Source organism: Cetobacterium sp. NK01 (genome assembly GCF_024506395.1).
Classification (GTDB): domain Bacteria; phylum Fusobacteriota; class Fusobacteriia; order Fusobacteriales; family Fusobacteriaceae; genus Cetobacterium_A; species Cetobacterium_A somerae_A.
In genome coordinates this window covers 633,927-691,597 of sequence record NZ_JANIBO010000001.1, presented here as the reverse complement: position 1 = coordinate 691,597, position 57,671 = coordinate 633,927, and the positions used below count along the sequence as shown (strand labels likewise).

47 protein-coding genes, 9 tRNA genes and 1 riboswitch (2 of these 57 cut by a window edge) are annotated in these 57,671 nt (G+C 29.1%); of the genes, 48 read left to right on the top strand and 8 right to left on the bottom strand.

The annotated features are described in order from the left end of the window. From uvrA to NON08_RS03310, 9 genes are all read left to right on the top strand, one after another. On the top strand, positions 1–1,483 hold the 3' portion of the coding sequence (gene uvrA / locus NON08_RS03350; protein ID WP_256690072.1) for an excinuclease ABC subunit UvrA. Its footprint begins 1,358 nt before the window's first position; 1,483 of the gene's 2,841 nt are visible here — the last part of the coding sequence; its start codon lies off the left edge, out of view; the stop codon is at positions 1,481–1,483. A gap of 4 nt (positions 1,484–1,487) precedes the next feature. Further along, the gene (gene ruvA / locus NON08_RS03345) at positions 1,488–2,087 is read left to right on the top strand and encodes a Holliday junction branch migration protein RuvA (protein ID WP_023051566.1); all 600 of its coding nucleotides are present in this window, start codon (positions 1,488–1,490) and stop codon (positions 2,085–2,087) included. A gap of 4 nt (positions 2,088–2,091) precedes the next feature. Then, positions 2,092–3,396, top strand: a complete 1,305-nt coding sequence (locus NON08_RS03340; protein ID WP_256690071.1) for a PhoH family protein — start codon at positions 2,092–2,094, stop codon at positions 3,394–3,396. Positions 3,397–3,473: 77 nt separating this feature from the next. After that, on the top strand, positions 3,474–3,698 hold the full coding sequence (secG, locus tag NON08_RS03335) for a preprotein translocase subunit SecG (RefSeq protein WP_023051568.1): 225 nt from the start codon (positions 3,474–3,476) through the stop codon (positions 3,696–3,698). A 69-nt stretch (positions 3,699–3,767) separates the two neighbouring features. Further along, entirely contained in the window at positions 3,768–4,997 is a 1,230-nt protein-coding gene (locus NON08_RS03330) for a replication-associated recombination protein A (RefSeq protein ID WP_023051569.1), read from the top strand. Positions 4,998–5,010: 13 nt separating this feature from the next. After that, a complete protein-coding gene (gene hisS, locus NON08_RS03325) occupies positions 5,011–6,252 on the top strand; it encodes a histidine--tRNA ligase (RefSeq protein WP_256690070.1) in 1,242 nt (413 codons plus the stop codon). A 16-nt stretch (positions 6,253–6,268) separates the two neighbouring features. Beyond that, entirely contained in the window at positions 6,269–8,053 is a 1,785-nt protein-coding gene (aspS, locus tag NON08_RS03320) for an aspartate--tRNA ligase (RefSeq protein ID WP_256690069.1), read from the top strand. A 324-nt stretch (positions 8,054–8,377) separates the two neighbouring features. Continuing rightward, a complete protein-coding gene (argS, locus tag NON08_RS03315; RefSeq protein WP_256690068.1) occupies positions 8,378–10,090 on the top strand; it encodes an arginine--tRNA ligase in 1,713 nt (570 codons plus the stop codon). 106 nt (positions 10,091–10,196) lie between these two features. Next, positions 10,197–11,366, top strand: a complete 1,170-nt coding sequence (locus NON08_RS03310; RefSeq protein ID WP_256690067.1) for a putative manganese transporter — start codon at positions 10,197–10,199, stop codon at positions 11,364–11,366. 35 nt (positions 11,367–11,401) lie between these two features. Here the strand turns inward: NON08_RS03310 and NON08_RS03305 are convergent, their stop codons facing one another. Beyond that, positions 11,402–11,725, bottom strand: coding sequence for a hypothetical protein (locus tag NON08_RS03305; RefSeq protein WP_040405967.1), 324 nt, complete (start codon positions 11,723–11,725; stop codon positions 11,402–11,404). Between the two features lie 20 nt (positions 11,726–11,745). Continuing rightward, the gene (locus NON08_RS03300) at positions 11,746–12,948 is read right to left on the bottom strand and encodes a class I SAM-dependent methyltransferase (RefSeq protein WP_256690066.1); all 1,203 of its coding nucleotides are present in this window, start codon (positions 12,946–12,948) and stop codon (positions 11,746–11,748) included. Positions 12,949–13,092: 144 nt separating this feature from the next. Here NON08_RS03300 and NON08_RS03295 point away from each other — a divergent pair, with 144 nt between their 5' ends. Further along, positions 13,093–15,225 (top strand): heavy metal translocating P-type ATPase, encoded by a 2,133-nt coding sequence (locus NON08_RS03295; RefSeq protein ID WP_256690065.1) that lies wholly within the window; start codon positions 13,093–13,095, stop codon positions 15,223–15,225. Positions 15,226–15,290: 65 nt separating this feature from the next. Further along, positions 15,291–16,280: a hypothetical protein gene (locus NON08_RS03290; protein ID WP_256690064.1), complete on the top strand. Its 990-nt coding sequence runs from the start codon at positions 15,291–15,293 to the stop codon at positions 16,278–16,280. Positions 16,281–16,291: 11 nt separating this feature from the next. Here NON08_RS03290 and NON08_RS03285 read toward each other — a convergent pair whose 3' ends face one another. Next, a complete protein-coding gene (locus tag NON08_RS03285) occupies positions 16,292–17,764 on the bottom strand; it encodes an ATP-dependent helicase (RefSeq protein WP_256690063.1) in 1,473 nt (490 codons plus the stop codon). 227 nt (positions 17,765–17,991) lie between these two features. Between NON08_RS03285 and adhE the strand changes: the two genes are divergently transcribed. Continuing rightward, a complete protein-coding gene (gene adhE, locus NON08_RS03280; RefSeq protein WP_256690062.1) occupies positions 17,992–20,616 on the top strand; it encodes a bifunctional acetaldehyde-CoA/alcohol dehydrogenase in 2,625 nt (874 codons plus the stop codon). Between the two features lie 72 nt (positions 20,617–20,688). Here the strand turns inward: adhE and NON08_RS03275 are convergent, their stop codons facing one another. Next, entirely contained in the window at positions 20,689–21,150 is a 462-nt protein-coding gene (locus tag NON08_RS03275; RefSeq protein ID WP_256690061.1) for a DUF2147 domain-containing protein, read from the bottom strand. A 233-nt stretch (positions 21,151–21,383) separates the two neighbouring features. Here NON08_RS03275 and NON08_RS03270 point away from each other — a divergent pair, with 233 nt between their 5' ends. The 6 genes from NON08_RS03270 to NON08_RS03245 all read left to right on the top strand — a co-directional run bounded on the left by NON08_RS03270 (position 21,384) and on the right by NON08_RS03245 (position 28,300). Further along, positions 21,384–22,886, top strand: coding sequence for a glutathione ABC transporter substrate-binding protein (locus tag NON08_RS03270; RefSeq protein WP_256690060.1), 1,503 nt, complete (start codon positions 21,384–21,386; stop codon positions 22,884–22,886). A gap of 68 nt (positions 22,887–22,954) precedes the next feature. Beyond that, entirely contained in the window at positions 22,955–23,881 is a 927-nt protein-coding gene (gene nikB, locus NON08_RS03265) for a nickel ABC transporter permease (RefSeq protein WP_256690059.1), read from the top strand. 13 nt (positions 23,882–23,894) lie between these two features. Beyond that, complete coding sequence (gene nikC, locus NON08_RS03260; protein WP_256690058.1) at positions 23,895–24,776, top strand: nickel transporter permease; 882 nt, start codon at positions 23,895–23,897, stop codon at positions 24,774–24,776. A 23-nt stretch (positions 24,777–24,799) separates the two neighbouring features. Continuing rightward, the gene (locus NON08_RS03255; RefSeq protein ID WP_256690057.1) at positions 24,800–25,801 is read left to right on the top strand and encodes an ABC transporter ATP-binding protein; all 1,002 of its coding nucleotides are present in this window, start codon (positions 24,800–24,802) and stop codon (positions 25,799–25,801) included. Beyond that, on the top strand, positions 25,791–26,765 hold the full coding sequence (locus NON08_RS03250; protein ID WP_256690056.1) for an ABC transporter ATP-binding protein: 975 nt from the start codon (positions 25,791–25,793) through the stop codon (positions 26,763–26,765). The genes NON08_RS03255 and NON08_RS03250 overlap by 11 nt, the downstream gene beginning before the upstream one ends. Positions 26,766–26,830: 65 nt before the next feature. Further along, positions 26,831–28,300: a nucleoside kinase gene (locus tag NON08_RS03245; RefSeq protein WP_256690055.1), complete on the top strand. Its 1,470-nt coding sequence runs from the start codon at positions 26,831–26,833 to the stop codon at positions 28,298–28,300. A gap of 40 nt (positions 28,301–28,340) precedes the next feature. Here NON08_RS03245 and folP read toward each other — a convergent pair whose 3' ends face one another. From folP to folE, 3 genes are read right to left on the bottom strand one after another with little or no spacing between them, the layout of a single operon-like run. Further along, entirely contained in the window at positions 28,341–29,171 is an 831-nt protein-coding gene (folP, locus tag NON08_RS03240) for a dihydropteroate synthase (protein WP_256690054.1), read from the bottom strand. A 9-nt stretch (positions 29,172–29,180) separates the two neighbouring features. After that, a complete protein-coding gene (folK, locus tag NON08_RS03235; protein WP_256690053.1) occupies positions 29,181–30,002 on the bottom strand; it encodes a 2-amino-4-hydroxy-6-hydroxymethyldihydropteridine diphosphokinase in 822 nt (273 codons plus the stop codon). A gap of 13 nt (positions 30,003–30,015) precedes the next feature. Beyond that, positions 30,016–30,552 (bottom strand): GTP cyclohydrolase I FolE, encoded by a 537-nt coding sequence (gene folE / locus NON08_RS03230; RefSeq protein ID WP_413774041.1) that lies wholly within the window; start codon positions 30,550–30,552, stop codon positions 30,016–30,018. 146 nt (positions 30,553–30,698) lie between these two features. On the opposite strand from folE, the gene ylxM reads away from it, so the two are divergent. The 13 genes from ylxM to NON08_RS03165 all read left to right on the top strand — a co-directional run bounded on the left by ylxM (position 30,699) and on the right by NON08_RS03165 (position 45,611). Beyond that, positions 30,699–31,010 (top strand): YlxM family DNA-binding protein, encoded by a 312-nt coding sequence (ylxM, locus tag NON08_RS03225; protein ID WP_256690051.1) that lies wholly within the window; start codon positions 30,699–30,701, stop codon positions 31,008–31,010. A 12-nt stretch (positions 31,011–31,022) separates the two neighbouring features. After that, on the top strand, positions 31,023–32,366 hold the full coding sequence (gene ffh, locus NON08_RS03220) for a signal recognition particle protein (protein WP_256690050.1): 1,344 nt from the start codon (positions 31,023–31,025) through the stop codon (positions 32,364–32,366). Between the two features lie 63 nt (positions 32,367–32,429). Then, positions 32,430–32,693 (top strand): 30S ribosomal protein S16, encoded by a 264-nt coding sequence (gene rpsP / locus NON08_RS03215; RefSeq protein ID WP_023051405.1) that lies wholly within the window; start codon positions 32,430–32,432, stop codon positions 32,691–32,693. 115 nt (positions 32,694–32,808) lie between these two features. After that, the gene (locus NON08_RS03210) at positions 32,809–34,974 is read left to right on the top strand and encodes a Tex family protein (RefSeq protein WP_256690049.1); all 2,166 of its coding nucleotides are present in this window, start codon (positions 32,809–32,811) and stop codon (positions 34,972–34,974) included. Positions 34,975–34,977: 3 nt separating this feature from the next. Then, the gene (locus NON08_RS03205; protein WP_256690048.1) at positions 34,978–37,317 is read left to right on the top strand and encodes a sensor histidine kinase; all 2,340 of its coding nucleotides are present in this window, start codon (positions 34,978–34,980) and stop codon (positions 37,315–37,317) included. After that, a complete protein-coding gene (gene ileS / locus NON08_RS03200) occupies positions 37,317–40,112 on the top strand; it encodes an isoleucine--tRNA ligase (RefSeq protein ID WP_256690047.1) in 2,796 nt (931 codons plus the stop codon). The genes NON08_RS03205 and ileS overlap by 1 nt, the downstream gene beginning before the upstream one ends. Before the next feature lie 19 nt (positions 40,113–40,131). Further along, positions 40,132–40,590, top strand: a complete 459-nt coding sequence (gene lspA / locus NON08_RS03195; protein ID WP_256690046.1) for a signal peptidase II — start codon at positions 40,132–40,134, stop codon at positions 40,588–40,590. Positions 40,591–40,601: 11 nt separating this feature from the next. Continuing rightward, positions 40,602–41,474, top strand: coding sequence for a glycine--tRNA ligase subunit alpha (gene glyQ, locus NON08_RS03190; RefSeq protein WP_256690045.1), 873 nt, complete (start codon positions 40,602–40,604; stop codon positions 41,472–41,474). A 25-nt stretch (positions 41,475–41,499) separates the two neighbouring features. Next, positions 41,500–43,575, top strand: a complete 2,076-nt coding sequence (glyS, locus tag NON08_RS03185; RefSeq protein WP_256690044.1) for a glycine--tRNA ligase subunit beta — start codon at positions 41,500–41,502, stop codon at positions 43,573–43,575. A gap of 54 nt (positions 43,576–43,629) precedes the next feature. Then, positions 43,630–43,717: riboswitch (SAM riboswitch) on the top strand. An 81-nt stretch (positions 43,718–43,798) separates the two neighbouring features. Next, positions 43,799–44,953, top strand: a complete 1,155-nt coding sequence (gene metK / locus NON08_RS03180) for a methionine adenosyltransferase (RefSeq protein ID WP_256690043.1) — start codon at positions 43,799–43,801, stop codon at positions 44,951–44,953. Positions 44,954–45,032: 79 nt separating this feature from the next. Continuing rightward, positions 45,033–45,389 (top strand): arsenate reductase family protein, encoded by a 357-nt coding sequence (locus NON08_RS03175; RefSeq protein ID WP_256690042.1) that lies wholly within the window; start codon positions 45,033–45,035, stop codon positions 45,387–45,389. Between the two features lie 68 nt (positions 45,390–45,457). Further along, a tRNA-Glu gene (locus NON08_RS03170) sits at positions 45,458–45,532 on the top strand. Positions 45,533–45,535: 3 nt separating this feature from the next. Next, a tRNA-Val gene (locus NON08_RS03165) sits at positions 45,536–45,611 on the top strand. 85 nt (positions 45,612–45,696) lie between these two features. On the opposite strand, the gene NON08_RS03160 is transcribed toward NON08_RS03165, so the two are convergent. Continuing rightward, positions 45,697–46,203, bottom strand: coding sequence for an OmpH family outer membrane protein (locus NON08_RS03160; protein ID WP_256690041.1), 507 nt, complete (start codon positions 46,201–46,203; stop codon positions 45,697–45,699). 247 nt (positions 46,204–46,450) lie between these two features. Between NON08_RS03160 and NON08_RS03155 the strand changes: the two genes are divergently transcribed. The 17 genes from NON08_RS03155 to NON08_RS03075 form a co-directional block, all read left to right on the top strand. Then, positions 46,451–48,409: a penicillin-binding protein gene (locus NON08_RS03155; protein ID WP_256690040.1), complete on the top strand. Its 1,959-nt coding sequence runs from the start codon at positions 46,451–46,453 to the stop codon at positions 48,407–48,409. A 9-nt stretch (positions 48,410–48,418) separates the two neighbouring features. Beyond that, positions 48,419–50,701, top strand: coding sequence for a primosomal protein N' (priA, locus tag NON08_RS03150; protein ID WP_256690039.1), 2,283 nt, complete (start codon positions 48,419–48,421; stop codon positions 50,699–50,701). Between the two features lie 41 nt (positions 50,702–50,742). After that, complete coding sequence (gene def, locus NON08_RS03145) at positions 50,743–51,246, top strand: peptide deformylase (protein WP_040407719.1); 504 nt, start codon at positions 50,743–50,745, stop codon at positions 51,244–51,246. Beyond that, on the top strand, positions 51,246–51,515 hold the full coding sequence (locus NON08_RS03140) for a septum formation initiator family protein (protein WP_023051418.1): 270 nt from the start codon (positions 51,246–51,248) through the stop codon (positions 51,513–51,515). The genes def and NON08_RS03140 overlap by 1 nt, the downstream gene beginning before the upstream one ends. Positions 51,516–51,523: 8 nt before the next feature. Beyond that, on the top strand, positions 51,524–52,549 hold the full coding sequence (gene glpX / locus NON08_RS03135; RefSeq protein WP_023051419.1) for a class II fructose-bisphosphatase: 1,026 nt from the start codon (positions 51,524–51,526) through the stop codon (positions 52,547–52,549). Positions 52,550–52,619: 70 nt separating this feature from the next. After that, positions 52,620–53,114 (top strand): hypothetical protein, encoded by a 495-nt coding sequence (locus NON08_RS03130; RefSeq protein ID WP_256690038.1) that lies wholly within the window; start codon positions 52,620–52,622, stop codon positions 53,112–53,114. Positions 53,115–53,124: 10 nt separating this feature from the next. After that, a complete protein-coding gene (locus NON08_RS03125) occupies positions 53,125–54,636 on the top strand; it encodes a glycoside hydrolase family 10 protein (protein WP_256690037.1) in 1,512 nt (503 codons plus the stop codon). 54 nt (positions 54,637–54,690) lie between these two features. Then, positions 54,691–54,766, top strand: a tRNA-Gly gene (locus NON08_RS03120). Positions 54,767–54,775: 9 nt separating this feature from the next. Beyond that, positions 54,776–54,851, top strand: a tRNA-Lys gene (locus tag NON08_RS03115). Positions 54,852–54,860: 9 nt separating this feature from the next. Further along, a tRNA-Glu gene (locus NON08_RS03110) sits at positions 54,861–54,935 on the top strand. 3 nt (positions 54,936–54,938) lie between these two features. After that, positions 54,939–55,014: transfer RNA gene (locus NON08_RS03105), tRNA-Val, on the top strand. A 5-nt stretch (positions 55,015–55,019) separates the two neighbouring features. Continuing rightward, positions 55,020–55,096, top strand: a tRNA-Asp gene (locus NON08_RS03100). Positions 55,097–55,121: 25 nt separating this feature from the next. Further along, a tRNA-Thr gene (locus tag NON08_RS03095) sits at positions 55,122–55,197 on the top strand. 2 nt (positions 55,198–55,199) lie between these two features. Further along, positions 55,200–55,282, top strand: a tRNA-Leu gene (locus tag NON08_RS03090). Positions 55,283–55,409: 127 nt separating this feature from the next. Then, positions 55,410–56,330, top strand: a complete 921-nt coding sequence (locus NON08_RS03085) for a hypothetical protein (RefSeq protein ID WP_256690036.1) — start codon at positions 55,410–55,412, stop codon at positions 56,328–56,330. Then, entirely contained in the window at positions 56,260–56,838 is a 579-nt protein-coding gene (locus NON08_RS03080; protein WP_256690035.1) for a Maf family protein, read from the top strand. Before NON08_RS03085 ends, NON08_RS03080 begins: the two co-directional genes overlap by 71 nt. 21 nt (positions 56,839–56,859) lie before the next feature. Beyond that, positions 56,860–57,671 carry the 5' portion of a rod shape-determining protein gene (locus NON08_RS03075; protein WP_256690034.1) on the top strand. It continues 235 nt past the right edge of the window, so 812 of the gene's 1,047 nt are visible here — the first part of the coding sequence; it begins with the start codon at positions 56,860–56,862; the stop codon falls past the right edge of the window.

Below are 57,671 nucleotides of genomic sequence, written 5' to 3'. Positions count from 1 at the left end.
AACAGAAAAAGAGAAACAAATAGCAGCAGAGATTTTAAAAGAGATAAAAGAAAGAATATCGTTTATGATAAATGTGGGATTAGATTATTTGAGTTTAGCTAGAGAGACAAAAACATTATCTGGAGGAGAGTCTCAAAGGATTAGATTGGCAACTCAAATTGGGTCAGGGCTAACAGGTGTATTGTATGTTTTAGATGAACCAAGTATTGGATTACATCAAAGAGATAATGATAAACTTTTAGCCACTTTAAATAGATTGAAAGAGTTAGGAAATACACTTATTGTTGTTGAACATGATGAAGATACAATGCATCAAGCTGATTATATTTTAGATATGGGACCGGGAGCAGGAGTGTTTGGTGGTGAAATTGTAGCTGCAGGAACACCACAAGAAGTTATGGATAATGAGACTTCAATGACAGGGAGATACTTAAAAGGTGAAATAGGTATAACTGTACCAGAAAAGAGAAGAGAGCCCAAAGGGTATATAACTTTAAAAGGAGCAAAGGGGAATAATTTAAAGAATGTAGATGTAGATATACCTTTAGGTGTTTTAACTGTTGTAACAGGAGTAAGTGGAAGTGGAAAATCAACACTAATAAATCAAACTCTTTATCCAATTTTATTTAATAAATTAAATAAGGGTAAGCTTTATCCATTAGAATATTCTTCTATTGAAGGATTAGAGAATTTAGATAAAGTTATAGATATAGATCAAAGTCCTATTGGAAGAACTCCAAGATCAAATCCAGCTACATATACAAAAGTATTTGATGATATTAGAGATATTTTCTCTCAAACAAAAGATGCAAAAGCTAAGGGATACTCAAAAGGTCGTTTTTCTTTTAATGTAAAAGGCGGACGATGTGAAGCATGTCAGGGTGCTGGAATAATCAAAATAGAAATGAATTTTTTACCTGATGTTTATGTTGAATGTGAGGTATGTAGAGGAAAAAGATATAATAGGGAAACATTGGAAGTTTACTACAAAGGAAAAAATATTTCAGATGTATTGGACATGAGTGTGGGAGAAGCATATGATTTCTTCAAAACAATACCAACACTAGAAAGAAAACTAAAGGTATTAGTGGATGTAGGTTTAGATTATATAAAATTAGGCCAACCTGCTACAACACTATCTGGAGGGGAAGCTCAAAGAATAAAATTAGCAAGTGAATTATCTAAAATATCAAAAGGAAAAACTGTATATATTTTAGATGAGCCAACAACAGGATTACATTTTGAAGATATAAGAAAACTTTTAGAAGTAATTAATAGATTAGTGGAAAAAGGAAATACAGTTATAATTATAGAGCATAATTTAGATGTAATAAAAAATGCTGATTATATAATCGATATAGGACCTGAAGGTGGAGATGGTGGAGGAAAAGTTATTTTAACAGGAACTCCAGAAAAAATAGCTTCTTCTAAAAAAGGTTATACAAGTAAATACTTAAAAAAAGCATTAAAAGGAGAGAGATAAAATAATGTTTGAATATTTAAATGGAGTAATAAAAATAAAAAAACCAGAATATTTAGCAGTGGATGTAAATGGAGTAGGATATAGAGTTTACATAACTTTAAAAACTTATGATCAAGTACAGGTGGGAGAGAAAAAAGAGCTATATATATATAATGTAATAAAAGAAGATGCATTTAAACTAGTAGGATTTTTACAGGAGAGAGAAAGAGTTCTTTTTGAGATGTTAATAGGAATCAGTGGAATAGGATTATCACTGGCCCTTTCTATAATGTCAACATTTTCAATAGACAATATTAGAGAGATTGTTTTAACAGAAGATTTTAAGACGTTAAAAAGAGTTCCAAAATTAGGAGAAAAAAAATCAAAGCAAATAATTATAGATTTAAATAATAAGATTAAAACATTAAATTTAATGTCTATGGAAGATCCATCAGGAGATATGTTAAATAATGCGATTGAAGAAGAGTTATATATGGCATTAGATTCTTTAGGATACAGTAAAAAGGAAATAGATTCTATGATAAGTAAAGATGAGTTAAATAGTTATTCTACTTTAGAAGAGGCAATTAAGGGAGTTTTAAAAAAAATTCAATTAAGGGGATGATTTTATGAGAAAAATCTATGTTCTAGACACTAATGTTTTAATACATGATCATCGTAGTATTTATAGTTTTGAAGATAATGAAGTTGTTGTTCCTATATATGTAATAGAGGAGATAGATAATTTAAAGAGAAATAGTACGACAGCAATACAGGCTCGTTTAGCAGCTAGAGAGCTTGATACCATAAGGAAAAAAGGGTGTATTGCAAAAGGGGTAGAGCTAGAGAAAAAGATTTTTTTCAGAGTAGAGATAGAAAGTGATTTAAATTTATTACCACCGGTATTAAAAAAAGACTCAATGGATAATATGATAATTGCAACAACTCTCGGAATTAAAAATAAAAATCCAGATATGAAAGTAATTTTAATAACTAAAGATATAAATATGAGAATTAAGGCAGATTCTTTAGGATTAGAAGTTCAAGATTACGAAACAGATAGAACGGATTATACGACGTTGTATGATGGTTATGAAGAGATTGAAGTTTCAAGAGATATTTATAATAAATTTGATAAAGCTGGAAAAATAAATGTTTGGGAGTTAGGAAAAGAGTATCATTTTACAGAAAATATGTTTGTTAAATTTAAATGTGGAGAAGAAAAAACTTTTGGAAGATATATAGGTGGAAAAATTAGAAGAAATTTAGAAGGACAAATATCAGCTTGGGGTGCAAGGGCAAGAAACGATGAACAAGAATATGCAATGGAACTTTTAATGGATGAAAATATAAAAGTTGTAACATTAGTAGGAAGAGCTGGGACTGGAAAAACTTTATTGGCAATAGCAGCAGGATTAGAACAAGTTGTTGAAAGAGGTAAATATAAAAGATTACTTATAGCTCGTCCAATAATTCCAATGGGAAAAGATTTAGGATATCTGCCTGGAAGTGAAGAAGAGAAATTAAGACCATGGATGCAGCCCATATATGACAATATAGACTATTTAGCTGGGGAAAAAGGTGAAAAAACTGGAGAGAAAGTAATTTTAGGGCTTCAAACTATGGGACTTTTAAAAATAGAAGCTCTTACTTATATAAGAGGAAGAAGTATTCCTAACGGATATATAATAATAGATGAAGCACAAAACTTAACTCCTCTCGAAGTAAAAACCATAATAACAAGAGCAGGAGAAAATACAAAGATAGTGTTAACAGGAGATCCAGATCAAATAGATAGTCCATATTTAGATTCAGACACAAATGGGCTTACATATCTATCAGAAAAATTAAAAAATGAAAGTATAGTAGGACATGTTACTTTAAAAAAAGGTGAACGTTCAGCATTAGCTGAGTTAGCAGCAAAACTTCTATAATTTTTTCTTTTATTTTATCAATATATATATTATAATAATGTATAAGATAAAAGACGAAATTTGGGAGGAGTAAAGTTATGGAGACACTTTTAACATTGTTTTTATTTATTTTTGCTGTAGCTTTAATAATATTAGTTCTTGTTCAACCAGATAGAAGCCATGGTATGTCAGGTAGCATGGGAATGGGAGGTTCAAATACAGTATTTGGAGTTTCAAAAGATGGAGGACCACTAGCCAGAGCAACTGAAGTAGTAGCATTTTTATTCATACTTTCAGCACTTCTTCTGTATCTAGTAAAATAGTTAAAAGAGTTAAAGGCGTGTTGGGGTACACAATACGCTTTTTTATTTTAAAAAATAGGTTGTGATTAAATGCAAAGTATATTTGGTGGAAATTTTGAAGATGCAAAACCTCTATCTACTCGTTTAAGGCCTCAGAAGTTTGTAGATTTTAAAGGGCAAGAAAAACTTCTAGGAAAAAATGGTGTTCTTAGAAAAATAATAGAGGGTAAATCTTTATCTAATATGATTTTATATGGACCATCAGGCTCTGGAAAAAGTTCATTGGGTGAAATAATATCTAAAGAGTTAAACTATAATTTTGAGACTTTAAATGCAACAGTAGCAAGTTTAAATGATTTAAGAGAGATTGTAGAAAAAGCTAAAAGAAATTTAGAGTTATATGGGAAAAGAACAATTTTATTTTTAGATGAAATTCATAGATTTAATAAAACTCAACAAGATGCGTTATTGTCTTATACAGAGTCAGGAATATTAATTTTAGTTGGAGCTACTACTGAAAATCCTTATCATAGTCTAAACAATGCACTATTATCAAGGTGTTTAATCTTTGAATTTAAACCTTTAACAAGAGATAATATAAGAGAGATTTTAATAAAAGGTGAAAATTTATTAAATTTACAACTTCCCGAAGAGGTAAGAGATGTTATTTTAGATATTTCTCAAGGAGATAGTAGAGTAGCTTTAAATTACTTAGAATTATATAAAAATAGTTGTATGGGATACTCTAAAGAAGAGATAATAGATATTTTCAGAGAAAGAAAAGCCTCTTATCATAAGGAAGAGGATAAATATAATATAATTTCAGCTATGATAAAAAGTATAAGAGGAAGCGATCCAGACTCAGCAGTATATTGGTTAGCAAGGCTTCTTCATGGTGGAGAAGATCCACGATATATAGCAAGAAGAATATTTATCCATGCAAGTGAAGACATTGGCATGGCTAATCCAGAAGCTATGTTAATAGCAAATAGTGCTATGAATGCAAGTGAAAAAATAGGAATGCCAGAAATAAGGATAATTTTATCTCAGGCAGTTATTTATTTAGCAATATCAACAAAAAGCAATTCGAGCTATATGGCAATAGATAAAGCTTTAAAAGATATAGAGGATGGAGACTTAGAACCGGTTCCAATACATATAGGGACTGGAGCGGTAGGATATAAATATCCTCATAATTATGAAAATAATTTTGTGGAGCAAAAATATAGAGCAAATAGAAAAAAATACTATATTCCAGGAAATAACAGAAATGAAAAACTAATTGAAGAAAAATTAGATAAATTATGGAAATTAAAATAATTGAGGTGATAAAATGAAGCTAATTAAAGCGGTTAGAGGAACTAAAGATATATTTGGAGATGAAGGAATAAAGTATGACTACATAACAAGGACAGCTCAAGAGTTTTTTGGAAATTATGGGTACTCAATGATAAAAACTCCTATATTTGAAGAAACAGATCTTTTTAAAAGAGGAGTAGGAGAGGGAACAGATATCGTTGAAAAAGAGATGTATACTTTTCAAGATAGAGGAGAAAGAAGCATCACTTTAAGACCAGAAGGAACAGCAGCTGTTGTAAGATGCTATTTAGAAAATAAGATATACGCAAAAGAGGAAGTTTCAAGATATTTTTATGCAGGGTCTATGTTTAGATACGAAAGACCTCAAGCAGGAAGACAAAGAGAGTTCAATCAAATAGGTGTAGAAGTTTTAGGTGAAAGCTCACCGATTTTAGATGCAGAAGTAATTGCAATGGGGTATTCTTTTTTAAGTAAAATCGGAGTTACTGATTTAGAAGTAACTATAAATTCTGTGGGAGAAAAAGAAAGCAGACAAAGATATAGAGAAACTCTTTTAAACTTTTTAGAACCAATGAGAGAAGAGCTTTGTGATGATTGTAAAATGAGAATGGAGAAAAATCCACTTAGAGTTTTAGATTGTAAAGTAGATAAATGTAAAGAGTTAACAGCTGATGCACCAATTATAACAGACTCTTTATCAGTAGAGGAAAAAGCACACTATGAAACAGTGAAAAAATATTTAACATTATTTAATGTAAAGTATAAAGAGGATCCAAGACTAGTTAGAGGATTGGATTATTATTCAAGTACAGTTTATGAGATTGTGACAAATAAATTAGGATCACAAGGAACTGTTTTAGGTGGAGGAAGATATGATAATCTTCTAAAGCAACTTGGAGATAAAGAGATACCTGCATTTGGATTTGCAGCAGGAGTTGAAAGAATCATGATGCTTTTAGGTGAGGATTTCCCAAAAAGAGAGTTAGATGTATATATAGCTTGGTTGGGAGAAGCTACTATGGATTCTGCATTTAAGTTAGCTAATGATTTAAGACTTTTTGGAAAATCTGTTGTAATAGATTATGCTTCAAAAGGAATGAAAGCTCATATGAAAAAAGCTGATAAAGTTGGGGCGAAAAATGTTATTATAATAGGGGAGGATGAGATGAATAAAGGTGTTGTTATGCTAAAAGATTTCATCAATAGAACTCAAGAAGAAGTAAGTATAGAAAATATAAAAAACATATTAAAATAATAGAAGGAGAAAAGCGATGACGTATTATAGAACTCATAACTTAGGGGAATTAAGAGCTTCAAATATTGGTGAAACAGTTACTTTATCTGGATGGGTTGATACAAAAAGAGACTTAGGTGGATTAACATTTATCGATTTAAGAGATAGAGAAGGAAAAACACAAATAGTTTTCCACACAGATGTAGCAGAAGTTTCAGTTGTAGAAAGAGCACAAAAATTAAAAAATGAATCAGTTATAAAAGTTGTAGGAGTTGTAAAAGAAAGACAAAGCAAAAATGCTAATATTCCTACTGGTGATATTGAAGTATTTGTAACAGATTTAGAAGTTTTAAATAACTGTGATGTTTTACCATTCCAAATATCTGGAGATGAAAATTTAAGCGAAAATATAAGATTAAAATATAGATATTTAGATTTAAGAAGATCTCAAATGACTAGAAATCTAAAAATGAGACATAAAATGATTATGTCAATAAGAAACTATATGGATGAAAAAGGATTCCTAGATGTAGATACTCCAATTTTAACAAAGTCAACACCAGAGGGAGCAAGAGACTTCTTAGTTCCAAGTAGAATTAATCCAGGAGATTTCTATGCTTTACCACAATCACCTCAATTATTTAAGCAATTATTAATGATTTCAGGAGTAGAAAAATATTTCCAAATTGCTAAATGTTTTAGAGATGAAGATTTAAGAGCTGATAGACAACCTGAGTTTACTCAGTTAGATATCGAAATGTCTTTTATAGAGCAAAAAGATATTATGAATGAGATAGAGGGATTAGCTAAAAGAGTATTTAAAAATGTAACAGGAGAATCAGCTGATTATGAATTCCCAAGAATGCCTTATGCAGAAGCTATGGAAAGATTTGGTTCAGACAAACCTGATACAAGATTTGGTGTTGAATTAAAAGATTTAACAGATATAATGTCAACTTGTGGATTCAAAGGTTTTAAAAGTGCAGTGGAAGCTGGTGGAATCGTTAAAGCAGTTGTAGCTCCAGGAGTTGCAGAGCAATTCTCAAGAAAAATTTTAACTGAATATGAAGATTATGCAAAAACATATTTTGGCGCAAAAGGAATGGCTTGGATAAAGTTAACAGAAGAGGGAGTTAATTCCCCAATAGCTAAGTTCTTTACTGAAGAAGAGATGAATGCAATCATAGCTAGAACTGAAGCAAAAGTTGGAGATGTAATAATGATTGTAGCAGATAGAGCAAAAGTTGTGTATGGAGCTTTAGGTGCTGTAAGATTAAAGTTAGGAAAAGAATTAGGATTAATCAATAATGATGAATTTAAATTCTTATGGGTAGTAGATTTCCCTATGTTCGAATATGATGAAGAAGAACAAAGATATAAGGCTCAACATCACCCATTCACATCAATAAAAGCTGAAGATATGCAGTTATTCTTAGATGGAGAAATGGATGAAGTTAGAACCAACTCATATGACTTGGTATTAAATGGATCTGAAATTGGTGGAGGATCAATAAGAATATTTAATCCTGAAATTCAAAGTAAAGTATTTGAAAAGTTAGGTTTATCTAAAGAGGAAGCACAAGAGAAGTTTGGATTCTTTGTGGATGCATTTAAATATGGAGCACCACCACATGGAGGATTGGCTTTTGGTATTGATAGATGGTTAATGGTAATGTTAAAAGAGCAATCAATAAGAGATGTAATCCCATTCCCTAAAACAAATAAAGGTCAATGTTTAATGACAGAAGCACCAAGTAAAGTTGATGATAAGCAATTAGAAGAGCTTTATTTAGATTCAACATATAATTCAGAAATAGTTTAGTTATAAAAAATATACTATTCATAAGGATTTTTTAATTGAAAAAATAATATAGAAGTGATATAATTGTCTTAAGAATAAATATTTCTGGTCTACTCGCTATTATCTGGAGGTTTTGGGCCTAAGGTCGCTATTGGGATTGGCGCTGTTATTTATAGTTCAGAAAAGTCACGGAAACCCTTGTTTCACGGACCCTGTGTATAGATAATATCTGGTTACCACTTATAAGAAATGGCGACCAAAACCGTAAGGAAGGCGGTAGACTGGAGTTATTCTTTTTAGGACTTTCGAGTCCTTTTTTTTTATTTCACGATGAAAGGAGAATAAATGTTAACTATTGAAAAACAAATAGAAATAATTTTATTAGAAACAGTAAATAATCTTTATCCAGATAAAGATTTAAAACCAATAGAGATAACTGTAGCAACAAATGAAAAATTTGGAGATTTTCAATCAAATTTTGCTATGATGAATTCTAAAATAATTGGTGGTAATCCAAGAGCTATTGCCGAGAATGTTGTAAATAACATAGTTGAAAATAGTGTAATTGATAAAATAGAGATTGCAGGACCAGGATTTTTAAATATATTTTTAAAAGATTCATATTTAGGAGATTTAGTTAAAAAGATTTCAAAAGAAGATTATGAATTTAAAGGCCTTAATATAGAAGGAGATGTAATAATAGATTACTCTTCACCGAATATAGCAAAAAGAATGCATATTGGTCATTTAAGATCAACTATAATCGGAGATTCGATTAAAAGAATGTATAAGTATTTAGGTTATAATGTTGTGGCAGATAACCACATTGGAGATTGGGGAACTCAATTTGGAAAACTAATAATAGGATACAGAAACTGGCTTAATCAAGAGGCTTATAAAGAAAATGCTATTGAAGAATTAGAAAGAGTTTATGTTGAGTTTACAAGACAAAGTGAGGAAAATCCAGAACTTGAAGATCAAGCTAGAGAAGAGTTAAAAAAACTTCAAGATGGTGATAAGGAAAATTATAGATTATGGCAAGAATTTATAAAAGTTTCTCTAGATGAATATGCAAAGTTATATAATAGAATGGGAATAAACTTTGATACATATTATGGTGAATCTTTTTATCATGATTTAATGCCAGGAGTAGTTGAAGAGTTAGAAAATAAGAAAATAGCAGTTGAAGATCAAGGAGCAAAAGTTGTATTTTTCCCAGAGGAAGAGAAACTACATCCTTGTATTGTTCAAAAGAAAGATGGAGCATTTTTATATGCAACTTCAGATATAGCAACTGTTAAATTTAGATTAGCTAATTATAATGTAAATAAATTAATATATGTAACAGATGAGAGACAGCAAGATCACTTTAGACAATTTTTTAGAATTACAGATATGTTAGGATGGAATGTTGAAAAGCAACATGTTTGGTTTGGAATAATGAGATTTGCTGATGGAGTGTTCTCTACTAGAAAAGGAAATGTAATTAGATTAGAGGAACTTTTAGATGAAGGTAAGAGAAGAGCTTATGAAATTGTAAATGAGAAAAATCCAGAATTATCAGAAGAGGAAAAAGATAATATAGCAGAAGTTGTAGGAACAGGAGCTATAAAGTATGCTGATTTATCACAAAATAGACAAACAGCAGTTATTTTTGAATGGGATAAAATTTTAAGCTTTGAAGGAAATACGGCTCCATATTTACAATACTCTTATGCAAGAATTAAATCTATATTAAGAAGAGCAAAAGAGCAGAATAAAGATGTTAAAGAGGATGTTACAATAAAGTTTGTAGATAAAACAGAAAGAACTTTAGCTCATCATTTAACACAATTCCCAGGAGTTATATTGAAAGCAGCTGATAGTTGTAGACCAAATTTAATAGCTGATTATTTATTTGAGTTATCAAAAAAATTCAATAGCTTCTACAATGCATGTCCAATATTAAATCAAGAAGATGAAACTTTATATTCAAGATTGTTATTAGCTGAAAGAACGGCAGCAGTATTGAAAGAGGGATTAAACCTTTTAGGAATAAACACATTAGAGAGAATGTAGAATTAAAACCAGTGTGAGAGCACTGGTTTTTTTTATAAAAAAGAATAAGAGAAAAAATAAGTATAACAAGATTAGATAATAAGAATTTGTAATACGAGGTGAAAGAATGGAGTGGATTTATCTTTTTTATAATGTTACTGTAGAAACTTTTTATAAAGTTGGTGTTTTTGTATCAATATCTTTATTATTAATTGGTTTAATAGATTACAAATTTAATGGAATAATAATAAAACTATTAGAAAAAGATAGGAAAAATCAAGTTTATTTTTCAGCGTTATTAGGGCTAGTTCCAGGTTGTGGAGGGGCAATAGTTGTAGTTCCAATGTATATTTTAGGAAAAGTAACTTTTGGAAGTTTAGTTGCAGCTTTTATAACAACAATGGGAGATGCTGCCTTTATTTTAATTGTGGGAGATATAACTGCATACTTTAAAGTATTAATAATAAGTGGGATAACTGGAGTAATTTGTGGTTTATTTATAGATTATTTTAAGATTGGTGAAAACATAGTTATAAATAAAAATAAGCAAATGGAAAAAGGGAAGGAATATGTAAATGAAGAAAGTGGACATAAACATCATAAACATATAGCGCATAAAAAAGGGGATATAGTTGATAAAATTTTACACAGAAGAACAGATATTAAATATGTATATTTAATAACTCATAATATATGGTATGAAGTTTTTTGGTTTTTGGTGATAATCTCTTTTCCTTTTGCTTTAGAACATTTATTGGATGCTCATATGAATGAAAGTCATTTTGTAATTGAATATATGAATATAAGTGGAAGTATAGGAACAGTTTTATGTATTTTATACACTTTATTAAGCAGAAAAGGAATACAAGGTAGTAACTTTGATAAAACTGAAAGTAAATTAGGATCGATAAAAGAAACTTTAATACACACAGCAGAAGAGGTTGCATTTTTAGTAAGTTGGGTTTTTGTGGCATTTTTAGGGTATGAGATATTATTGAGATATATAGGTGGAGTTGAAGGCTTAAAACTATTTTTAGAAAATAAGGGTTTTTTAGTAGTAATTGGGGCAGTCATTATTGGTTTAATACCAGGTTGTGGACCTCAAATATTATTAGCTGCTATCTATATATCAGGTGGAATTCCATTTTCAGCGTTGGTAGCTAATGCAATCTGTAATGATGGAGATGCATTATTTCCATTGTTAGCGTTAAGTAAAAAGTCAGCTTTACTAGTTACTTTATATAATGTAATTCCAGCTTTATTAATTGGAGGTTTTTTATATTTATTAGAAACTTAAAAAGCAGATGGTCTATGACCATCTGCTTTATTAGTTTAAATTTCATCTAAAAAATCTTCTAATGAAACTAAAGGTTCTAGAAGTTCTAAATAATTTTTATTTGTAGTAGTAGTTACTCGATTAATTTTTATAAGATCTTTATCTGCTAAGATAGAGGCGTTTTCATTTATTTCATTTAAAGAATAGTCTTGTAAAAGATTCTGTAAGTCAATTGTTGTTAAGATTTTTTTTTGTAGTTCTTTTGTGCTTCCATTAGCCATACATCCAAGAGTTATAATCTCTTTTTCTTCAAAGATATCTCCTTGAGAATGAAACTTTAGAAGTTCTCTAAAAATTTTGTCTTGCAGTAATTTGTTCATAAAAATCATCTCCTGATATATTATTTTTTAAAATAATTTTTAAGTAAACTATCTAAAAGCGGATTAACACCTAAAAATTGTAAGTATCTATCATATTCTTTTCTTTTTTCTTCTAGTTTCTCTTCTGAAGGAGAACCTAAAATAGCCTTGATTAGAATATTTTTAGGAGTATGTTCCATATCTATGAATTCCATAACTTTTGTATTATAACCACAAAGTTCTAAAGAAAGAGCTCTTAGTGCATCTGTAGCTAAAGAACTAAATCGTTCTTGTAAAATACCATGATTCCCAAAAGGCGATAGAACTCCTTTTAATTCTGTTGTTGGGGATTTATCTATTTTTTGATTTATTTCTGACTGACAGCAAGGTACAGCTAAAATAGCTTTAGCACCTAATTCTAATCCTTTAAGAATAGAGTAGTCAGTAGCATTATTACAAGCATGTAGTGAGAATATTAAGTCAACATCTTTAAAAATATCAAAATCTTTAATATCTCCTTTTAAGAACTGTAAATTATTAAAATTTAAATCTTTAGCAATGATATTACAATGGTTGATAACATCCTCTTTTAAATCTAAGCCGATAATATCAATATTTAAATTTTTAATATTTTTTAAATAATGATACAAAGCAAAAGTTAAGTATGATTTACCACATCCAAAATCAATTATTTTCATTGAATTACCAATAAGTTTTTTTTCTTGTAATTCTTTTAGTGTATCTTCAATAAATTCTAAATATCTATTTATTTGTCTAAATTTATTAAATTTTTCTTTACTAACTTTTCCAGCTTCAGACATAACTCCAAGTCTAATTAAAAATGGGATAGGTGTGTTATCTTGTAAAATATAATTTTTTTGTTTATTGTGTGAAAGTTCTAATGTTTTACTTTCAGTATTTTTTCTTTTTATAGAAAAACCTTTTTTATTTTGTAAAACTTGAATCTCTTGATTAGATGTAACTATTAAAATTTGTTTAAATGTATCAATAATTTCATCTAAAATGTTAAAGCTATCAGCTAAAGGTTCATTTTTATGAAAAGCCTTATTATTTACAAAACTTTCGAACTGTATAAAAAAATCTTCTTTTATTTGAACAGGTTTTAAATTTATTTTTTTATAAGAACTTTCTTTTGTAGGATTTGAAAAAATTCCTTTTATAAAATTATTATCATTAATACTATCTTTAAAAATATTTAAAATATCATTTTTTAGGTATTTCATATTAAACTCCTTATTTTCAATAATCTATATTATACTCTGTAAGAGAAAAATATTCAAAAAATTTTTGACAAAAATGGTAAATTATGGTATTTTAAGATTATAGATATAGGGGGTATAGGTATACCTCTTTGAGGAGATGAGAGTATGAAAAAAGAGTATGAAATTGTAAATCTACATTGTGGCGGATGTGCTTCAAAAATTCAATATGAATTAGATAGAGTGGAAAATTTAAAAGATGTTAATGTAGATTTTTATTCTAAAAAATTAAAGTTTACTTTAGAAAAAGATATAGAGGAAAAAGATCTTATTGAAAAGCTAAATAAAATTGCAGATAAAGTTGAACCAGGAACATATTTTAAAAAAGTTGATGATGATTCTACAGTTAGCAATCATTTAAATAAAAATGAAGATAATCATACTCATGGTGAAGAATTAATATCAAAAATTGATTTAATAATTTTAACAGTAGGAATAACACTTTTTGTAGTAGGATTAACATTGTCGAAAAGTTTACAAAAAGATATAATTTTAATTATAGCTTATGGTTTATCTGGTTATGATATTTTATTGAATGCTTTAAAAAATATAAAAAGAGGCAAATTTTTAGATGAAAACTTTTTAATGAGTATTGCTACAGTTGGAGCCTTAGGATTAGGAGATTTTGGAGAAGCTGCTGGAGTTATGATTTTTTATAAGATTGGAGAGTTTTTCCAAGATATGGCAGTAAATAATTCTAAAAAATCTATTGAAAAGCTAATGAGTATAAAGCCAGATTTTGCTAATTTAAAAAATAAAAATGGTTCTATAGAAATAGTAGATCCCTCTGAAGTAAATATAGGGGATATATTAGTTGTGAAACCTGGAGAAAGGGTTCCGTTAGATGGTGTAATAATTTCAGGTACAACAACACTAGATAAATCAGCATTAACAGGAGAATCGATTCCTATTATGGCTGAGATTGGAACTGAAATTTTAAGTGGATCTATAAATATAGATGGAACAATAGAATTTAAAGTTACTAAGATGTACTCTCAATCTACAGTTAATAGAATAATAGAAATGGTAGAAAGTGCGGGAAGTAAAAAAGCTCAAGCAGAAAAGTTTATAACAAAGTTTGCAAGATACTATACTCCAATAGTTGTTTTATTAGCTATTATTATAGGATTTGGAACACCGTTGTTATATGATGGAAATTTTAAATTATGGTTCAGTAGAGCTTTAATATTTTTGGTAATCTCTTGTCCTTGTGCTTTAGTTTTATCTGTACCATTAACATTCTTTAGTTCAATTGGTAAAGGATCTAAGGATGGTATATTGATAAAAGGTGGTAATTATTTAGAAAGATTAAAAAATATAGACACAGTAGTATTTGATAAAACAGGAACATTGACAAAAGGTAGTTTTAAAGTTACAAAGGTTGAGGTTATAAAAGGGACAGAAAATGAAGTTTTAGAGTATGCTAAAGCAGGAGAGTTTTATTCTAATCACCCAATAGGAAAGGCAATATTAAATTATGGTGATATAAAAGTTTTTGAATGGGATATTCAAGGACATAATGAAAAAGCAGGTTATGGTATAAATGCATTATATAATGGTAAAGAGATTTTAGTAGGGAGTAAAAAATTTTTAGAAGGTCATAAAATTGAGATTAATATATTAGAAGCTTTTGGAACGGTGGTTTATGTAGCAGTAGATTCTATACTTATAGGAAGAATTTTTGTGGAAGATGAAATAAAGGAAACGTCTAGAAAGACTGTTGATGAATTGAAGGGACAGGGAATTAATGTCTATATGTTAACAGGAGATAATAAAAAAACTGGAAAACATATAGGAGAAATATTGGGAATTGATGAGGATAAAATTTGTACTAATCTTCTCCCACAAGATAAAGTAAATAAATTAGAAGAAATAAAAAGTAGAAGTAAAAAAGGAACTATATTTGTAGGAGATGGAATAAACGATGCTCCAGTTCTGGCAATGGCTGATATAGGAATATCTATGGGAAAGATAGGGAGCGATATTGCAATAGAAAGTTCAGATATAGTATTAATGAATGATGATCCATATAAAATAATAGAAGCTTTAAATTTAGGTAAAAGAAATAACCAAGTGGTTTTAGAAAATGTTGGATTTGCTTTAGGTGTTAAGATTGTTGTTATGATATTAGGAGTTTTAGGAATTGCTAATCTATGGCTAGCTATTTTTGCAGATGTAGGTGTATCTGTATTAGCTGTTTTAAATGCTTCGAAAATTTTAACTAAAAAATCTATCAATTAAAAGAGAGCTATGCTCTCTTTTCTTTTTTATGTTATAATATTCTAAAAAAGAAGAGGGAGAAAGAGATGTTTTATTTTATTTATGGTGATATACCACTTCCATTGAAATATGAAGAATTATTAGAGAAAATAAAAAAGTCAAATCCTAATATTCCAACAAAAATTTATGATGCTTCTCAAGGAGAGGAAGAAAATTTTTTAGAGAGTATTTCAATAAATTCAATGTTTGCATCGAAAGAGTTGCTTGTTTTAAAAAGAGCTGAAAAATATAAAAAATTGGATCAATTATTAAAAATAATTGGGGATTATGATTTAGGAAAAAAAGAAATCATAATTACTTATGAAGAGGAATTAAATGATTTTGGCAAAGCATTTAATGAAGTTGGTAAAAAAGTTTTGACAAATGCAGAAAAATTAGGAAAAATTATTGTGGCAAGAAAATCTATGGAAAAAAAGGGTGTTCAATTTTTTATAGAGAAAGAATTAGAAGTATCTGAATATGAAGCGGAAAAATTAGCTGAGGTACTGGGAGATGATTTTTTTAAAGTAAAAAATGAAGTTGAAAAAATAAAGAATTTTCTTGGAGGAAAAAATTTCATATTAGAGCAAGTGTTACCAATTTTATCAATAAGCGATGAATACAATTTGAAAAAACTTGTTGAAGAATTTTTAAATTCTGATAATAAAGGTGTATTATTAGAATATTTAAAAAAAACTAAAGAATATATGCTATTTTTATATTTAGTTTCAGAAGAGTTAAATTTAATACTAAAACTAATAAGTCTAAAGAAAATAGGTGAACTAGGAGAAAATATGTCTTATAATGATTTTAAAGCAAATGTCTATGAAAAAATAAAGAGATATTTTAAAAATAACAGAGGATTTATAAGAGAATATCCTATTTTTTTAAAGTTAAAGTATGCTTCATTATTTAATGAATTATTTTTATTAGAAAAAATTGAAGACCTTTTAGAAGTTGAATTTTTAATAAAAAATGGTGGAATAGAAGAGAGTATTGGAATAGAAAAATTTATAATAGAATTTAAAAGAGGATAGTTCAAGATAGACTATCCTCTTTTAATATTAATAAAATTTGAAGAAATTGTTTCTATAAATGGAGAGGGTACATTAAAGAATCCAAAATCATTATAATAAGAAAGAGGATAGGATAAAAATATCTCTTTTTTAGCACGAGTTAAAGCTACATAGAAAAGTCTTTTTTCTTCTTCATAATTAAAGTTACCTATAGATGTTGGAATGATTCCATCAAGAAGAAGTGGAATGAAAACATAATCCCATTCAAGGCCTTTTGAGCTATGAATAGTTAAAAAACTTATTTTATCATTAGAATTAGATGAAAAATTTATATTTTTAAAAATATTTTCTAAAAAAGGATTTGGTGATATATAAAACTCTAAGTTTAAAGATTTGAAAAATTTAATAAAATCTTCCATATAAATATAATTTCTAAAAAGAATTCCAATTGTAATATTATTATCTTTTTTCAAAATATTTTTAATTTGATTGTAAATAAAATTAATTTCATCTAAGCTATTTTTAAAAATAGTTAAAGTAGGTTTTTTTAAGGATATATTTTCAGATATTAGTTTTTTATGGAAGCATTGCTTTAAATTTTTAGAAAATTCATTAGATAAAGTCACTATTTCATGTGTACTTCTATAATTTTTTTTTAAAGTTATAGTTTTAGCAGAAGAAAAATCATTGTAAAAATTTAATATATTATCTATTAAGGTTCCTTTAAAACTGTATATACTTTGATAATCATCACCAACAACCATTAAGTTTCCTGTTTTAGAAAGTAATTTTAAAATATCCACTTGAATTTTATCAGTATCTTGATATTCATCAACCATAATATATTGAAATGTTAAAGGCAATAAATCTAATTTTAATAAATTATAGAAATTAATAAGCAAATCGTCAAAAGTATAAAAATTTTCTATTTTTTTTAAATTATCTAAATCTTGAAAAAACATTTTAATAATTAATTGTTGTTTTTTTTCTAGTTTTTTAAATGTATAACTTTTAAAAAATATTTCTTTTGAAACAGAGAGAAAGTTTACTATAAAATCATGACAAAATAATTTTTTAATATCTTTATAGTAGATCGATTTTTTGCTTAAAGTAATAATTTCATCAATAGTTAATAGTTTAAAAAATTTATTTTGACTATATTTTTTTAAAAATTTATATGCTAAAGAATGAAAAGTTTCTATATGTATATTAGAGGTTGGTAAAAATGTTAAAATTCTATCATTAATTTCGATAATAGCTTTTCTAGTAAAAGTTAAAATTAGAATATTATTAGATGGAGTTTGCAATTCAAGCAATAGAAGAGCTCTATAAATTATAACTCTTGTTTTACCAGAACCAGCTCCTGCAAGAACTAAAAAATATCCATTTAAATTTATTACGGCCATTAATTGATCAAAATTCAAATTATTAATTAGAAATTTTTTGAAATCTTCCGATAAATTTAAATTTTTAAAAGATATGTTATCTAAATAGTTTTTTATCATAAAATTATCTCTCCTTCTCAATAAAATAAAGCTTAATAGACTATACCTCAATAATGGAAAAAAGTCTAATAAAGGTGATATAAATTTGAATAATGGGTCTAAAAGTTAAAAATGGTTAAAAAGTGATGGTTAAAAATTTTAAAAATAGGCGAAAAAAAACTTTTAAAAACACTAAAACACAAGTATACTAGCATTATAAAATAAAAATTCACATAGGAGTGATGTTTATGACATTAATAAATACAATAGAAAAAGTAAGATTAGCACAAAAAGAGTATTCAAAATTTACTCAAGAACAAGTGGATGAAATTTTTAGAGAAGCTTCATTAGCAGCTAATAATGCTAGAATAAAATTAGCTAAAATGGCAGTTGAAGAAACTGGAATGGGAATTGTTGAAGATAAAGTTATAAAAAATCACTTTGCTTCAGAATATATATATAATTCATACAAGGATACAAAAACTTGTGGGACTATAGAAGTTGACGCAGCTTATGGAGTTGAAAAAATAGCTGAACCAATTGGAGTTATTGCAGGTATTGTACCAACAACTAATCCAACATCAACAGCAATATTTAAAGCACTATTGGCTTTAAAAACAAGAAATGGAATTATATTTTCTCCACATCCAAGAGCAAAAAATGCAACAATTGAAGCAGCTAAAATAGTTTTAGAGGCAGCAGTAAAAGCAGGAGCTCCAAAAGATATAATAGGTTGGATTGCAGAACCATCAGTTCAAGCATCTAATGATCTAATGAAAATGGCAGATTTAATATTAGCAACTGGAGGACCAGGAATGGTTAAAGCTGCTTATTCATCTGGAACACCAGCAATTGGAGTTGGAGCAGGAAATACACCAGTAATAATAGATGAAACTGCACATATAAAAATGGCAGTAAACTCAATCTTATTATCAAAAACTTTTGATAATGGAGTTATATGTGCTTCTGAGCAAGCTGTAATAATTCCAACTTCAATTTATGATAAAGTAAAAGAAGAATTTTTAGCAAGAAATGCTTATATTTTAAAAGGTGAAGAAGTAGATAAAGTAAGAAAAACAATAGTTATAGATGGACATTTAAATGGAGATATCGTAGGACAATCAGCTTATAAAATAGCTCAGATGGCAGGAGTAAATGTTCCAGAAAATACAAAAGTTATTATAGGAGAAGTTGAATCAGTTGAGTTAGAAGAACCATTCTCACACGAAAAGTTATCACCAGTTTTAGCAATGTATAAAGCTAAAAACTTTGAGGATGCTTTAAAGAAAGCTGATAGATTAATAGAGCTTGGTGGAATGGGACATACATCAGTTTTATATGCAGATGAGTTAGTTGCAAAAGATAAAATTGATTTATTCGGAAAAACAATGAAAACTGGTAGAACTCTAATAAATATGCCAGCAGCTCAAGGAGCGATAGGAGATGTATTTAACTTCAAATTAGCACCATCGTTAACATTAGGATGTGGATCGTGGGGAGGAAACGCTGTTTCTGAAAATGTTGGAGTTAAACATTTAATAAACATAAAGACAGTTGCTAAAAGGAGAGAAAATATGCTATGGTTTAGAATTCCTGAAAGAGTATACTTCAAATTCGGATCTCTTCCAGTGGCTTTAGAAGAATTAAAAGGAAAGAAGAAAGCTGTTATAGTAACAGACCAACAATTAGCTTCTTTAGGATATACAGATCATATTACTACAGTTTTAGAAAGTATTGGAGTAGATTTTAGAGTGTTCTCAGATGTTCAAGCTGATCCAACTTTAAGTGTTGTTGAAAAGGGTGCAGAATTAATGAGAAGTTATAATCCAGATGTAATCATAGCTTTAGGTGGAGGTTCAGCAATGGACGCTGCTAAAATTATGTGGGTTATGTATGAGCATCCAAAAGTAAACTTTAAGGATTTAGCAATGACATTTATGGATATCAGAAAAAGAATAGTTAAATTCCCTAAAATGGGAGAAAAAGCTGAATTCTGGGCAGTTGCAACTTCAGCAGGAACAGGATCAGAAGTAACTCCATTTGCAGTTATAACAGATGATACTACAGGAGTAAAATATCCTTTAGCTGACTATGAAATTACACCAAATGTAGCTGTAGTAGATCCTCAATTAATGTTATCAATGCCAGCTGGATTAACAGCAGCATCAGGAATAGACGTAGTAACTCATGCTATAGAAGCATATGTATCAATAATGGCTTCAGAATTTACAAATCCATTAGCATTAGAAGCAACAAGATTAACATTTAAATATCTTCCTGAATCAGTAAAAGGAGGAGCATTAGCAGTAAAAGCTAAAGAAAAAATGGCAAATGCATCATGTATGGCTGGAATGGCATTCTCAAATGCATTCTTAGGAATATGTCACTCAATGGCTCATAAATTAGGAGCAGCATTCCATTTACCTCATGGAGTAGCAAATGCCTTATTACTAGATGAAGTAATTAGATTTAACGCAACAGATAGACCATTTAAAATGGCAGGATTTGCACAATATAAATATCCACATGCAAAAGAGTGTTACGCAAAGTTAGCTGACTACTTAGGATTTACAAAAGGAAATGAAACACCAGAAGAGAAAGCTAAAATTTTAAGAAAAAAGATTGCTGAATTAAAAGCTGAAATTGGAATAAAATCAACAATAGCTGAGTACGGAATTTCAGAACAAGAGTTTTTATCTAAGTTAGATCAAATGGTTGAGGATGCTTTTGATGATCAATGTACAGGAGCAAATCCAAGATATCCATTAATGAGTGATTTAAGAGAAATGTACTTAAGAGCTTACTATGGGCCAGAGAAATATTTAGCTATGCAAAAGAAAAACGAAGAAAAAACTGAAAAGAAAGCAAAATAAAATTAGCCACCTTAATTAAATTTAGTCGTATAAAATGAAACCTCCTAATATTTTAGGAGGTTTTTATTATAGCTATTTAATTTTTTTCCAAATTTGTTTAGAACCTATAAATCCAGATCTATCTAAACTTCCTTTTACAACAATAGTATTTGGATTTTTAAAAGAGATAGAACAGTAGTAAGTTTTTCCATTTTCTGGATTATAAATAAATCCATTTTCAAACCTATCTTTTTCAGTATTGTATGTGAAATCACTAACAAAATTTATACCAACAAGAGGTCTTGTTTTTAGTTTTTCATCAGGGTTAGCTAAATCCATCTTATTTTTTCCTTCTAACTTATGACCCTTTTCATATGTAGGGATAGTTAATTGATTTATTTTTCCAAAATATTTATTATTGATTTTATAAAACTCAACAATTATTTGGTTTCCATTTTTTGCCTTTTCTGTTATCCATTTTCCTTGAATATCATCTTCTTTTGAGAAAGTTAAGGCAGTTAAAATTAACATAAATAGTAAAATTATTTTTTTCATATTGTTCCTCCAAAATATTTATTTTTATATTATAACAGGTGTAATACAATAAATCAATACTGAAAAAAAGAACAAAATAAAAATATTTTTTCTTTTTTTGGTAATATTAAAAAAATTTATTTATTGAATAGTTAAGATTTATTAAATAAATTTGATTTGTACGATATAAAAGGTTATATTTTATTAACAATATTAAATTATTGAAATAAAAAATATGATGCAGGGGGAAAATAATGAAGAGAAAAATACTTTTATTAAGTACTTTAGCAGTTTTTTTAGGTTTTAACTTTGAGGCAAAAGCTGATAAGAATACCCTAGTTATAGCTAATGGTGCAGATGCAAAAACATTGGATATACACGCAACAAACGATGCACCATCAGCAAAGGTTTCAGGACAAATTTATGATACATTAGTAAAGCAGGATACAAATATGAATATAGTACCTGGATTAGCGGAAAGTTGGACTCAAGTTGATGATAAAACAACAGAGTTTAAATTAAGAAAAGGAGTGAAATTTCATAACGGAAAAGAACTAACTGCAGATGATGTTAAGTTTTCCTTAGATAGAATGAAAGCTTCACCACAAGTTTCACACATAATAAAAGCTGTTGATTCTGTAGAAGTGGTTGATGATCATACGGTAAGAGTAAGAACATCGACACCATTTGGACCTTTATTAAGCCATTTGTCACACAATGCTGCGGGGATTTTAAATAAAGAAGCTGTTGAAAAAGCAGGGGGAGCGTATGGACAGCATCCAGTAGGAACAGGTCCGTATAAATTTGTTAGCTGGCAAGCGGGAGATAGAATAACATTAGAGGTGAATCCAGATTATTATTTAGGAAAAGCGCCTACAGAAAAAGTGATATTTAGAAGTATTGTAGAAGGAACAAATAGAACTATCGGATTAGAAACTGGAGAAGTTGATATAGCTTATGATATAGATCCAGTGGATAAGAATATGGTGAGAGATAATGATAGATTAGAGTTGATAGAAGAACCTTCACTATCAACAACATATTTAGGATTTAATATGGAAAAGGATTCTCTAAAAGATAAAAAAGTTAGACAAGCTATAGCATATGCCTTAAATACTCAAGATATAGCAGATGCAGTTTATCAAGGATCAGCACAAACTGCAAACTCATCAATTGGACCAAAAGTATTTGGGTATAATCCAAATGCAAAAGCATATGAATACAATCCAGAAAAAGCAAAGGAGTTATTAAAAGAAGCTGGTTATGAAAAAGGATTGAAATTAAAATTATGGATAAATGATAATCCTATAAGAAGAGATATAGCTGTAATAGCTCAAGATCAACTTAAGCAAGTAGGAATAGACGTGACAATTGAAACTTTAGAGTGGGGAGCATTTTTAGATGGAACAGCAAGAGGAGATCATGATCTGTATATTCTTGGATGGGTATCTGTAACAGGTGATGCAGACTATGGATTAGATCCATTATTTAACTCAGCAAATAAAGGTGGAGCTGGAAATAGATCATTCTATTCAAATCCAAAAGTAGATGAGTTATTAGTAAAAGGAAGAAGTAGTGTAAATCCTGAAGAGAGAAAAACTTATTACTATGAAATTCAAGATATTGTACAAGAAGAAGTGCCTGTATTAACACTTGTTTATCCAACGCAAAATATTGGAGAGCAAAAAGCTGTAGAAGGATTTAAAATGCATCCAGCAGGACATCATAAAGTTTATGGAACTTATAAGACAAAATAAGAATATTTTAGAAAGGAAACCAATTTAGGTTTCCTTTCTAGTATAAAGCAAATAAAGGGGGCCACACAATGTACAAATATATAATTAAGAGAATATTATTGTTAATACCTGTACTGTTAGGTGTTTCGTTTTTAGTATTTACAATAATGTCATTTACACCAGGAGATCCAGCACAGCTTATATTAGGGGAAAGTGCACCAAAAGAAGCTGTAGCACAACTAAGAATGGAGATGGGATTAAATGATCCATTTATAGTTCAATACTTAAGATTTGTTAAAAATGCAGTAGTAGGAAATTTTGGACAATCTTATACAACAGGAAGAGAAGTGTTTGGAGAGATATTTTCAAGATTTCCAAATACATTAATACTAGCAGTCTTAGGAATAATTATAGCTGTTTGCATTGGAATTCCATTGGGAATAATCTCTGCAACAAAACAGTACACATTAATTGATAGTGTAAGTATGATAGGAGCTTTATTAGGTGTGTCCATGCCAGTTTTTTGGCTAGGATTAATGCTTATTTTAACATTTTCAGTTAATTTAAGATGGTTACCTTCTGGAGGATTTGATGGATTTAAAAGTTTGATTTTACCATCTCTTACTTTGGGAGTAGGATCAGCAGCCATAATTACTCGTATGACTCGTTCTTCAATGTTAGAAGTTATAAGACAAGATTATATAAGAACAGCCAGAGCTAAAGGTGTAGCAGAAAAAGTTGTTATAAATAAACATGCATTAAAAAATGCATTAATTCCCGTAATAACAGTAGTTGGACTACAGTTTGGAGGACTTTTAGGTGGGGCTGTATTAACAGAATCAGTTTATTCATGGCCAGGTGTAGGAAGAATGATGGTTGATGCCATAAGACAAAAGGATACACCAACAGTTTTAGCATCTGTAATTTTCTTGGCAGTGACATTTAGTGTTGTAAATCTAGCTGTAGATATACTATACGCTTATGTAGACCCAAGAATAAAATCGCAATACAAATAGAGGGGTGAATAAAGTGACTACGACAAAGAATGAGAATGTGGGGAAAAAAAGAAGTCAATGGGCAGAGTTATGGAAAAATTTAAAAAGAAATAAAATGGCTTTATTTGGATTAATAATTCTAGTGATTATAGTTTTACTAGCAATATTTGCAGATCAAATTGCAAACTATGATCAAGTTGTAATAAAGCAAAATTTAAGAATGAGGTTAAAACCACCTTCAGCACAACATTGGTTAGGGACTGATGAATTTGGAAGAGATATTTTTGCTAGATTAGTTCATGGAGCTAGAGTTTCTTTAAAAGTTGGTTTGATAGCAGTTGGGATAGCAATTGTAATTGGTGGTTTTTTAGGAGCTATAGCAGGATATTATGGTGGTAAATTAGATAATATAATAATGAGAGTAATGGATATATTTTTAGCTGTGCCTAGTATATTATTAGCAATTGCTATAGTGTCAGCATTAGGACCAAATCTTTTAAATTTAATGATAGCTGTTAGTATATCTTCTGTACCTAGATATGCTAGAATAGTAAGAGCATCTGTTTTATCTATAAGGGACCAAGAATTTATCGAAGCTGCTAGAGCTATTGGAGCAAGTGACGCAAGAATAATTTTTAGACATATTATTCCAAATTCTTTAGCTCCAGTTATTGTTCAAGGAACTTTAGGAGTTGCAAATGCAATATTATCAACAGCAGGATTAAGTTTTATCGGATTAGGAATTCAACCGCCAGCTCCTGAGTGGGGATCAATGTTATCAGGAGGAAGACAATACTTAAGATACGCGTGGTGGGTAACAACATTTCCAGGAGTATCAATAATGATAACGATATTATCTTTAAATCTTTTAGGGGATGGATTAAGAGATGCACTAGATCCAAGATTAAAACAATAATTACAGTGGGGAGATGGACGTAAATGGAAAAATTATTAACTATAAAAAATTTATCTATAAATTATGAGACAAATGAAGAGAAGGTTTTAGCTGTTACTGATTTAGAAATTGAATTAGGAGAAGGAGAAACATTGGGATTAGTTGGTGAAACTGGAGCGGGGAAAACAACGACAGCTTTAGGAATAATGAGGCTAGTTCCAAATCCACCAGGGAAAATATTATCAGGAGAAATAAATTTTCAAGGTAGAAACTTATTAACTATTTCAGAAGAAGATATGAGGGCTATTAGAGGTAGACAAATAAGTATGATTTTCCAAGATCCTATGACATCTTTGAATCCGGTATTAACAGTAGGAGATCAAATTGCAGAAGTTATTCAAATACATGAAAAGCTTTCTACAAAAGATGCAATGGAAAAAGCTAGTGAAATGTTGGAATTAGTAGGAATACCTGGGAATAGACTAAATGATTATCCTCATCAGTTTTCAGGTGGAATGAAGCAAAGAGTTGTAATAGCAATAGCTTTAGCTTGTAATCCAAAACTTTTAATAGCAGATGAACCAACAACAGCTTTAGATGTTACAATTCAAGCTCAAGTATTGGATTTAATGAATGATTTAAAAGAAAAATTAAAAACATCAATGTTATTAATAACTCATGATTTGGGTGTTGTTGCTCAAGTATGTGATAAAGTGGCTATTATGTATGCAGGAGAGATTGTAGAATCAGGAACACTATATGATATATTTGAAAAACCAAAACATCCATATACACATGGTTTGTTTGACTCAATACCAAGCTTAGATGAAGAAGTAACAAGATTAAAACCAATAAAAGGATTGATGCCTGATCCTACAGATTTACCATCAGGGTGTAGATTTCATCCTAGATGCCCATATGCTCAAAGTGAATGTTCAAAACAAAGCCCTAGAACAACTGATGAAAATGGACATAAAGTAAAATGTTTAGCTTATGAAGGGGTAATCAATGTACCAGAGCTACAAAGGGGGAGAAATGGCAGATAAAATATTAGAGGTTAAGAATTTGAAAAAATACTTTAATACTCCAAAAGGACTTTTACACGCAGTAGATGGAGTTTCATTTTCTATAGAAAGAGGAAAAACACTAGGTGTTGTTGGTGAATCTGGATGTGGAAAGTCTACAACAGGAAGGGTTGTATTAAGACTTCTTGAAGCAACGGATGGAGAGATTATTTTTGAAGGTAAAAATATAAGAGAGTACGGAAAATCAGAAATGGTTAGACTAAGAGAAGAGATGCAAATAATATTTCAAGATCCTTATGCATCTTTAAATCCTAGAATGACAATTAGTGAAATTATTGCAGAACCATTGATTATACATAAGAAATGTAAGAATAAACAAGAATTGCAAGAGAAAGTAGCTAAATTGATGGAAACTGTTGGTTTAAGTGAAAGGTTAACAAATACATATCCTCATGAATTAGATGGTGGAAGAAGACAAAGAATAGGAATAGCAAGAGCTTTAGCTTTAAATCCAAAATTTATAGTTTGTGATGAGCCTGTTTCAGCTCTAGATGTTTCTATTCAAGCTCAAGTATTAAATCTTATGAAAGATTTACAAGAGGAGTTCGGACTTACATATATGTTTATAACTCATGATTTATCAGTTGTAAAACATTTTTCTGATGATATAGCAGTAATGTATTTAGGTGAACTTGTAGAAAAAGCTCCAGCAAAAGAGTTGTTTAAAAATCCAGTACATCCATATACAAAAGCATTATTATCAGCAATACCTATTCCTAGTATAAAATATAAAATGAACAGAGAACGATTAAAAGGAGAGATAACATCACCAGTTAATCCAGGAGTAGGATGCAGATTTAGAAAAAGATGTAGTATGGCTATTCCAGAGTGTGGAAATTCAACACCTGCATTAAGGGAGATATCACCAGGACATTTTTATGCTTGCCATTTAGTAGGTAAAGATGATAAAAAAATAGAAAAATAAAAAGGATAACTCTAAATTAGATTAAATACTAATTTAGAGTTATTTTTATAATTAGGAGGGATAATATGGAGAAGTTTGAAAGTAGAAAATATCATTTGACGGCAAAATTAATTTTATTAAAAGCTATAAATGATATTTATCCAGAGTTTCAATTGACTTTTAGAAATTCTTTGAATAATGGAGTGTATATAACTATAAAAGGAAAAAAATATATAACAGAGGATGAAATAAAAAAAATAGAAGTAAGAATGAGTGAAATAGTTTTAGAGTCACTAACTATAAAAAAAATTAATTTTAGTTCTGAAATTATAACTAAAAAACATTTGGAAAATATAAGAGAGGATTTAAAAGAACTTTTAGAAACGACAGGAATAATATCATTTTTTGTATATGAGTTAGATAATTATAGAACATATTTTATAGAAGAATTATATGAAAATACAAAGTATATAGATATTTTTGATTTGTACCCATACGATGAAGGATTTATTTTTAAGACGCCTAAGAATATTAACGGAGTTATTCAAATTCCACCAATGATAGATGATAGAAAATTGGCTAAAGTTTATAAGGAAAGTTCTAAATGGAATGATATAATGCAAGTATCATGTGTAGGAAGTTTAAATAGAATAAATTTGCAAGGAGATATAGTTGAATTAATAAGAGTTAATGAAACTTTACATGATAAAAAAATTACTAAAATAGCTGAAAAGATATTAGAGGATAGAGATATAAAAATAGTGACAATAGCTGGTCCAAGTTCCTCTGGAAAAACAACATTTAGTAATAGATTAAAACTCCATTTAATGGCTTCTGAAATAAGACCACTAATGATATCGTTAGATGATTATTATGTAAATAGAGATGAAATCCCATTAGATAAGGATGGAAAAAGAGATTTCGAAACAATAAAAGCTTTGGATATAGAACTTTTAAATAAAAATTTAAAAGATCTTATGTTAGAAAAAGAAGTAGAATTACCAAAATATGATTTTACAAGTGGGCAAAGAAAAGAAAAAGGGGAGAATGTAAAAATATCAAAGAATACAGTTATTATTTTAGAGGGTATTCATGGTTTAAATAATACCTTGATTGAAGGAATATCTCAGAGTCATATTTTTAAAATATATATAAGTTGTTTAACTCAACTAAATATTGACTCTCATAATAGGATAAAAACTAGTATTGTCAGAAAAATGAGAAGAATAGTTAGAGATAGTATTTCAAGGAATTTTGATGCTGAAGAAACTCTAGAAATGTGGGATAGAGTAAGAAAGGGAGAGAGTAAAAATATATTTCCTTATCAAGAAAATGCAGATATAATTTTTGATACTAGTTTAGCCTATGAAATTGGAGTATTAAAGCCAGCTGTAGAAAGAGAGTTGATTAAAATAAAAATGGAGAGTCCACACTATGATGAGGCTCGAAAACTTTTAAGATTATTAAGCTATTTTACAACAATTTCAGAAAGATACGTGCCAGATGAATCTATACTAAAAGAATTTATAGGAGGAAGTTATTTTTATAATTACTAACAAAAATAGTTAAAGAGAGAGTGGTATCACTCTCTCTTAATTATAAAATATTTTTTTTGAAATACACAATTTTATCAACTATAGATAAAGCTTTTTTATGCTCGAGTACATCGTGTACTCTTATAATTTTAGCACCATTTAAAATACCTAAACTATTAACAGCAATAGTTCCTTCGATTCTTTCCTGAGGAGATAGGTTTAAATCTTTACCTATAAATCCTTTTTTTGATACACCTAAAAGAATAGGGGCTATGAAAGATATTTCATTTAATCTATTTAAAACTTCAATATTTTCATCATACCCTTTTCCAAAACCAATACCAGGATCAATAATTATCTTATTTGTATTAACTCCATTTTTTTCAGCAATTTCGAAGGTTTTTTTGAAAAACTTCTTCATAGATAAAATTATATCATCTTGGTAAATTTTAGAATCTTGATTGTGCATAGCTATAACAACACAATCATACTTAGCTGCCACTTTAGCCATTTCGCCATTATCTTTTTGAAGTCCCCAAATATCATTAATTATATGAGCTCCAGCTTTAAGTGCTGCCTCGGCAACTTGGTGACGATAAGTGTCGATAGAAATAATGCAATTTAGTTCTTTTGAGATCTTTTTTATAATAGGAATAACTCTATTCAGTTCAACATCTAATTCAACTTCTGCGTGACCAGGTCGAGTTGATTGTCCGCCTATATCTATAATATGTGCCCCTTGAGAAAGAAGAGTTTTAGCATGTTCGAAAGCCAAATCTAATGAATTAAAAGAACCGCCATCTGAAAAAGAATCTGGTGTAACATTTAAGATTCCCATAATTAAAGTTTCGTTATTTAAAGAAAAACTTTTTCCTAATGAAGAAAAAATCATTTTAACCTCCTATATAGACTTATCTAAGATTCTTTTTAGTACAGAGATATACTTATTTTCTAAGGGATGAACTACATTTGGTGCTATTTCATTCAAAGGATCTAAAACAAATGAACGTTCACACATCCAGGGATGAGGAATTGCTAAATTTTCATCTTGAACAATTAAATTATTGAAGAGAAGAATGTCTATATCAATAATTCGAGGTCCCCACTTTATATCTCGAACTCTTCCCATTAGAAGTTCGATATTTAAAAGTTCTTTTAGAAGTTCTTGAGGAGTAAAGAGTGTTTCAATTTCAAGACATGCATTTAAAAAATTATCTTGAATAATATCCCCAAATGGTTCTGTTTCTAAAAAATTACTTGTTTTTAAAATTTTTGTATTTTTTAAGTTTGAAATATAAGTAATAGCTGTATTTAAATTTGCCTTTAAATCACCAATATTTGTTCCAATAGAAAGATACGAAATATTTCTAGAACGAGTAACTTCTATTGCCACAAAATCAAAGTGTTTTTGAATTGGTGCCCAAGGTTTTTTTACTGTAACTTTAACACTGTTAATAAGATAATATTTTGAAAGAATCATTTCTGCAATATTTTCAGCAAGAGCTTCAATTAAATCGAAAGATTTTGAAAAAAATATTTTCTCTATATCTTCAGCTACAAGTCCGTAGTGAGTTGAATAAGTTAAATCATCTCCAAGACCAGCTTTTCTAGTACAAGTTTCCATTTCAACACAGATAATAAATTTTTGTTGAAGAAATTTTTCTTCTGGAAAAACACCATGATTTCCTATAAATTCTAAATTTTCAATATATATTTTATCCATAAAATTTCCTTTCTTATATTTTTATTAAATTTAAAAATTCATGTTTTAAATTTTCATTAGAATTAAAAATACCTTTAGAAGAAGTTGTGATAACTTTACTTCCAATTGCTTTTACACCTCTCATTGTCATACAAGTATGTTCAGCTTCTATAACAACATAAACACCTTGACATTCCAAGCCAACAAAAATAGTTTCAGCAATTTCATTGCATAACCTTTCTTGGAGTTGAGGCCTTTTAGAATATGCTTCAATAATTTTTATGATATCTCCAAACCCAACTATTTCTCCATTTGGAATATAACCTACAGATATTTTTCCAAAAAATGGTAAAAAATGGTGTTCGCACATAGAGTAAAAAGCAACATTTTTTTCAATAACTAAATCATTGTTATTAACAGGAAATGTTCTTTTTAAAAAATCATACGGATTTATATTAAGTCCAGAGAAAATCTCTTTATAAAAAGACTCTATTCGATTGGGTGTATTTTCAATAACTTCACTAGAAATTAAGTTATTCTCTCTATTTATTTCAAGAATTATATTTTTTATATTTTCTTTTAAGTTCACTAAATCACCTCAAATATTTTGTTTAAATTAATTATAACATAGAGAGAGAGGTAAAAAAACTTAAAGTTTTGTAAAGAAAAAATGCTTGACAAAAAATGTGAACTTATATATAATATGTTGGTGATATTATGGAATTGAATGAGATGTTAGAAGTCTCTATTCTGCTTGACTATTATAGAAATCTTTTGAGTGATAGACAAAAAGAATATTTGTTAGAGCACTTCGAGGAAGATCTTTCTCTAACTGAGATTGGAAAGAAATATAATGTAAGTAGACAAGCTGTCTATGATAACATAAAAAGAGGAATAAAGATTTTAAGAGATTATGAAAAAAAGATAGGATTTTATAAAAGAGATTTAGAACTTTTAGCGCAGTTAGAAGATTTAAAGAAAAATTTTAAAATTGAAAATCTAGAGAAAATAATCGAAAAAAACTTTTAGTAGGGGTGGCCAATGTTAGAAAATTTAGGAAATAGATTCCAAGACATAATGAAAAAAGTAAGAGGTCATGGAAAACTAAGCGAAAGTAATATAAAAGAGGCTTTACGTGAAGTTAGAATGTCTTTACTAGAGGCCGATGTAAACTACAAAGTTGTAAAAGATTTTGTTGCAAAAATTCAAGAAAAAGCTATAGGATCTGAAGTATTAACTGGAATAAATCCTGGGCAACAATTTATAAAAATAGTAAACGATGAATTGATAGAACTACTTGGTGGAACTAATTCGAGACTTACAAAAAGTGCTAAAAATCCAACTGTAGTAATGCTTGCAGGGCTTCAAGGAGCAGGAAAAACAACATTTGCTGGTAAGTTAGCAAAGTACTTAAAAAAGCAAGGGGAAAAACCTTACTTGATAGGTGCGGATATCTATAGACCTGCAGCTATGAAGCAATTAGAAGTTTTAGCTCAACAAATAGGAGTAGATGTTTATTTTGAATTAGGAAGTAACGATGCTGTAGGAATTTGTGAAAGAGGACTACAAAAAGCCAAAGAAGCAGGAGCAACATATTTAATAATAGATACTGCAGGAAGATTACATATAGATGAAAAATTAATGGAAGAATTAAAAGAGGTTAAAAAAGTAGTTAGACCTCAAGAAATTTTATTAGTAGTTGATGCTATGATTGGACAAGATGCTGTAAATCTTGCACAGTCGTTTAATAATGCATTAAGTATTGATGGAGTAGTACTAACAAAATTTGATGGGGATACTAGAGGTGGAGCAGCACTTTCTGTTAAATCGGTAGTAGGAAAACCAATTAAATTTGTTGGAACAGGAGAGAAAATTGATGACTTAGAATTATTCCATCCAGAAAGATTGGCATCAAGAATTTTAGGAATGGGAGATGTTGTTTCTTTAGTTGAAAAAGCTCAAGAAGCAATAGGAGAAGAGGATGCAAAGTCTCTTGAAGAAAAAATTAGAACTCAAAAGTTTGATTTAGATGATTTTTTAAAACAATTACAAAATATTAAAAAATTAGGTTCTTTAGGAAGCATTTTAAAGATGATTCCTGGGATGGGACAAATTGGTGATTTAGCACCAGCTGAAAAAGAAATGAAAAAAGTAGAAGCCATTATCCAATCTATGACTAGAGAAGAAAGAAAAAAACCTGAAATTTTAAAAGCTAGTCGTAAACAAAGAATAGCAAAGGGTAGTGGAACAGAAGTTGCTGATATAAATAAATTATTAAAGCAATTTGAGCAGATGAGAGAAATGATGAAGATGTTCTCAACTGGAAAGTTCCCACAACTTCCTGGAATGGGTGGAAGAAAAGGTGGAATGAAGTTTCCATTTTAAATAGAGATTAGAAGTACTACCAAAAATAAAAAAATAGAAATATAAAAGGAGAAGTGATTTTAAATGTTAAAATTAAGATTAACTAGAATGGGAAGCAAAAAGAGACCTGTATACAGAATAGCTGCAATGGAAGCTTTATCAAGAAGAGATGGAAAGGCAGTAGCTTATTTAGGAAACTACTATCCATTAGAGGAAGGAAAAGTAACTCTTAAAGAGGAAGAGATCGTTAAGTTCCTTATGAACGGAGCACAACCAACAAGAACAGTTAAGTCTTTATTAGATAAAGCTGGAGTTTGGGCAAAGTTCGAAGCTGCAAAGAAAAACTAATTGCATAACTTTAGGTGCCTGAAAAGGCACCTTTTTTTTCTGTTTGTGTTAGACATTGATTATTAAAATATGGTATAATACGAGGTAAATTCAACTATGAAAAGGAGATGGATTAATGGATACACTCTTTAATAGAATTGCTAAAGAAACTGGATTAAATATTGAACAAATAACTAATACAATAAAACTTTTAGATGAAGGTTCAACTGTTCCGTTTATAGCAAGATATAGAAAAGAAGTTACTGGAAATTTAGACGAAACAAATATTTTGAAAATATCTGAATTAATAGTTTACTTAAGAAATTTAGAAACAAGAAAAGAAGAAGTTATAAGGTTAATTGAAGAGCAAGGAAAATTAACTGAAGAATTAAAAAAGCAAATACAGTTAGCTGAAAAGTTACAAAATGTAGAAGATTTATATTTTCCTTTTAAGAAAAAAAGAAAAACTAAAGCTGATACAGCAAAAGAGCAAGGATTAGAACCATTAGCACAAAAAATTTATGAGTTAAAAACAATAGCTGATCTTGAAAAAGAAGCTCAAAAGTTTATAACAGACGAAGTAGAAAGTATTGAAAAAGCTATTGAAGGAGCTAAACTAATTGTAGCTCAAAATTTATCTGAAACATTAGAGTATAGAGAAAAATTAAGAGAAGAAATGTTGAAAAAAGCTATTATTGTGGCTAAAAAAAGTAAAAAAGCAGATGAATTAGATGTAAAGCATGTGTATAAAGATTATTATGAATATACAGAACCTGTAAATAAAGCTTTATCTCATAGAATTTTAGCTTTAAATAGAGGAGAAAATGAGGGAGTATTAACGATCTCTTTAAATTTTGAAGAAAAAGATAGAGAAATTCTAGAAAGATATCTTTTAAAAGACTTTGTAAATAAAGAGTTGAATTTTTTCCATAAAGAGATTGTAATAGATGCTTTAGATAGATTGATTTTACCTTCTATTGAAAGAGAAGTTAGAAATATTTTAACAGAAAAAGCAGAGGATGAAGCAATTATTGTATTTAAAGAAAATTTAAAAAATCTTTTAATGCAACCACCACTTTATGAAAAAAATATACTTGCTTTAGATCCGGGTTATAGAACAGGATGCAAGGTTGCAGTTATAGATAAGAATGGTTTTTTTAGAGAAAATACAGTGTTTTATCTAGTAAAAGAGATGCATCATGAAAATCAACTGAAAGATGCAGAAAGAAAAATGAAAGATTTTATAAAAAAATATGAAATTGATATAATTGTTATTGGAAATGGAACTGCATCAAGAGAAACAGAAAGTTTTGTTGCAGAAGTTTTAAAAACTGTAGATAGAGATGTGAAATACTTAATAGGAAATGAAGCAGGAGCTTCAATATATTCAGCTTCTAAGATAGCAGTAGAGGAATTTCCAGATTTAGATGTAACCGTTAGAGGAGCGATTTCAATAGGAAGAAGAATCCAAGATCCTTTAGCAGAGCTAGTAAAAATTGACCCAAAATCAATAGGTGTGGGAATGTATCAACATGATGTTAATCAAAAAAGATTAGATCAATCATTGACTGAAGTAATAGAGCTTGTTGTAAATAGTGTAGGAGTTAATGTAAATACTGCATCATGGGCATTATTGTCATATGTATCGGGAGTTAAAAAAAGTGTGGCAAAGAGTATTGTAGATTATAGAAAAGAAAATGGTAATTTTAAAAATAGAAAAGAGCTATTGAAAGTAAAAGGTTTAGGAGCCAAGGCATATGAACAAATGGCTGGATTTTTAATTATTTTAGATGGTGAAAATACCTTAGATAACACAATAATACATCCAGAATCATATAATACTGCTGAAAAAATCTTGAAATCAATAGGTCTATCTTTAAAAAATTATGCTGATGAATTAAATAAAGCTAAAGAAATATTGGCAAATTTTGATTATAAAAAATTTGCTCAAGAAAATGACTGTGGGTATGAAACAGTAAAAGATATTTACGATGCTTTAGTTAAAGAGAGAAGAGATCCTAGAGATAGTATTCAAAAACCACTTTTAAAATCTGATATTTTAAAAATTGATAATCTTCAACCAGGAATGGAGTTAGAAGGAACAGTAAGAAATGTTGTGAAATTTGGAGCTTTTATAGATATTGGACTAAAAAATGATGCTTTACTTCATATTTCAGAAATTTCAGATAGATTTATAGATGATCCAGGTAAAGTTCTATCAGTGGGACAAATTATAAAGGTAAAAATAAAGGATATAGATAAAGAAAGGGAAAGAGTTGGACTAACTAAAAAGGGGCTTTAGAGGATGAAAATAAGAAAAGATTCCTTGTTAATAAAAATAATTTTTTACAATGATATAGCAATATTCTTAACTTCAATTTTAATTGCTATAGTTGTTATCTTGACCTCTTTTCAAGATATGGAACAAAGGATAGAAGATACAACTAAAAATAAAATGAATCTTTTGATGGGAAACTATAAATCCTATTTTGGAGAGATAAGAAATGATGTTTATAAAGAAATTGGAAAATATAGAATTAGTGAAGGGAATCAACAAATAGCAGAAATGCTAAAGTACAACTTATTAAAAGAAGATTTCAGAAATTATTATAATTCAGTAATAACTATTATTTCTTCGGATGGAGAATTGCTAGGAGAGTATGGAAATCGAGGTAATTTAGGTACTTTAAATGAAGATAATATTCATATTTTACTCGAGACTTCTAGTAAAAAAGAATTTGAAGAAACAGGTTATTATTTAGCTAGTGTTGATAATAAAATATATGCAAGAGTTGTAATTCCTTATGGAAATGAAACTACAACATATTATTTAGTGGTTTCGATTCCAATAAATAGAGATTTTTTAACTTCTTTAACAGATGGATTAGAATTAAGTTCAAAAGATAGAGTATATTTTGTGACAAATAGTCCAGATAAAGAGGAACTTCAAGCTAAGTTTTTCTTTTCAAATAGAACGTATAGGGAAATTTTAAAAAAAGACTATAAAAACTATTATTTGAATAAAAAAATAAATGGTTTATCATATTATGTTGGAATTTATAATTTAATAGGTTATAATGATAGTTATTTAGGAAGTTTTATACTTTCTCTTTCTAAAGAGAGATTAACAGAAGAAAAATTAATGACATCTATTTATATTGGAATTTTAGTCTTGTTAATTATGATTATAAGTTCAACAATTTCAAGCAAAGTGTTTAGAAAATTACTAATGCCTCTTACTCAAATTGCAGATTTAGCAGACCAAATCTCAAAAGGAGAAAAAGTTGAGGACATAAAGGTAGTTGGTCAAGGAGAAATAAGATCTTTATCAATTTCTTTTAAAGAGATGATTGAAAAATTAAATATTGCTCAAGAAGATTTAACTATACAAAATAAAGAACTAGTTAGAAATATTGAGAGGATCGAAGCTATTGATAAGCTTTTAATGGGAATGAATATAGAGCAAGATACGTTTAAGACTATTAAAAAACTAGTTTCAGGATTTACATCAGAGGTTGGTTTAGGTTATAGTAGAGCAATGTATTTTCGTTATAGTAGAGAAAATGATTATTTGATAGGAGAAGAAATTTCTATCAATCGAACTTTAGCAGAAGAAAGTAAAAAAGGTTTTAAATTTCAATTAAAAAATTTAAAAGAGTTAGTTTTATTTACAAAAGTTCCAATTAATACTGAAAATTTATTAGCTAAGTCCTTCAAAGAGCAAAAAATAATTTATAAAAATGACGCTGGATATAAGTATGATTTAGGGAATGATGTTCTTAAAGCAATTGGATTAAAAAACTTTTTTATTTTTCCAATTCATGGAGCTGGAAAATTTTCAGGAGTGATAGTTGTAGATAACTATACTAAGGATATTAGAATAAATCAAGAAGAGTTAGAATTACTAAATCTTCTTTCGATGAATTTCTCTATAGGAATAAATAATAAAGAAACGATTTTAGATACTTTAGAGAGTCAAAGAGTTACGACAATAGAAAAATTAGCAACACGGTTCTTGAGATTAAGAGGTGAAGTTGTTGAGAAATTATTGGAGTGTGTTGATTCTGAAAATCCTGGCGAAAAGATAATAGAGGAATTAACTATAATTAAGCCTTATCTAGCTAGAATTAAAGAGGATAATGAATCATTAAAAGCTTATTCTGAAGAAATTGAAGACACGTATGAGAGAGTTTGTTTAGATAAAATAATAAATGAAACGATTATTCAATATAGTAAGAAATTTAAAAGTGCAAATATTTCAGTATCTTTTTTTAATGCTACAAGTGGAACAGTTTTAGGTAGTAAACGAAAACTTCAAAAAGTAATAAAAGAACTTATAGATAATGCGTATAACGCTTTATTAAATAAAGAGAGTAACAGAAGAATTGATATAATTTTATCAAAGAGAAAAATTAATGAAAAAATAGAATTAAAAATTATTGATAACGGTATAGGGCTATCACCAAAACAATTAGAAGAGATATACGAACCGTTTATAAGCTATTCTCCACAAACATTAGGATTAGGATTATTTTTTACTCATAAAATAATTAAAGATCATGGTGGGGTAATAAAACATTTTTCAGAAGAGGGTAGCAATACAGAAGTAAAAATAACTTTAAATGCATATAAGGAGGAAGTCTAATGGAAGAAAGAGATTACGGGAAAACGTTGAACCTTCCGAAAACAAGTTTCCAAATGAGGGCAAACTTACCAACGAAGGAACCAAACATCTTAAAAAAATGGGATGACGAAAAAATTTATGAAAAGGGATTACAAAAGGGAAGTAAAACATTTATACTTCACGATGGACCTCCATACGCAAACGGTGGAATCCATATAGGTCATGCTTTAAATAAAATATTAAAAGATATAATTTTAAAGTATAAAAGATTATCTGGATACACAGTGCCTTACGTTCCAGGATGGGATACTCATGGATTACCGATAGAATTAAAGGTAAGTGAAGAATTAGGTGCAAAAATGAAAGAGATGTCACCTCTTGAAATCAGAGAGAAATGTACAGAGTACGCTAAAAAATGGGTAGAAATTCAAAAAGAAGGATTCCAAAGATTAGGAGTTTTAGGAGAGTGGGATAAGCCATACTTAACTTTAAACCCTGAGTATGAAGCAAAGCAATTAGAAGTATTTGGTGAGCTTTATGAAAATGGATATATTTTTAAAGGATTAAAGCCAATTTACTGGTCGCCAGTAACAGAAACAGCTTTAGCAGAAGCTGAAATTGAGTATAAAAATCATGTTTCTCCATCTATTTATGTAAAAATGGAAGCAAACAAAGAGATTATGGATAAGTTAGGAATGACAGAACCATTATATCTAGTTATTTGGACAACTACTCCATGGACTTTACCTGCAAATACAGGAATTGCTTTAAATGGAGAGTTTGAGTACGGAATATATAAAACAGAAAAAGGAAATCTAATTTTAGCAAAAGTTTTAGCAGATAAGGCATTTAGCGACATGGGAATAAAAGAGATGGAGCTAGTAAAGGAGTTTGTTGGAGCTGACTTAGAGAACTTAACATATAAACATCCATTCTTAGATAGAACAGGAAAAGTGGTACTAGGAACACATGTAACTGCTGAAGCAGGAACAGGAGTTGTACATACTGCACCAGGACATGGTCAAGATGACTATGTTGTAGGAGTTAGATACGGATTACCAATCATTTCTCCAATTAATAATAAAGGTGTATTAACAGAGGAAGCTGGACAATTTGCTGGATTATTCTATAAAAAAGCAAATAAAGTTATAGCAGAGCACTTAACAGAAACAGGGCACTTATTAAGCTACAAAGAGTTTGAGCACTCTTATCCTCATGACTGGAGATCAAAAACTCCAGTAATCTTTAGAGCAACTGAGCAGTGGTTTATAAGATGTGAAGGTTCAGATTTAAGAGAAAAGGCATTAAGAGCTTTAGATGATGTTAAATTTGTTCCAGAGTGGGGAAGAAATAGAATAGGTTCTATGTTAGAGACAAGACCTGACTGGTGTATCTCAAGACAAAGAACATGGGGAGTACCAATTCCTGTATTCTATAATGAAGCAACAGGAAAAGAGATATTCGAAAGAGAAATTTTAGATAGAGTTATTGAACTTGTTAAAAAAGAAGGGTCAGCAGCTTGGGTAAAATATTCGGCTGAGGAATTAATTGGAGAAGATCTATTAGTTAAGTATAATCTAAAAGGATTAGAATTAAGAAAAGAAACAAATATAATGGACGTTTGGTTTGACTCAGGAGTATCTCATAGATCGGTTTTAGAGACTAGAGAGGGATTACACAGACCGGCTGACTTATATTTAGAAGGATCAGATCAACATAGAGGATGGTTCCAAACATCACTATTGACATCAGTTGGATCAACAGGAGATGCACCATTTAAAATGTTATTAACTCACGGATTTGTAAATGACGGAGAAGGTAAGAAAATGTCAAAATCTGTAGGAAATGTTGTGGCTCCGCAAGATATAATCAAAGTTTATGGAGCAGATATACTAAGATTATGGTGTGCATCAGTTGATTATAGAGAAGATGTAAAAATATCTGATAATATTTTAAAACAAATGGCAGAAGCTTACAGAAGAGTAAGAAATACAGCTAGATATATATTAGGAAACTCAGCAGATTTTAATCCGTTAACAGATGCAGTAGCTTATGAGGACTTAATGGAAATTGATAAGTGGGCATTAAATAAGTTAGAAAGATTAAAAAGGGTAGTAACAGAATCATATGAAAAATATGAGTTCTATAATTTATTCCAAGAAATTCACTATTTCTCAGGAATTGATATGTCAGCATTCTATTTAGATATAATCAAAGATAGATTATATGCTGAAAAAGCTGATTCTAAAGAAAGAAGAGCAGCACAGACAGTAATGTCAGAAGTTTTAGTAACATTAACTAAAATGGTAGCACCTATATTATCATTTACAGCTGAAGAGATTTGGGAAACTTTACCAGAATCATTAAAGGATTCTGAGTCAGTATTATTAACTGATTGGTATGTAAACAATGATCAATACTTAAATGATGAATTAGATACAAAGTGGGAAGAGATTGTAAAGTTAAGAAAAGATGTTAATAAAACATTAGAGTTAGCAAGACAAGGTGAAAATAAGATAATAGGAAACTCTTTAGATGCAAAAGTTATTTTAAGTGCAGATAATGCAGAGTTAGTAAAATTCTTAGAAGATAATAAAGAGATTTTAGAAGAGGTATTTATCGTTTCTCAATTAGTAATTGCTAATGAAAAAGATGATTCATTTGTAAAAGGTGAGGAGCAAGAAGCTTTATTTGTAAAAGTTGAGCATGCAGATGGAGAGAAGTGTGAAAGATGTTGGAAATACTCGACAGAGTTAGGAACTAATCCAGAGCATCCAACAGTGTGTCCAAGATGTACGACAGCACTAGCTGATTAATTATTCAAAGAGGTGAGCTGTGTTATATATAGGGATAATATTTTTATTAGTTTTTCTAGATCAAATATCCAAATATGAAGTCGATACATGGTTAGTAGAAGGTCAAACTTTCCCAATTGTGGGAGAGTTTTTCCATCTTACATATGTAAAAAATAGAGGTATTGCTTTTGGAATGTTTCAAGGTAAATTAGATATAATCTCTATTTTAACTGTTTTAGTAATAATTGGATTAGGATTTTATTTTTTTAAAAATAGAAAAAAGTTATCAGTTATAGAGAGGTTAGGGTATTCATTTATTTTAGGTGGAGCGATCGGAAATATAATAGACAGAATTTATAGAGGTTTTGTTATTGATATGATTGACTTTAGAGGTATATGGGTATTTGTATTTAATTTAGCTGATATTTGGATAAATATAGGAGTTATTTTAATAATAATAGATAGCTTGCTAGATAGTAAAAGGAAAAAGAAAGATTAGGAGGAAGTGAAATGACATTTCAAGAGATGATATTTGCTCTTCAGCAGTATTGGAGTTCAAAAGGGTGTATCATTGGGAATCCATACGATATAGAAACAGGAGCTGGAACATTTAATCCGAATACATTTTTAATGTCTTTAGGACCAGAACCATGGAATGTAGCATATGTTGAGCCATCAAGAAGACCAAAGGATGGTAGATATGGAGAAAATCCAAATAGAGTTTATCAACACCATCAATTTCAAGTTGTAATGAAGCCATCACCAGATAATATTCAAGAACTTTATTTAGAATCACTAAAAGTTTTAGGAATCGATCCTTTAAAACATGATATTCGTTTTGTTGAAGATGATTGGGAGTCACCAACATTAGGAGCATGGGGATTAGGATGGGAAGTATGGTTAGATGGAATGGAAGTAACTCAGTTTACATATTTCCAACAGGTTGGAGGATTAGAGTTAGAAGTTGTTCCTGTTGAAATAACATACGGATTAGAAAGATTGGCATTATATATTCAAAATAAAGAAAATGTGTATGATTTAGAGTGGGCACCAGGAATTAAATATGGAGATATGAGATATCAGTATGAGTATGAAAATTCAAAATATTCATTTGAAGTAGCAGACTTAGAGAGTCACTTTAGATGGTTTGATGATTATGAAAAAGAAGCTGATAGAGCATTAAATGAAAATTTAGTAATGCCAGCATATGACTATGTTTTAAAATGTTCTCACACATTCAACGTTCTAGACTCAAGAGGAGCAATCTCTACAACAGAGAGAATGGCTTATATTTTAAGAGTTAGAAACCTAGCTAAGAGATGTGCAGAAGTATTTGTACAAAATAGAAAAGAACTAGGATACCCTTTACTGAAAAAAAAGTAAAAGGAAAAAAGAGGAGGAATAGAAAGTGAGATTACTTTTTGAAATAGGAATGGAAGAGTTACCTGCAAGATTCCTTGTTCAAACTCTAAAAGAGATGAAAGAGAACTTAGAAGGTAAGTTAAATGAAAAAAGAATAAAATTTGATGAAATAAAAACTTTTGGAACACCAAGAAGACTGGTTGTTTTAGTAGAGGGATTGGCAGAAACTCAAGAAAACTTAGATATCTTAAATATGGGACCTGCAAAGCAAGTTGCTTTTGGTGAAAATGGAGAGATTTCAAGAGCAGGATTAGGATTTGCTAAATCTCAAGGCGTAGAAGCTACAGATTTAGAAATCATAGAAACTCCTAAAGGGGAGTATATAGCAGTTAGAAAGTTTTTAAAAGGTGAATGTACAAAAGCTCTACTTTCTGATCTTTTAAAAGAATTGGTACTAGAGATAAACTTCCCTAAATCAATGAAGTGGGGAATGAAAAAATTAAAGTTTGCTAGACCAATTCAATGGTTTTTAGCTTTAGTAGATGGAGAAATAGTAAATTTTGAAATAGAAGGAATAAAAAGTGGAAGAGCATCTAGAGGACATAGATTCTTTGGAAGTAATTTTGAGGTTTCTACTATTGATGAATATTTTGAAAAAATAAAAGAAAATAATGTAATTATAGATGTTGAAGAGAGAAAGAACTTAATTAAGAAACTTATAAAAGAAAAATGCGAGGATTCTAATGAGCAAGTTTTAGTAGATGAAGATTTATTAAAAGAGGTTGCAAACTTAGTTGAATATCCATATCCAATAGTTGGAACATTTAATTCTGATTTCTTAGAAGTACCTCAAGATGTTTTAATTATATCTATGCAAGTTCACCAAAGATATTTTCCTATTTTAGATTTAGAAGGAAAACTTTTACCTAAATTTGTTGTAATTAGAAATGGTATTGAAGATTCTGAACAAGTTAGAAAAGGAAATGAGAAGGTTTTATCTGCGAGACTTGCTGATGCAAGATTCTTCTACCACGAAGATTTAAAGAAGCCTCTAGTAGAAAATGTTGAGAAATTAAAACAAGTTGTATTCCAAAAAGATTTAGGAACTATATATAACAAAATTGAAAGATCTCAAAAAATAGCAGATTATTTAATAGAAGCTACAGGAATGGAAACTAGAAAAGAAACGATTGATAGAACAATTTTACTAGCAAAAGCTGATTTAGTTTCTAATATGATTGGAGAAAAAGAGTTTACAAAACTTCAAGGATTTATGGGAGCAGACTACGCACTAAAATCAGGAGAGTCTGAATTAGTAGCAAAAGGAATTGAAGAACACTATTATCCAAGATATCAAGGAGATTTTTTACCAAAAGGTGTAGAAGGAATTATAGCAGGAATATCTGATAGAATAGATACTCTTTGTGGATGTTTTGGTGTTGGAATAATTCCAAGTGGTTCTAAAGATCCGTTTGCTTTAAGAAGAGCAGCTTTAGGTATTGTAAATATTGTTTTAGATTCAAATTTAAATATTTCTTTAAAGGCTTTAGTAGAAAGAGCTTTAGACACACTTGCTGCTGCAGGAGTATTAAAAAGAGATAAAGCTGAAGTTTTAAATGAAGTAATGGAGTTCTTTAAGCAAAGAGCACTAAATGTATTTACAGAAATGGGATATTCAAAGGATATTGTATCTGCAGTTGTAGATAAGAGTTTTGACAACTTGGTTGATACTTTATTAAGAATAAAAGCAGTTGATGAATTTACAAAAATGGATAGCTTTAATAACTTAGTTTCATTAATGAAAAGAGTTGGAAATATCTCTAAAGGATTTGAAGGAGTTATGGTAGATCCGAACCTTTTAAAAGAAGAGATAGAGAAAGAACTATTTGATAAATCTCAAGAAGTTGCAAGAGATGCAAAAGAGATGTTAGTTGCTAAAAATTATATAGGATACTTAAATGTACTTTTATCAACTGAAGATATTATCAATAGATACTTTGAATCTATAATGGTAATGGACAAAGATGAGGTTATAAAAAATAATAGATTATCACAACTTAATTATATTGCGACAATCTTTAATAAAATGGTCAATCTAACATTAATTGAAGAGAAAAAATAAAAAAATATTGACTAATTAATACAAATAATATATAATTTAATTACAAAAAAAACAAAATCATCAAGAGAGACTGAGGGACTGGCCCTATGACGTTTCAGCAACCTACCGAAAGGGTGTGGTGCTAATTCCAGAAAGATGACTTATAGAGGATACAAGCCTTTTATCTTTCTGGAGAGATAAAAGGCTTTTTTTATCTCTTTTGATAAATATTTAGGAGGAAACAATGAAAAATTTAATTTATTTCACATCGGAGTGTGTATCACCAGGACATCCAGATAAAATAGCAGATCAAATATCAGATGCGGTATTAGATGCGTGTATAAAAAATGATCCATCAGCAAGAGTAGCTTGTGAAGTGTTTTGTACAACAGGACAAGTAGTAGTTGGTGGAGAAATTACAACTACAACTTATATAGATATACAAGATATAGTTAGAAATAAAATTAATGAAATAGGATATAAAAATGGAATGGGATTTGATGCAGATTGTGGTGTATTAAATGCAATTCATTCACAATCACCAGATATAGCTATGGGTGTTGATATTGGAGGAGCAGGAGACCAAGGTATTATGTTTGGTGGAGCGGTTAAAGAAACACCAGAATTAATGCCATTAGCATTAGTTTTAGCAAGAGAAATTATCGTTAAATTAACAAGATTAACAAGATCGAAGGATTTAATGTGGGCGAGACCAGATGCAAAATCACAAGTGACGTTAGCTTATGATGAAAATGGAAAAATAATAGGTGTAGATACTGTAGTTGTATCGGTTCAACATAATCCAGATGCAACTCAAGAAGAAATCCACCAAGATGTTAAAGAGTTAGTTATAAAGCCGGTTTTAGAATCATATAATTTAAATGCTGAAGATGTTAAAAACTATCATATAAATCCAACAGGAAGATTTGTAATTGGTGGTCCTCATGGTGATACAGGATTAACTGGAAGAAAAATAATCGTAGATACTTATGGAGGATTCTTTAGACATGGTGGTGGAGCATTTTCTGGAAAGGATCCATCAAAAGTTGATAGATCTGCAGCTTATGCAGCAAGATGGGTAGCTAAAAATATAGTTGCTGCAGATTTAGCAGATAAATGTGAAATCCAATTATCTTACGCAATTGGAGTAGTAGAACCAACGTCTATAAAAGTTGAAACTTTTGGAACAGGAAAAGTAGATGAGATAAAATTAGCAGAAGCTGTAAAAAAAGTATTTGATTTAACTCCAAGAGGAATTGAGAGAGATTTAGAACTTAGAAGCGGAAAGTTTAATTATCAAGATTTAGCTGCTTTTGGTCATATAGGAAGAACAGATTTAGATTTACCTTGGGAAAGAGTAAATAAAGCTGAAGAATTAAAAAAATATTTAAATAGATAAAACTATACAAAAAAGGAAGGAATTAACTTCCTTTTTTTTCATTTTAATGGTAAGCTATAGAAAAAAGAGGTGAAATAATATGAAATATTTATTTGTTAATTATCCAAAGTGCTCAACATGTATAAAAGCTAGGAAATGGTTAGAGGAAAATGGAGTTGAATTTGAATCAAGACATATTGTTGAAAATAACCCAACTAAAGAAGAGTTAAAAAAATGGATAGAACTAAGTAAACAACCCATAAAAAAATTTTTTAACACAAGTGGAATTCTTTATAGAGAAATGAATTTAAAAGAAAAGGTAGCAGAGAATAATGAGAATGAGCTTTTAGATATTTTATCTACAAATGGAATGTTAGTAAAAAGACCGTTGTTGGTGGGTAAAGATGTAGTTTTAATAGGGTTTAAAGAAAAAGAATGGGAAGTTTTAAAAAAATAAAAAACTTATTGACATTTTATAAAAAAAATGGTATTATAGTTATGTAGCAACAACGCAAAAGCGCAGTTGCCCCGTTCGTTCAGTGGTAAGGACAATAGATTTTCACTCTATAAACAGGGGTTCGATTCCCCTACGGGGTACCATTTGGAAGCATAGCTCAGTTGGGAGAGCACCTGCCTTACAAGCAGGGGGTCACTGGTTCAAGTCCAGTTGTTTCCACCATATAAGTTATTAAAAGCACGTTAGTGCTTTTTTTTTATTTTTTATAAAAAAATAAAAAAGGCTATAATTATATTTATAACCTCTTTTACAGTTGCTTTTTTAAAAGATTAGTTGTATCTAATTTATAAGATTCTTTATTATTTAAAAAATTAATTACATCTTCCGTTAAATCTACACCACCATAAATTGTTGCACTTTTTTCAATAACCATTTCTAAATTTTTTTGTTTTCCAATTAAAATGGCGACAGAATCAATTTCAAATTTTATATCGTATATAAAATTTTGTTGATCTTCTTGAAAAGCTCTTTCAGAGGTTTCAATTTTTTCTTGAAATTGTTTTTTTAAATCTAATAATTTTTTTTTGTCATCCTCTGTTATTTTTGATTTTGATTTTATAATTTTTTCTTGTTCTAATAGACTTTGTCTAAGCCCTTCAATTTCTGAATTCAACTCTATTCTTTTACTTTCAAGTTTATCTTCCATTTCAAAACGTTTGTTGTATTGACTAAAGATATATTCAGAGTCAATAACTCCAATATTGAGTGCAAAGGCTGAAGTGGTTATAAAAAGCAATAGAAATAAAACATTCATATAATTACTCCTTTTTGTGGAATTTTATTCTTATTATACATTATTTTGTTAATATTTGATATAATATTTAAAAGAAAAATAAAAAGAGGGTGGAAACTTGAATAAAAAACTAAAAATATTCTTACTTTTAATACAAATGTTGGGTATAGGACTTTCTTTATACTATAAAAAATTTTTATTAACAGTGGCAGTTGTATTGATGTTAGTATATAATTTATATATTTTTTTTAAATGGAAAAAAATAAAAATGAAAAACAATTTTATACTAAGATCTTTTATAGTATCAGATATAATTTTATTTTGTTTTTTTATTTTAATTTTTAGAATGATTCAGATACAACTATTTGATTCAAATAATTATAAAGAAGCTGTAAATAAACAAGTAAATGTTGAAAGAAAGGAAGGGGGAGAAAGAGGAAATATATACGACTCTAAAGGTAAAGGACTGGCATATAGTATAAATATGTATGAATTATCTGTAGATCCTAAAAGATTTGTAAAATCAGATGTTGCTCCTGAAGTATTAAAAGAACTAGTAAATAAAAGATATATTAAAGATAATTATAAACCTCTTTTAAATACAATAAATAAGCTTGGAAAAGAAGAGAGGATATATAAAAGATTAAATAGAAATATAGATGATGTTGAAAAGAAAGAGATTGAAGAAATCCTTGAAAAATATAAAATAAAAGGGAAAAATATTATATTTTTAAGTGGAAGGAAAGAGAGAAGATACTATAAACCTGATCAATATTTCTTTTTAGTAGGAAATATCGGATTTAAAAAAGGAACTGAGAAAGAAGGGGTATTTGGAATAGAACTTTTTTATGAAAAATATTTAAAAGGTGATAAAACGTCAAAAATAATTCCAAGTATAAGAAGTTTAGGAATTGGTTTGCCAACATCTGGAGCTAGGACAAAAGTTAATCTAGAGGGAATGGACGTATATTTAACCATAGATAATGATTTACAATATATATTGAATGATGAAATGGAAAAACAATTTAAAAAAACCAATGCCGAAGAAGCTTATGCAGTTATGATGGATCCCAATAATGGTAAAATTTTAGCAACATCATTTTTTAGAAAAAATAAGAAAAATGTGGCAAATCCAATATTCCAATCTCAAGTAGAACCAGGTTCTATTTTTAAACCTTTAGTAATAGCAGCAGCGATGCAAGATAAAAAAATAAGAAGAAATACTAATTTTGATATAGGTGACGGTACGATTAAAAGATATAAACATACTATAAAAGAAAGTAGTAGAAGTGTAAAAGGTATATTGACAACAGAAGAGATTTTAAAAAAATCAAGTAATGTTGGAATGGTATTGATTAGTGATAAGTTTACAAATGAAGAATTTGATGAATATTTAGAAAAATTTGGATTATATGATAGAACTGGAGTTGACTATCCTTATGAAAAAAAACCAAGAAGAGAAGCTGTTAAAAGATGGAATGGTCTAAAGAAAAGTACAATGAGTTTTGGACAAGGAATTGCAGTAACTCCTATTCAAATGATAACGGCATTTTCTGCTGTAATTAATGGTGGGATAATGTATCAACCATATATAGTTGATAAAATAACTGATAAAGATGGATTAGTTATAAGAAGAAATTTACCTATAGAAAAAAGGAAAGTTTTAACAGATCAGGTTTCTAAAGAAATGAGAGCAATAATGGAGTTAGCAGTTTTAGAAGGAACAGTAAAAAAAGCGCACGTAGACGATTATAGAATAGGAGGTAAAACTGGAACTGCTCAGTATAGTGAGCATGGTAGATATGTAAAACATGAATATTTATCATCAGTTATGGGATTTTTTCCTGTAGATAAACCACAATATATACTTTTAGCAATGTTTTTTAAACCACAAGGAGATGTGTTATACGATAAGTATGGAGGAACAGCAGCAGCACCAGTTTTAGGTGAAGTTGTAAAAAGAGTTACTAAAATAAAAAATATATATTCTCAAAAAATTGAAAATATAAGAGTTCAAGGAAAAAAAAGTTTAAAAAGTGTTGAGAATAATGAAGAATTGCTTATAATGCCAGACTTAAAAGGATTAAGTGCTAGAGAAGTAATAGAGATATTTAAAGGCAGTGATATAGAAATTGAATTAGTTGGAACAGGTGTAGTTGAAAGTCAAAGTATAGAGCCGCAAAAGGATTTAGTAGATATAAAAAAAATAAAAATAAAATTAAACTAGGAGAAAGTAATGAGATATTATAGTGTCTATATAGAAAAGACAAAAGATTTCTATACTTATGCCAGTGATGAAGAGAGTATAAACGTTGGAGATAGAGTCTTGGTATCTTTTAGAAATAAGGATAAAGTGGGACTAATTATTGAAGAAGAAAAAGATAAAGAGTATACTTTTAAAGTTTTAAAAATAAAAAAAGTATTATATGAGGAGTTAAGTTTTTCTAAAAAATTTATAAAATTGTTGTTATGGATAAGAGATTACTATATGAGTCCTTTTGATCAAGTTTTTTCTACAGCAGTGCCTTCAGGAGTAAAAATAAAGTATGAGGATATTTATCGACCTAAAAATCTTAGTGGCACTTTAATTAAAGATGAGATTTTAGAATATTTTTTGAAAAAGAGTTTAGTCAGAAAAAAAACATTGGTTGATAGATTCTCAAAAAATAAAATACAGGAATATCTAGATAATAATTATTTAAAAGTTCAAGATAGTTGGTATGGTCTTCAAGAAGATGTCGAAGATGTTGATTTAGAACTGAAATTATATTTTCAAGAGAGAGTAGAAATTGGAAAAGTAACTTTAGAAAAGAAATTTGACAAAAAAACTATTGAAAATCATTTGAAGAACGGAACATTAATACTTGAAAGAAAAATAAAAAGTTTTAATGAAGAGAAATTGAAAAAAGATATTGAAAAAGAGGTATATAAAGAAGATACTAAATTAAATTCAGAGCAAGAGAGAATAAAAAGTGGTATTGAAACTTCAAATAAAAGACATTTTTTAATAAGAGGAGTAACAGGATCTGGAAAAACTGAGATATATATACAACTTATAAAGAGAGCTTTAGAAAATGGAAAAGGATCAATATTTTTAGTTCCAGAAATATCTTTAACCCCTCAAATGGTAAAAAGATTTAAAAAAGAATTTGGAGAAGAGGTGGCAATACTTCATAGTAGATTATCTAATATAGAAAGAGCTAAAGAGTGGTATAGCATATATACAGGTGATAAAAGAGTTGTTTTAGGAGTTCGTTCAGCAATTTTTGCTCCTGTAAAAAATCTCGAATATATTATTGTGGATGAAGAGCACGAAAATAGTTATAAACAAGATAGTACACCAAGATACAATGCGAAGTATGTAGCTATAAAAAAAGCTGAATTAGAAAATGCAAAAGTAGTTTTAGGTTCAGCAACACCATCGATTGAAAGTTACTACTATGCTAAAAAAGGGATATTTCAACTTTTTGAGATAGATCACAGATATAAGGATGCAAAATTACCAGAGATAGAGATTGTGGATATGAAAGAGGAAAAAGATAGCTTTTTCAGTGAAAAACTTTTAGAGGAGATAAGAGGAGCACTTTTAAGAAAAGAACAAATAATACTTCTTCTAAATAGAAAAGGATATTCTACATTAGTTCAATGCCAAGAGTGTGGACATATGGAAGAGTGTGAGCATTGTTCTATAAAATTAAACTATTATGCAAGTAATAATAGCTTAAAGTGCAACTATTGTGGTATATCAAAAAGATTTTTAGGTCATTGTTCCAAGTGTGGAAGTAAAAATATATCCTTTAGTGGACGTGGAGTTGAAAGAGTAGAAGAGGAACTTAGAAAAAGATTTCCTGTAAACATAATTAGAGTTGATGGAGATGTTTCAAAAGAAAAGAATTTTTATGAAAATATGTATAATGATTTTTTAGGTGGTAAATACGATATTATGATTGGAACTCAAATGATATCTAGAGGATTACATTTTCCCAATGTAACTTTAGTTGGAGTAATAAATGCAGATACAATTATGAGTATCCCTGATTTTAGATCAGGTGAAAGAACATATCAAATGATAACTCAAGTAGCAGGAAGAGCTGGAAGAGGAGAGAAAAAGGGGAAAGTTATAATTCAGACTTATCAACCTGAAAATTATATAATAGAAAAAATTCAGGAAAATAGTTATATAAATTTTTATGAAAAAGAGATAGAGAAAAGAGAGATACTTTATTATCCACCGTTTTCAAAAATAATAAATATTGGAATATCTTCAAATGAGGAGTATGGATTAGAAGAGTATTGTCATTTGGTATTTAAAGAGATTGAACATAAGAAGGTAGAGCTTTATGGACCTATGAAATCATTAGTTTATAAAGTAAAAGGAAGATACAGATGTAATATATTTATAAAAGGGGACAGAAGAGAAATCAATGAGTATAAAATATTTTTAGAAAATAAATTGAAAAAAATAGAGAATAAAAAATATAGAATAGTTGTTGATGTAGACCCGATTAATCTAATATGATATAATATATATTGAAAAAAAAGAGAATTGGAGGAAAATACATGTTATACGACATAAAAATATATGGAAATGAATGTTTAAGAACTGTAGCTGAACCAGTAACAGAAATAACGCCAGAGATACTTGAAATTTTAGATAATATGGTAGAAACAATGCACGAAGCTAATGGAGTAGGACTTGCAGCACCACAAGTTGGAATAAGCAAGAGAATGTTTGTAATTGACGTTGGTGATGGAATTGTAAGAAAAATTATAAATCCAGAATTAATAGAGTTATCAGATACTGTTGAAAATATAGATGAAGGATGTTTAAGTGTTCCAGGAATTTATAAACCTGTAAAAAGATCAGTGACAGTAAAGATAAAGTATTTAAATGAAAAGGGTGAAGAAGTAATAGAAGAGGGAACAGAACTTTTAGGAAGAGCTTTTCAACATGAATATGACCATTTAGAAGCTATTTTATTTGTAGATAAAATATCACCAGTAGCTAAAAGAATGGTATCTAAAAAATTACAACTTTTGAAAAAAGAGGTAGGTAAAAACTAATGAAAAATCTACTTTGGATAGTCCCGTTAGTTATACATTTTGCATTTTTAGGACAAAATATATTTAGATCATTTGTTAAAATCGATAAGTTAAAAATGGAGCAAGAGATAAAGATTAAACAAAAAAAAGAGATTGAAAGCTTAATTGTTAGATATGATGAAATGATTGAGAATATAAATAATCCCTTTTACAGAGAAAAAGTAGCTAGGAATCAACTCCAAATGGTTTTACCAGGAGAAAAAATTTATAGATTAATTGAAACAAAGTAGGAGGAAAAATGAAAAGAGAGTTAGCTTTAGAGTTTGCTAGAGTTACAGAAGCAGCAGCCTTAGCAGCTTACAAATGGGTAGGTAGAGGAGATAAGGAGGCAGCAGATCAAGCAGCGGTAGACGCTATGAGAACTGTACTAAATGGGATAAAAATTCAAGGGGAGATTGTAATAGGAGAGGGAGAGATTGATGAAGCTCCTATGTTATACATCGGTGAAAAGGTAGGAATAGATTCTCCTGATAAAGAAAGATATTCACAAGTGGATATCGCTGTAGATCCAGTTGAAGGAACAAGAATGACAGCACAAGGTCAAGCTAATGCAATTGCAGTTTTAGCAGTAGGGAATAAAGGTAGCTTTTTAAAAGCTCCAGATATGTATATGGAAAAATTAATAGTAGGACCTGAAGCAAAAGGTGTAATTGATTTATCAAAACCTTTAATGGAAAATATAGATAATATATGTAAAGCCTTAAATAAACCATTAAATGAGTTAACTGTAGTAGTATTAGACAAACCAAGACATAAAACTATAATAAAAGATTTACAAGATTTAAATATTAAAGTTTATGCTTTGCCAGATGGAGATGTAGCAGGATCAATACTAACATCAGTTGTAGATTCAGATGTAGATGTGCTTTACGGTATAGGTGGAGCTCCAGAAGGTGTTATATCAGCTGCTGTAATCAAGGCTTTAGGTGGAGATATGCAAGCTAGATTAAAATTAAGAAGTGAAGTAAAAGGTGTGTCATTGGAAAATGATAAAATATCTGCATATGAAAAGTCTAGATGTGAAGAGATGGGTCTAAGAGTAGGAGATGTTTTAAAAATGGATGATCTTGTAAAAGATGATGAAGTTATTTTCTCAGCAACAGGAATAACAAGTGGAGATCTTTTAGAAGGTGTAAAAAGAAAAGGGAATATAGCTAGAACTCAAACTTTAGTTATAAGAGGAAAAAGTAAAACAGTTAGATATATAAATGCTGTTCATAACCTAGATTATAAACCTGAAGATATAATGGAATTAGTAAAATAATTAAATAATAATTGAATAGAAAAGTAGAGAATATTCTCTACTTTTCTTCATTATTAAATGAGGAGGATAAATGTTTTTTTATGATGATTTTATAAAAAAAATAGAAAAGACAAAAGTACAATATAAACCATTAAAGAAGTATAGGCTTGAAGGTAAAAAAATGATTGTATGGTTAGGAACAGGAGTACCACTTATATTAATTGGAGCTCTTCAAGGATATATAGGATATACAAAGAATTTTAGTATACCATATATAGGAATAGCTGCATTACTATTGTTTTTAGGATTTAAACATTTAAAAAATCTTTTTAAATATAAAATAATTTTAGATTGTGAAAATAAAAAGATTTTAGGTCAAGGATTGAATCTATCTTTTGATGAAATAGATACATGTACTATGAAAGAAGGAGTAGTAGGAAAAGGAAATAGATTACAAGTTATAATAAGAATAGTAACAATTGATAAAAGAGAGATAATTATCCCTTTAATTATGGGAAATAAAATTGACTTTATCTGTACTTTAAAGGATGAACTAAAGGGTAAGTTTTCAATAATAAAGGGATAGGAGTGATTCTATGAAAAAATTAACTTTTTTACTTTGTGTGTTTTTAATAAGTTTTTCTTTTGGTTTTAGTAAAGATAATAAGCGAGAGTTTAGAGGTGTTTGGATAGCGACAGTTGACAATATAAACTGGCCTTCTAAACAAGGATTGACTGTTGAAGAACAAAAGCAAGAGTATATTGATATTTTAGATGAGATAAAAAGTTTGAATATGAATGCTATAATAATGCAGGTAAGACCTACAGCAGATAGATTTTATAAAAAAGTTAATAAAGAGCCATGGTCTAAATATATAACTGGAGAAAGCGGTAAAGATCCAGGATATGATCCTTTAGAATTTTTTGTAGAGGAAGCTCACAAAAGAAATTTAGAATTTCATGCATGGTTTAATCCATATAGAATAACATTAAAAAATAATGAAAAAATTCCTGAAAATCATATAGCTAAAAAAAATCCTAACTGGGTTATTGAATATGGTGGCAAATATTATTATGATCCTGGAAATCCAAAAGCTAGGGAGTTTACAGAGGATGTTATAGTTGATGTTGTAAAAAATTATAATATAGATGGTGTTCATATGGATGATTATTTTTATCCATATCCAGTGTTAGATAAAAACAAAAAAGTTGTTCCTTTTGGAGATACTAAATCTTATAAACTATATGGAAAAGGAATGAAACTTGAGGATTGGAGAAGAAAAAATACAGATACTTTTGTGATGGAATTATCGAAAAAAATAAAGAAGACAAAGCCTTATGTGAAGTTTGGAATAAGTCCTTTTGGAGTTTGGAGAAACAACGATAAAGACTCAACTGGATCTGCAACAAGAGCAGGTGCAGAAAATTATGATACTTTATATGCAGATACAAGAACATGGATACAAAATGAATGGATAGATTATATAGTTCCACAAATATATTGGGATTTTAATTTAAAAGTTGCTCAGTACGATATTTTAGTTAATTGGTGGATAAATGAAGTTAAGAATAGTAATGTACATTTGTATATAGGTCATGCAGCTTATAAGATAGGAAGCAATAAAGCTTGGAAAAATGAAGATGAACTTATAGATCAAATAAGGTATAATAGAAATTTTGATAATGTTCATGGAAGTGTATTTTTTGGATTTGATAAGATTCAAAAAAATAGCTTGAATATTAAAACAAATTTAAAAGAAAAAGTTTATAAGACGCAAATATTACCTCCGACAAGTCCATGGATAGATATTGTAGCTCCAAAACCAGTGACTAATATAAAAGCAAAAATTATAAAAGAGGGAGTTCTTTTGACTTGGGATGATCCAGCTAATAATTTTGCTGATTATTATGCTGTATATAGAAGTACAGATAAAGATTTTGACGAAAAAAATTCTGAGTATCTTTTAGCTACTGTAAAAAGAAAATATGGACTAAAGTATTTAGATAAAAATATTGAAAAAAATAAGACTTATTATTATAAAATAGCTCCAGTAGATAGAGTTCATAATCAAGGAGATATAAAAGAAAAAATTATTTTAAAAAAATAAAAAAAGTTTATTGACAAACAGTATAAATTGTGGTACTATATCTTTGTAAGTGATGCGGGAGTAGCTCAGTTGGTAGAGCGTCAGCCTTCCAAGCTGAATGTCGCGAGTTCGACCCTCGTCTCCCGCTCCATACAAAGATGCGTCATTAGCTCAGATGGTAGAGCACACGACTTTTAATCGTGTTGTCACTGGTTCGAGCCCAGTATGACGCACCATTTACCACTGCCCCGTTCGTTCAGTGGTAAGGACAATAGATTTTCACTCTATAAACAGGGGTTCGATTCCCCTACGGGGTACCATTTGGAAGCATAGCTCAGTTGGGAGAGCACCTGCCTTACAAGCAGGGGGTCACTGGTTCAAGTCCAGTTGTTTCCACCATTAATGGGGGTGTAGCTCAGTTGGTTAGAGCGCATGCCTGTCACGCATGAGGTCGCGAGTTCGACCCTCGTCACTCCCGCCATTAATTTTTTATAAAGTAAATAAAAGCCGCTTTAGCTCATCTGGTAGAGCAACTGACTTGTAATCAGTAGGTGATTGGTTCGACTCCGATAAGCGGCACCACTGCGAGGGTGGCGGAATTGGCAGACGCACCAGACTTAGGATCTGGCGTTTCGACGTGAGGGTTCAAGTCCCTCCTCTCGCACCATTTTATGACTAATAACAGTAGACTTCAAAGAAGTCTACTTTTTTTTTTACTCAAATGTTAATTGCTTGAAAACTCTATATCTCTATGGTACAATAATATGAAAAAAAGTTTAATAAAAGGTGCTTGAATGAAAAGAATAAAGTGGTTATTAAGTTTTAAAAATATATACATGATTTTATTGATTTACTTTTTCTTAGGATACTTTTATCCTAACTTTTTGCAAATAAACAATATATATTTGTATATTCAAGAATACCTTGGAATATATGAAAAATTATTGTGGGTATTTCTTATAGGATATGGATTTTCTATGTGTATGCAAAATCCTAATAAAAGAATAGTTCTAAAAACAAGATTATTTTTTATGGTCATTTTAGGTGTTGCTACGGGATATCTTTATTTGCTAGATAATTTGAAAAATTTGGGAGAAATATCATTAGAAAAAGTTCAAGAGTTTGTTATTCAAGTTGGATTGTTAAATATTAACTTAGGATATATTGAACTGTATACTTTTTTAAAAATATTTTCTCGAATAAGAGTTGATGTATTTACAGGAATTTTAATTTTTGTGATTTTTATTTCTCTTATCATCATTTGTGGAAAAATGGTAAGAGGATTGATTATGACAATTGTAAATCTATTCAAAAAGTATATTATTCATATAAAAGAGGAACGAAGATTAAAAGAAGAACGAATTCGATTAGAAAAGCAAGCTAAATTAGAAAAAGATATATATGATGAAATTTGTAATATTCAAAAAATATACGAAGAAAAAGAAAAGGGAAATATATTAGAAGAAAGCATGATTGATGAAGAAAAAATCACTGAAGAAGAATCAGATAATCAAATTTCAGAAACAATATACAAAGAAGAAATTACAACTTTAGAGATGATAACTTTTAAAGAAGTGTTTGAAAAAGAGAATGATAATAAAGAAGTGCATGAAGAAGAAAAGATAGAAGGGAAAGATGAAGACAATGATATTAGCATCCAAATCTCCGAGGAGAAAAGAGATATTAACACATCTGGGATTTCAATTACAAATTAAAAGTAAAGAAATTGAAGAAATAAGTAATAAAGAAAGTATTGTAGAACAAATAAAAGATATATCTTTTAAAAAAGTTTTAGTTGTAGCACTGGAAAATCCCAAAGAATATGTTGTTGGAGCTGATACATTAGTAGAGATAGATGGAAAAGTTTTGGGAAAGCCAAAAGATAGAAAAGATGCCGAAATTATGTTAAAATCACTTTCTGGAAAAACTCATAAAGTAATCACAGCTTATACATTTATGAATTTAGAAAAAGAAATAAATATAACTAATCATGTTGAAAGTTTAGTTTACTTTAAAAAAATAAGTGATAAAGAAATAAATTGGTACTTAGATAGTGGTGAACCAATGGATAAAGCAGGAGCTTATGGAATCCAAGGGTTAGGATCAATTTTTGTAGATAAAATAGATGGAGATTTCTTTTCGATTATGGGGTTTCCAATAAATCATTTTATAAAAACTTTAAATACATTAGGTATAACAGTAGAAAGTTTAAGTAAAATATAAATTAATTTAAGGAGAGTTGTAATGAAAAAAATATTTGGAAAAGTTTTGGGAATATTTTCAGATGATTTAGGAATAGATTTAGGAACTTCAAACACATTAATCTGTGTTAAAAATAAAGGGATAATAATGAATGCACCATCAGTAGTGGCTATCAATACTAAAACAAAAGAGATTTTTGAAGTTGGAGATAAAGCAAAGCAAATGATAGGAAGAACTCCTCATACCGTAGAAGCTATTAGACCTTTGAAAAATGGAGTTATTGCAGATTATGAAATAACTGAAAAAATGTTAAGAGAATTTTATAAAGTTGTAAATAGAGGGAAAAGTTTATCAAGTCCAAGAGTTATAATTTGTGTTCCTGCAGGAGTAACTCAAGTTGAAAAAAGAGCAGTTATGGATGTAACAAGAGAAGCAGGAGCAAGAGAAGCATATTTAATAGAAGAACCAATGGCTGCTGCAATAGGAATAGGATTAAATATATTTGAACCTGAAGGAAATATGGTGGTAGATATAGGGGGAGGAACTACTGAAATAGGAGTTATATCATTAGCTGGTATTGTAAAAACATCATCATTAAAAATAGCTGGAGATAAATTTGATTCATTAATTATAGATTATATTAGACAAAAACATAATCTATTTATAGGAGAAAAAACAGCAGAAGAAATAAAAATAGCAGTGGGAGCAGTAACTGAATTAGAAGAAGATATTTTTATAGAAATTAGTGGAAGAAACGCATTAAGCGGACTACCTAAGAATGTAAAGGTATATTCTTCAGAGATTGCAGAGGCTTTAGAAGAAGCTGTAGTACAAGTGATAGAAGAGATTAAAGG

Coding starts and splice junctions, on each gene's coding strand:
- secG (WP_023051568.1), top strand. CDS start 3,474: ATGGAGACACTTTTAACATTGTTTTTATTTATTTTTGCTGTAGCTTTA.
- NON08_RS03300 (WP_256690066.1), bottom strand. CDS start 12,948: ATGAAATACCTAAAAAATGATATTTTAAATATTTTTAAAGATAGTATT.
- NON08_RS03275 (WP_256690061.1), bottom strand. CDS start 21,150: ATGAAAAAAATAATTTTACTATTTATGTTAATTTTAACTGCCTTAACT.
- NON08_RS03245 (WP_256690055.1), top strand. CDS start 26,831: ATGGAGAAGTTTGAAAGTAGAAAATATCATTTGACGGCAAAATTAATT.
- glyQ (WP_256690045.1), top strand. CDS start 40,602: ATGACATTTCAAGAGATGATATTTGCTCTTCAGCAGTATTGGAGTTCA.
- priA (WP_256690039.1), top strand. CDS start 48,419: ATGAGATATTATAGTGTCTATATAGAAAAGACAAAAGATTTCTATACT.
- NON08_RS03290 (WP_256690064.1), top strand. CDS start 15,291: ATGTTTTATTTTATTTATGGTGATATACCACTTCCATTGAAATATGAA.
- NON08_RS03175 (WP_256690042.1), top strand. CDS start 45,033: ATGAAATATTTATTTGTTAATTATCCAAAGTGCTCAACATGTATAAAA.
- NON08_RS03140 (WP_023051418.1), top strand. CDS start 51,246: ATGAAAAATCTACTTTGGATAGTCCCGTTAGTTATACATTTTGCATTT.
- NON08_RS03210 (WP_256690049.1), top strand. CDS start 32,809: ATGGATACACTCTTTAATAGAATTGCTAAAGAAACTGGATTAAATATT.
- NON08_RS03155 (WP_256690040.1), top strand. CDS start 46,451: ATGAAAAACAATTTTATACTAAGATCTTTTATAGTATCAGATATAATT.
- NON08_RS03130 (WP_256690038.1), top strand. CDS start 52,620: ATGTTTTTTTATGATGATTTTATAAAAAAAATAGAAAAGACAAAAGTA.
- glpX (WP_023051419.1), top strand. CDS start 51,524: ATGAAAAGAGAGTTAGCTTTAGAGTTTGCTAGAGTTACAGAAGCAGCA.
- metK (WP_256690043.1), top strand. CDS start 43,799: ATGAAAAATTTAATTTATTTCACATCGGAGTGTGTATCACCAGGACAT.
- NON08_RS03160 (WP_256690041.1), bottom strand. CDS start 46,203: ATGAATGTTTTATTTCTATTGCTTTTTATAACCACTTCAGCCTTTGCA.
- NON08_RS03250 (WP_256690056.1), top strand. CDS start 25,791: ATGGCAGATAAAATATTAGAGGTTAAGAATTTGAAAAAATACTTTAAT.
- folK (WP_256690053.1), bottom strand. CDS start 30,002: ATGGATAAAATATATATTGAAAATTTAGAATTTATAGGAAATCATGGT.
- hisS (WP_256690070.1), top strand. CDS start 5,011: ATGAAGCTAATTAAAGCGGTTAGAGGAACTAAAGATATATTTGGAGAT.
- NON08_RS03270 (WP_256690060.1), top strand. CDS start 21,384: ATGAAGAGAAAAATACTTTTATTAAGTACTTTAGCAGTTTTTTTAGGT.
- def (WP_040407719.1), top strand. CDS start 50,743: ATGTTATACGACATAAAAATATATGGAAATGAATGTTTAAGAACTGTA.
- argS (WP_256690068.1), top strand. CDS start 8,378: ATGTTAACTATTGAAAAACAAATAGAAATAATTTTATTAGAAACAGTA.
- NON08_RS03340 (WP_256690071.1), top strand. CDS start 2,092: ATGAGAAAAATCTATGTTCTAGACACTAATGTTTTAATACATGATCAT.
- rpsP (WP_023051405.1), top strand. CDS start 32,430: ATGTTAAAATTAAGATTAACTAGAATGGGAAGCAAAAAGAGACCTGTA.
- nikB (WP_256690059.1), top strand. CDS start 22,955: ATGTACAAATATATAATTAAGAGAATATTATTGTTAATACCTGTACTG.
- ylxM (WP_256690051.1), top strand. CDS start 30,699: ATGGAATTGAATGAGATGTTAGAAGTCTCTATTCTGCTTGACTATTAT.
- ruvA (WP_023051566.1), top strand. CDS start 1,488: ATGTTTGAATATTTAAATGGAGTAATAAAAATAAAAAAACCAGAATAT.
- adhE (WP_256690062.1), top strand. CDS start 17,992: ATGACATTAATAAATACAATAGAAAAAGTAAGATTAGCACAAAAAGAG.
- NON08_RS03305 (WP_040405967.1), bottom strand. CDS start 11,725: ATGAACAAATTACTGCAAGACAAAATTTTTAGAGAACTTCTAAAGTTT.
- NON08_RS03285 (WP_256690063.1), bottom strand. CDS start 17,764: ATGATAAAAAACTATTTAGATAACATATCTTTTAAAAATTTAAATTTA.
- NON08_RS03085 (WP_256690036.1), top strand. CDS start 55,410: ATGAAAAGAATAAAGTGGTTATTAAGTTTTAAAAATATATACATGATT.
- NON08_RS03255 (WP_256690057.1), top strand. CDS start 24,800: ATGGAAAAATTATTAACTATAAAAAATTTATCTATAAATTATGAGACA.
- folP (WP_256690054.1), bottom strand. CDS start 29,171: ATGATTTTTTCTTCATTAGGAAAAAGTTTTTCTTTAAATAACGAAACT.
- NON08_RS03295 (WP_256690065.1), top strand. CDS start 13,093: ATGAAAAAAGAGTATGAAATTGTAAATCTACATTGTGGCGGATGTGCT.
- NON08_RS03205 (WP_256690048.1), top strand. CDS start 34,978: ATGAAAATAAGAAAAGATTCCTTGTTAATAAAAATAATTTTTTACAAT.
- ileS (WP_256690047.1), top strand. CDS start 37,317: ATGGAAGAAAGAGATTACGGGAAAACGTTGAACCTTCCGAAAACAAGT.
- NON08_RS03310 (WP_256690067.1), top strand. CDS start 10,197: ATGGAGTGGATTTATCTTTTTTATAATGTTACTGTAGAAACTTTTTAT.
- NON08_RS03125 (WP_256690037.1), top strand. CDS start 53,125: ATGAAAAAATTAACTTTTTTACTTTGTGTGTTTTTAATAAGTTTTTCT.
- ffh (WP_256690050.1), top strand. CDS start 31,023: ATGTTAGAAAATTTAGGAAATAGATTCCAAGACATAATGAAAAAAGTA.
- NON08_RS03330 (WP_023051569.1), top strand. CDS start 3,768: ATGCAAAGTATATTTGGTGGAAATTTTGAAGATGCAAAACCTCTATCT.
- NON08_RS03080 (WP_256690035.1), top strand. CDS start 56,260: ATGATATTAGCATCCAAATCTCCGAGGAGAAAAGAGATATTAACACAT.
- aspS (WP_256690069.1), top strand. CDS start 6,269: ATGACGTATTATAGAACTCATAACTTAGGGGAATTAAGAGCTTCAAAT.